Source organism: Micromonospora coriariae (assembly GCF_900091455.1).
In the GTDB taxonomy this organism is placed as follows: Bacteria; Actinomycetota; Actinomycetes; order Mycobacteriales; family Micromonosporaceae; genus Micromonospora; species Micromonospora coriariae.
Window position 1 is genome coordinate 5,575,470 of record NZ_LT607412.1, and the last position, 57,671, is coordinate 5,633,140.

Annotated in this window: 50 protein-coding genes and 1 pseudogene (2 of these 51 cut by a window edge); 22 read left to right on the plus strand and 29 right to left on the minus strand. The window is 70.9% G+C overall.

The window, feature by feature from the left end; genetic code table 11:
- Window positions 1-1,372: the 3' portion of a gamma-glutamyltransferase family protein gene (locus GA0070607_RS25840; RefSeq protein ID WP_089020502.1), read on the plus strand. It extends 419 nt beyond the left edge of the window; only the last 1,372 of its 1,791 coding nucleotides appear in the window; its start codon lies off the left edge, out of view; the stop codon is at window positions 1,370-1,372.
- On the opposite strand, the gene GA0070607_RS32555 is transcribed toward GA0070607_RS25840, so the two are convergent.
- Window positions 1,369-2,079, minus strand: a complete 711-nt coding sequence (locus GA0070607_RS32555; protein WP_172899107.1) for a GntR family transcriptional regulator — start codon at window positions 2,077-2,079, stop codon at window positions 1,369-1,371. The genes GA0070607_RS25840 and GA0070607_RS32555 overlap by 4 nt on opposite strands.
- Before the next feature lie 46 nt (window positions 2,080-2,125).
- Between GA0070607_RS32555 and GA0070607_RS25855 the strand changes: the two genes are divergently transcribed.
- Complete coding sequence (locus GA0070607_RS25855; protein ID WP_089020503.1) at window positions 2,126-2,842, plus strand: YoaK family protein; 717 nt, start codon at window positions 2,126-2,128, stop codon at window positions 2,840-2,842.
- 178 nt (window positions 2,843-3,020) lie between these two features.
- Window positions 3,021-6,893 (plus strand): S8 family serine peptidase, encoded by a 3,873-nt coding sequence (locus GA0070607_RS25860; RefSeq protein WP_157743265.1) that lies wholly within the window; start codon window positions 3,021-3,023, stop codon window positions 6,891-6,893.
- A 51-nt stretch (window positions 6,894-6,944) separates the two neighbouring features.
- Here GA0070607_RS25860 and GA0070607_RS25865 read toward each other — a convergent pair whose 3' ends face one another.
- From GA0070607_RS25865 to GA0070607_RS25885, 5 genes are all read right to left on the minus strand, one after another.
- A complete protein-coding gene (locus tag GA0070607_RS25865) occupies window positions 6,945-7,910 on the minus strand; it encodes a helix-turn-helix transcriptional regulator (protein ID WP_089020505.1) in 966 nt (321 codons plus the stop codon).
- 124 nt (window positions 7,911-8,034) lie between these two features.
- A complete protein-coding gene (locus GA0070607_RS25870) occupies window positions 8,035-8,661 on the minus strand; it encodes a response regulator transcription factor (RefSeq protein WP_089020506.1) in 627 nt (208 codons plus the stop codon).
- On the minus strand, window positions 8,658-9,911 hold the full coding sequence (locus GA0070607_RS25875; protein ID WP_089020507.1) for a sensor histidine kinase: 1,254 nt from the start codon (window positions 9,909-9,911) through the stop codon (window positions 8,658-8,660). The genes GA0070607_RS25870 and GA0070607_RS25875 overlap by 4 nt, the downstream gene beginning before the upstream one ends.
- 4 nt (window positions 9,912-9,915) lie before the next feature.
- Window positions 9,916-10,371 (minus strand): ABA4-like family protein, encoded by a 456-nt coding sequence (locus GA0070607_RS25880; protein ID WP_089020508.1) that lies wholly within the window; start codon window positions 10,369-10,371, stop codon window positions 9,916-9,918.
- Window positions 10,368-11,297 (minus strand): hypothetical protein, encoded by a 930-nt coding sequence (locus tag GA0070607_RS25885; RefSeq protein ID WP_089020509.1) that lies wholly within the window; start codon window positions 11,295-11,297, stop codon window positions 10,368-10,370. Before GA0070607_RS25885 ends, GA0070607_RS25880 begins: the two co-directional genes overlap by 4 nt.
- A gap of 168 nt (window positions 11,298-11,465) precedes the next feature.
- Between GA0070607_RS25885 and GA0070607_RS25890 the strand changes: the two genes are divergently transcribed.
- From GA0070607_RS25890 to GA0070607_RS25905, 4 genes are all read left to right on the plus strand, one after another.
- A complete protein-coding gene (locus GA0070607_RS25890; protein ID WP_089022107.1) occupies window positions 11,466-12,215 on the plus strand; it encodes a VOC family protein in 750 nt (249 codons plus the stop codon).
- Between the two features lie 163 nt (window positions 12,216-12,378).
- A complete protein-coding gene (locus GA0070607_RS25895) occupies window positions 12,379-13,083 on the plus strand; it encodes a hypothetical protein (RefSeq protein WP_157743266.1) in 705 nt (234 codons plus the stop codon).
- A 331-nt stretch (window positions 13,084-13,414) separates the two neighbouring features.
- Entirely contained in the window at window positions 13,415-14,587 is a 1,173-nt protein-coding gene (locus GA0070607_RS25900) for a lactonase family protein (RefSeq protein ID WP_089020511.1), read from the plus strand.
- Between the two features lie 103 nt (window positions 14,588-14,690).
- A complete protein-coding gene (locus GA0070607_RS25905; RefSeq protein WP_089020512.1) occupies window positions 14,691-15,113 on the plus strand; it encodes an ASCH domain-containing protein in 423 nt (140 codons plus the stop codon).
- A gap of 233 nt (window positions 15,114-15,346) precedes the next feature.
- On the opposite strand, the gene GA0070607_RS25910 is transcribed toward GA0070607_RS25905, so the two are convergent.
- The 3 genes from GA0070607_RS25910 to GA0070607_RS25920 form a co-directional block, all read right to left on the minus strand.
- Window positions 15,347-16,876 (minus strand): TROVE domain-containing protein, encoded by a 1,530-nt coding sequence (locus tag GA0070607_RS25910; protein ID WP_089020513.1) that lies wholly within the window; start codon window positions 16,874-16,876, stop codon window positions 15,347-15,349.
- A gap of 706 nt (window positions 16,877-17,582) precedes the next feature.
- A complete protein-coding gene (locus tag GA0070607_RS25915) occupies window positions 17,583-18,158 on the minus strand; it encodes an HD domain-containing protein (protein WP_089020514.1) in 576 nt (191 codons plus the stop codon).
- 41 nt (window positions 18,159-18,199) lie between these two features.
- Window positions 18,200-19,285, minus strand: a complete 1,086-nt coding sequence (locus GA0070607_RS25920) for a helix-turn-helix domain-containing protein (protein WP_089020515.1) — start codon at window positions 19,283-19,285, stop codon at window positions 18,200-18,202.
- Window positions 19,286-19,764: 479 nt separating this feature from the next.
- On the opposite strand from GA0070607_RS25920, the pseudogene GA0070607_RS33620 reads away from it, so the two are divergent.
- The 3 genes and pseudogenes from GA0070607_RS33620 to GA0070607_RS25940 form a co-directional block, all read left to right on the plus strand.
- Window positions 19,765-19,981: pseudogene (locus GA0070607_RS33620) on the plus strand (hypothetical protein); the annotation flags it as partial.
- Window positions 19,981-20,154: a hypothetical protein gene (locus GA0070607_RS32850; protein WP_172899108.1), complete on the plus strand. Its 174-nt coding sequence runs from the start codon at window positions 19,981-19,983 to the stop codon at window positions 20,152-20,154. The pseudogene GA0070607_RS33620 and the gene GA0070607_RS32850, both read left to right, overlap by 1 nt.
- Window positions 20,155-20,286: 132 nt before the next feature.
- Window positions 20,287-21,243 carry a LysR family transcriptional regulator gene (locus GA0070607_RS25940; protein ID WP_089020518.1) on the plus strand — a complete coding sequence of 319 codons (957 nt, stop codon included), beginning with the start codon at window positions 20,287-20,289 and terminating at the stop codon, window positions 21,241-21,243.
- On the opposite strand, the gene GA0070607_RS25945 is transcribed toward GA0070607_RS25940, so the two are convergent.
- From GA0070607_RS25945 to GA0070607_RS25980, 8 genes are read right to left on the minus strand one after another with little or no spacing between them, the layout of a single operon-like run.
- A complete protein-coding gene (locus GA0070607_RS25945) occupies window positions 21,204-22,406 on the minus strand; it encodes a vWA domain-containing protein (RefSeq protein WP_089020519.1) in 1,203 nt (400 codons plus the stop codon). The two genes, GA0070607_RS25940 and GA0070607_RS25945, sit on opposite strands and share 40 nt — an antisense overlap.
- On the minus strand, window positions 22,403-23,203 hold the full coding sequence (locus GA0070607_RS25950) for an SRPBCC family protein (RefSeq protein ID WP_089020520.1): 801 nt from the start codon (window positions 23,201-23,203) through the stop codon (window positions 22,403-22,405). Before GA0070607_RS25950 ends, GA0070607_RS25945 begins: the two co-directional genes overlap by 4 nt.
- Window positions 23,200-24,069, minus strand: a complete 870-nt coding sequence (locus GA0070607_RS25955; RefSeq protein WP_089020521.1) for an AAA family ATPase — start codon at window positions 24,067-24,069, stop codon at window positions 23,200-23,202. Before GA0070607_RS25955 ends, GA0070607_RS25950 begins: the two co-directional genes overlap by 4 nt.
- The gene (locus tag GA0070607_RS25960) at window positions 24,066-24,641 is read right to left on the minus strand and encodes a nucleotidyltransferase family protein (RefSeq protein WP_089020522.1); all 576 of its coding nucleotides are present in this window, start codon (window positions 24,639-24,641) and stop codon (window positions 24,066-24,068) included. Before GA0070607_RS25960 ends, GA0070607_RS25955 begins: the two co-directional genes overlap by 4 nt.
- Before the next feature lie 3 nt (window positions 24,642-24,644).
- On the minus strand, window positions 24,645-25,511 hold the full coding sequence (locus tag GA0070607_RS25965; protein ID WP_089020523.1) for an XdhC family protein: 867 nt from the start codon (window positions 25,509-25,511) through the stop codon (window positions 24,645-24,647).
- 9 nt (window positions 25,512-25,520) lie between these two features.
- Window positions 25,521-27,911 (minus strand): aerobic carbon-monoxide dehydrogenase large subunit, encoded by a 2,391-nt coding sequence (locus GA0070607_RS25970; RefSeq protein WP_089020524.1) that lies wholly within the window; start codon window positions 27,909-27,911, stop codon window positions 25,521-25,523.
- A complete protein-coding gene (locus GA0070607_RS25975) occupies window positions 27,908-28,456 on the minus strand; it encodes a (2Fe-2S)-binding protein (RefSeq protein WP_089020525.1) in 549 nt (182 codons plus the stop codon). Before GA0070607_RS25975 ends, GA0070607_RS25970 begins: the two co-directional genes overlap by 4 nt.
- A gap of 2 nt (window positions 28,457-28,458) precedes the next feature.
- Window positions 28,459-29,331: an FAD binding domain-containing protein gene (locus GA0070607_RS25980; protein ID WP_089020526.1), complete on the minus strand. Its 873-nt coding sequence runs from the start codon at window positions 29,329-29,331 to the stop codon at window positions 28,459-28,461.
- Window positions 29,332-29,449: 118 nt separating this feature from the next.
- On the opposite strand from GA0070607_RS25980, the gene GA0070607_RS25985 reads away from it, so the two are divergent.
- The 6 genes from GA0070607_RS25985 to nrfD all read left to right on the plus strand — a co-directional run bounded on the left by GA0070607_RS25985 (window position 29,450) and on the right by nrfD (window position 37,038).
- Window positions 29,450-30,523, plus strand: a complete 1,074-nt coding sequence (locus GA0070607_RS25985; protein WP_089020527.1) for an XdhC family protein — start codon at window positions 29,450-29,452, stop codon at window positions 30,521-30,523.
- A gap of 361 nt (window positions 30,524-30,884) precedes the next feature.
- A complete protein-coding gene (locus tag GA0070607_RS25990; RefSeq protein WP_172899109.1) occupies window positions 30,885-31,445 on the plus strand; it encodes a hypothetical protein in 561 nt (186 codons plus the stop codon).
- A gap of 56 nt (window positions 31,446-31,501) precedes the next feature.
- Window positions 31,502-31,639, plus strand: coding sequence for a hypothetical protein (locus GA0070607_RS25995; RefSeq protein ID WP_197701170.1), 138 nt, complete (start codon window positions 31,502-31,504; stop codon window positions 31,637-31,639).
- An 85-nt stretch (window positions 31,640-31,724) separates the two neighbouring features.
- The gene (fdh, locus tag GA0070607_RS26005; protein WP_269458400.1) at window positions 31,725-35,000 is read left to right on the plus strand and encodes a formate dehydrogenase; all 3,276 of its coding nucleotides are present in this window, start codon (window positions 31,725-31,727) and stop codon (window positions 34,998-35,000) included.
- A gap of 2 nt (window positions 35,001-35,002) precedes the next feature.
- Window positions 35,003-36,046 carry a 4Fe-4S dicluster domain-containing protein gene (locus GA0070607_RS26010; protein ID WP_089020531.1) on the plus strand — a complete coding sequence of 348 codons (1,044 nt, stop codon included), beginning with the start codon at window positions 35,003-35,005 and terminating at the stop codon, window positions 36,044-36,046.
- A complete protein-coding gene (gene nrfD, locus GA0070607_RS26015) occupies window positions 36,043-37,038 on the plus strand; it encodes an NrfD/PsrC family molybdoenzyme membrane anchor subunit (RefSeq protein ID WP_089020532.1) in 996 nt (331 codons plus the stop codon). The genes GA0070607_RS26010 and nrfD overlap by 4 nt, the downstream gene beginning before the upstream one ends.
- Before the next feature lie 107 nt (window positions 37,039-37,145).
- Here nrfD and GA0070607_RS26020 read toward each other — a convergent pair whose 3' ends face one another.
- From GA0070607_RS26020 to GA0070607_RS26055, 8 genes are all read right to left on the minus strand, one after another.
- Entirely contained in the window at window positions 37,146-38,702 is a 1,557-nt protein-coding gene (locus GA0070607_RS26020) for an OFA family MFS transporter (protein WP_089020533.1), read from the minus strand.
- Window positions 38,703-39,114: 412 nt separating this feature from the next.
- On the minus strand, window positions 39,115-40,683 hold the full coding sequence (locus GA0070607_RS26025) for an MDR family MFS transporter (protein ID WP_089020534.1): 1,569 nt from the start codon (window positions 40,681-40,683) through the stop codon (window positions 39,115-39,117).
- Between the two features lie 70 nt (window positions 40,684-40,753).
- On the minus strand, window positions 40,754-41,371 hold the full coding sequence (locus GA0070607_RS26030; protein WP_089020535.1) for an acyl-CoA-like ligand-binding transcription factor: 618 nt from the start codon (window positions 41,369-41,371) through the stop codon (window positions 40,754-40,756).
- Window positions 41,372-41,411: 40 nt separating this feature from the next.
- Complete coding sequence (locus GA0070607_RS26035; protein ID WP_089020536.1) at window positions 41,412-42,254, minus strand: alpha/beta fold hydrolase; 843 nt, start codon at window positions 42,252-42,254, stop codon at window positions 41,412-41,414.
- A gap of 2 nt (window positions 42,255-42,256) precedes the next feature.
- Window positions 42,257-43,123 carry an SDR family oxidoreductase gene (locus tag GA0070607_RS26040; protein WP_089020537.1) on the minus strand — a complete coding sequence of 289 codons (867 nt, stop codon included), beginning with the start codon at window positions 43,121-43,123 and terminating at the stop codon, window positions 42,257-42,259.
- Window positions 43,113-44,606 (minus strand): flavin-containing monooxygenase, encoded by a 1,494-nt coding sequence (locus tag GA0070607_RS26045; protein ID WP_089020538.1) that lies wholly within the window; start codon window positions 44,604-44,606, stop codon window positions 43,113-43,115. Before GA0070607_RS26045 ends, GA0070607_RS26040 begins: the two co-directional genes overlap by 11 nt.
- Window positions 44,607-44,906 carry a DUF4873 domain-containing protein gene (locus GA0070607_RS26050; protein WP_089020539.1) on the minus strand — a complete coding sequence of 100 codons (300 nt, stop codon included), beginning with the start codon at window positions 44,904-44,906 and terminating at the stop codon, window positions 44,607-44,609.
- Window positions 44,903-45,631, minus strand: a complete 729-nt coding sequence (locus tag GA0070607_RS26055; protein ID WP_089020540.1) for a TetR family transcriptional regulator — start codon at window positions 45,629-45,631, stop codon at window positions 44,903-44,905. Before GA0070607_RS26055 ends, GA0070607_RS26050 begins: the two co-directional genes overlap by 4 nt.
- A gap of 48 nt (window positions 45,632-45,679) precedes the next feature.
- Here GA0070607_RS26055 and GA0070607_RS26060 point away from each other — a divergent pair, with 48 nt between their 5' ends.
- Window positions 45,680-46,576 (plus strand): AurF N-oxygenase family protein, encoded by an 897-nt coding sequence (locus GA0070607_RS26060; RefSeq protein ID WP_089020541.1) that lies wholly within the window; start codon window positions 45,680-45,682, stop codon window positions 46,574-46,576.
- 45 nt (window positions 46,577-46,621) lie between these two features.
- Here the strand turns inward: GA0070607_RS26060 and GA0070607_RS26065 are convergent, their stop codons facing one another.
- Window positions 46,622-47,173 (minus strand): winged helix-turn-helix domain-containing protein, encoded by a 552-nt coding sequence (locus tag GA0070607_RS26065; protein WP_231930357.1) that lies wholly within the window; start codon window positions 47,171-47,173, stop codon window positions 46,622-46,624.
- Between the two features lie 322 nt (window positions 47,174-47,495).
- On the opposite strand from GA0070607_RS26065, the gene GA0070607_RS26070 reads away from it, so the two are divergent.
- Entirely contained in the window at window positions 47,496-51,866 is a 4,371-nt protein-coding gene (locus tag GA0070607_RS26070) for a S8 family serine peptidase (RefSeq protein ID WP_231930359.1), read from the plus strand.
- A 74-nt stretch (window positions 51,867-51,940) separates the two neighbouring features.
- Here the strand turns inward: GA0070607_RS26070 and GA0070607_RS26075 are convergent, their stop codons facing one another.
- A complete protein-coding gene (locus GA0070607_RS26075; protein WP_089020544.1) occupies window positions 51,941-52,456 on the minus strand; it encodes a winged helix-turn-helix domain-containing protein in 516 nt (171 codons plus the stop codon).
- Between the two features lie 348 nt (window positions 52,457-52,804).
- On the opposite strand from GA0070607_RS26075, the gene GA0070607_RS26080 reads away from it, so the two are divergent.
- The 4 genes from GA0070607_RS26080 (at window position 52,805) to GA0070607_RS26095 (ending at window position 56,535) form a co-directional block, all read left to right on the plus strand.
- The gene (locus GA0070607_RS26080) at window positions 52,805-53,809 is read left to right on the plus strand and encodes a phosphatase PAP2 family protein (protein WP_157743268.1); all 1,005 of its coding nucleotides are present in this window, start codon (window positions 52,805-52,807) and stop codon (window positions 53,807-53,809) included.
- A 61-nt stretch (window positions 53,810-53,870) separates the two neighbouring features.
- Window positions 53,871-54,566: a response regulator transcription factor gene (locus GA0070607_RS26085; protein WP_089020546.1), complete on the plus strand. Its 696-nt coding sequence runs from the start codon at window positions 53,871-53,873 to the stop codon at window positions 54,564-54,566.
- Entirely contained in the window at window positions 54,563-56,029 is a 1,467-nt protein-coding gene (locus GA0070607_RS26090) for a sensor histidine kinase (protein WP_089020547.1), read from the plus strand. The genes GA0070607_RS26085 and GA0070607_RS26090 overlap by 4 nt, the downstream gene beginning before the upstream one ends.
- Window positions 56,026-56,535 carry a hypothetical protein gene (locus GA0070607_RS26095; protein ID WP_089020548.1) on the plus strand — a complete coding sequence of 170 codons (510 nt, stop codon included), beginning with the start codon at window positions 56,026-56,028 and terminating at the stop codon, window positions 56,533-56,535. Before GA0070607_RS26090 ends, GA0070607_RS26095 begins: the two co-directional genes overlap by 4 nt.
- Window positions 56,536-56,551: 16 nt before the next feature.
- On the opposite strand, the gene GA0070607_RS26100 is transcribed toward GA0070607_RS26095, so the two are convergent.
- Both GA0070607_RS26100 and alr read right to left on the minus strand, forming a co-directional pair.
- Window positions 56,552-57,574 (minus strand): D-alanine--D-alanine ligase family protein, encoded by a 1,023-nt coding sequence (locus GA0070607_RS26100; protein ID WP_089020549.1) that lies wholly within the window; start codon window positions 57,572-57,574, stop codon window positions 56,552-56,554.
- On the minus strand, window positions 57,571-57,671 hold the end of the coding sequence (gene alr / locus GA0070607_RS26105) for an alanine racemase (RefSeq protein WP_089020550.1). It continues 1,042 nt past the right edge of the window; 101 of the gene's 1,143 nt are visible here — the last part of the coding sequence; the start codon falls outside the window, past its right edge — the gene reads right to left on this strand; it ends in the stop codon at window positions 57,571-57,573. Before alr ends, GA0070607_RS26100 begins: the two co-directional genes overlap by 4 nt.

Here is a 57,671-nt window from a genome sequence, read left to right on the forward strand (position 1 = left end):
CGGGGCGGGCCACCCACTGCTGGGTCGGGTCGGGGACACCGTGGCCACCGTCCGGTCGCTGTTCGAGGAGCACTGGCCCACCTCCGCCCAGCTCTGGCTGCGCGACGGCCGGCCCCCCGCGGCGGGGGAGTTGTTCGCCAACCCGGCCTACGCGCGCACCCTGCAGAAACTGGTTCAGGCCGGGCAGGCGGCCGGCGCCGACCGGGAGGCACAGATCGAGGCCGCACGACGGGCCTGGAGTACGGGTTTCGTCGCCGAGGCGATCGACCGGTTCAGCAGGGAGCCGTTCCAGGACTCCAGCGGGAGCCCGCACGCCGGGCTCGTCACCGGCGCCGACCTGGCCGCCTTCTCGGCGACCTGGGAGAAACCGGCCACCCTCGACTGGCACGGCTACTCGGTGTCGAAGACCGGCTTCTGGGGTCAGGGCCCGGTGCTGCTGGAGACGCTCTCCGTCCTCGACGCGCTCGACGACCCCGACGCGTACGACCCGTCGACCGCGGCCGGCATCCACGCCCAGGTCGAGGCGCTCAAGCTCGCCTTCGCCGACCGCGAGGCCTGGTACGGCGACGGCGCCGACGTGCCGGCCAAGGCGCTGCTCTCCCGGGAGTACGCGCGCGAGCGGGCGGCCCTGATCGGCACCCGGGCGTCGGCGGAGCTGCGACCGGGGCGGCCCGACGGGGCGGAACCGCACCTCCCGGCCCACGTCCGACCCGGTGCCGTCCGCCGGGCCGACCCGACGGACCCGACGACGGGGGAGCCGACGGTGCAGGCGGACGGGGTGACCCGTGGCGACACCTGCCACGTGGACGTGGTCGACCGCTGGGGCAACATGATCTCCGCTACCCCGAGTGGTGGCTGGTTGCAGAGTTCGCCCACCATTCCGGAGCTCGGCTTCCCGCTGGGCAGCCGGCTGCAGATGTTCTGGCTGGAGGAGGGTCTCGCGTCGTCGCTCGCTCCGGGCCGGCGACCGCGTACCACGTTGAGCCCGACGATGGTGCACCGTGACGGGGAGCCGGTGCTGGCGTGTGGCACACCCGGCGGCGATCAGCAGGACCAGTGGCAGTTGCCGTTCCTGCTGCGCCACCTCGCCGGCGGTCAATCCCTTCAGCAGGCCATCGACGCGCCCGCGTGGCACACCGTCAGCCTGCCGGGGTCGTTCTACCCGCGCGCGATGGAGCCCGGTGTCCTGGTGGTGGAGGACCGCATCGACGAGGACGTGCTGGCCGCGCTGCGGGCGTACGGGCACGAGGTGCGGCTCTCCGACGCGTGGAGCCTCGGTCGGCTCTGCGCGGTGACCCGCGACCCGGCCACGGGCGTGCTCGCCGCCGGGGCGAACCCGCGGGGCATGCAGGGCTACGCGTGCGGTCGTTAGCGGGTGCCGGTGCCGTAGCCGCCCTCGGCGTTCTCGTAGGCGGCCGCGGACGCCGCGTCGAGGTGGGCGAGGGCGGCCCGCTCGGCGCGGTCGCCGTCACCTGACTCGATGGCGTCGACCAACTGGATGTGCTCGGCCCACGAGTGCGGCGCGCGTTCGGCGGCCCCCAGCCGGAAGACCCACTGGACATGGAGGTACAGCGCCTTGGCGATCGACGACAGCCAGGGGTTGCCGCTGATCTGGAGGATCCGCAGGTGCAGGGCGCTGTTCAGGTCGGCGACCCGGCGCAGGTCCTGCCGCTCCGTCGCGTCCCGGCCCCGCTCCAGCAGCACGCGCAGGGCTGCCACGTCCGCCGTGGTCGCCCGCTCGGCCGCCAGCCGGGCGGCCAGTGCCTCCAGGCGCTCGCGGACGACGAACATGTCCGAGATGGTGCCGCTGCTCGGGGAGGCGACGACCGCACCGCGGCGGGGGAGGATCACGACGAAGCCCTCCGCCTCCGCGACGCGCAGCGCCTCGCGGACCGGGTTGCGCGAGACGCCGAAGTCCTCGGCCAGCCGGTCCTCGGTCAGCCGCTCGCCGGGCAGGTAGTCGCCGTCGATGATGGCGGTCCGCAGGGCGGCGAGGACCTGGTCGCGTAGCGGCAGGTGTTGAGTGCCGAGCTTGTCCCGCAGATCTTCAGCCACCTGGATCGCCTCTCCGTGAATCATCCGGGCAAAGTGTATACGAAGAACAATCTTTGGAGGATAGCCGACAGTGTCGAGCACAGCGCCCCACGTCACCCGCCCCTCCACCACCGCGCCGGCAAAGCAGCGCCTCCTGCGGCGACGGCACGCCCTCGTCGTCGTGCTCACCTTCCTCACCGGCAGTGCCGACGCCATCGGCTTCCTCTCCCTGGGCGGAGCCTTCTCCAGCGTCATGACCGGCAACATGGTCCTGCTCGGACTCTCGGCCGGTAGAGGTGACGCCGAGCTCGCCCTGACCTCCGGGTGCGCCATCGTCAGCTTCATCGTCGGCGTCCTCGCGGGCGCGCGCCTCGTCGGCTCGGCCCAGCCGGACGACCCCGTCTGGCCACGGCGGGTCACCTGGGCGCTCGTCCTGGAACTCCTGGTGTTCGTCGTGTTCCTCATCGTCTGGGAGGTCAACCTTCCGCACCACGACGACCACGTGGACCTCGCGCTCCTGTTGCTGTCGGCAGCGGCGCTGGGCGTGCAGAGCAGCGCGATCCAACGCTTCGGCGTACCGGGCCTGTCCTCCACCTACCTGACCGGCACCCTGACGAGCCTGATCGCCGGCGTGGCAGCGCGCAGCCCGTGGGACAGCCTGCGGCCCAAGGCGCAGGTCCTGCTGGCCCTGATCACCGGCGCGGCGATCGGAGCCCTGGTCGCCCTGCACCTGCCGGTGGTCGCGCCGGCGCTGCTGATCGTGCCGCTCCTGGTCGTCATCGCCGTGTCCACACGGATACGGGCCTGAACATCCACCGGCCCGAGATGGCGCGCCGATGTCGGTGGGGCCAACGCCCGATGGCGGAGACCCGCCATGTCCGTGCTTCGCCAGCGATCATGCCGCTCCACCGGGTGCTGCGCGGCTGAGAATCGGCGACGGCGGTGTCGGCCTTCCCCGGGCGACCGCCCGAGGGAGGAACGTCTTCATGCTCAGATCCAGACACCGGGCACCCCGTGCCATGAGCGCCATCGGCGCCGCGCTGGCCGTCGTGCTGGCCCTGCCCACCGGCGTCGCCGTGGCCGCACCCACGCCCGCGCCCACCGGCGGCGCGGTCGACCCGCTGCGCAAGGTGGACCCGCACGTGCTCGGGCCGGCCCGCACCGGCGCCAGCACCAGCTTCTTCGTCGAGCTGACCGACGAGGCCACCCTGGACCAGGGCGACCTGGACCGTGTCGAGCGGTCCGTCGGCGGCCGCGCCGGCCGTGTCGCTCGCACCAAGCGGGTCTACGAGACCAAGGTGGCGCACGCCGAGACGACCCAACGCGGGCTCCGCTCGCTGCTGCGGGACCGGCACGCCGACTTCACCCCGTACTGGATCGCGAACGTCATCGAGGTCAGCGGTGACCTGAACCTGCTGACCGAGTTGGCCCGCCGGGCGGACGTCGAGCGGATCACCGCGATCGGCGGAACCCGACTGCAGGAGCCGGTCCGCACCGCCGGAGCAACCGCCGACACCACCCAACTGCCCTGGAACCTCGGCGCGGTCGGCGCCGACAAGGTCTGGCGCGAGTACGGCACGCGCGGCGAGGGCGTCGTCGTCGGCAGCATCGACTCCGGCGTGCAGTACGACCACCCGGCGCTGGTCCGGCAGTACCGCGGCAACAACGACGACGGCACCTTCACCTCCGACTACAACTGGTTCGACCCGACCGGGATCTGCCTGCCCTCGACGCCCTGCGACAACTACGGGCACGGCACCCACACCGTCGGGTCGATGCTCGGCGACGACGGCGAGGGCCGGATCACCGGGGTGGCCCCGGGCGCCACCTGGATCGCGGCCAAGGGCTGCGAGGCCAACTACTGCAGCAACAGCTCGCTGCTCGCCGCCGGCCAGTGGATGCTCGCGCCGACCGACCACAACGGCGAGAACCCCCGCCCCGACCTCGCGCCGGACATCATCAACAACTCCTGGGGCGGCCACGACGGTGACCCCACCTTCTACGACACGATCATCGACTCCTGGGTCGCCGCTGGCATCTTCCCGGTCTTCGCCGTCGGCAACGAGGCGCAGGAGATGCCCGAGCCGTGCGGCACGGCCGGCCACCCGGCGATCAACCCGCTGGCGTACGCGGTCGGCGCGACCGACGCCGGCGGTGTGATCGCCTCGTTCTCCAGCCGTGGACCGGGCCCGGACGGCACGGTCCGGCCCGACATCACCGCCCCCGGCGTCGGCATCCTGTCCACGATCCCGGGCAACGACTGGGGTCTGAGCGACGGCAGCTCGATGGCCGCCCCGCACGTCGCGGGAGCGGTCGCGCTGGCCTGGTCGGCGGTGCCGAACCTGCGCCGTGACCTGGTGACCACCCGCGAGCTGCTGGATCGCACCGCACACGACGTCAACGACCTGCAGTGCGGCGGGACCCCGGCCGACAACAACGTCTACGGCGAGGGCCGGCTCGACGCGTACGACCTGGTGACCCAGGCCTCGACCGAGCAGCTCGGCGGTGTGGTGGTGCACGCGACGCTGGGCGGGGGCGCGCTGTCCGGGGCGCGGATCACCCTCACCTCCGCTTTGGTCACCCGCAGCGCCCGCAGCGACGCACGCGGCACCGTCCAGCTGGGTCGTGTTCCGGCCGGCGAGTACACGCTGACCGCGTCGTTCTTCGCGCGCAAGACCGTGCGACAGACGATCACCGTGCCGGCCAGTGGTACGACCAACACGACACTGGACCTGTCCGAGCCCGCGGCCTGGCAGCCCGTCCAGGGCCGGGTCACCGATCCGGCCGGGAAGCCGGTCGTGGGTGCGCGGCTGGCGCTCGTCGGGGAGACGTTCCCGCCGTTCGTCACCGACGCCAAGGGCCGCTACAGCGGGATGCTGCCCGAGGCCGACTACGACCTGCTGGTCGAGTACGGCCGGTGGCTGGCTCCGAAGACGGTGGCGTTGACCGTGGACGGGCCGCAGACGGTGGACGTGGCGCTCGCCGCGAAGGCCGACCGGCACGGTTACCGGGCCGGAACAGCCGCCGCCGGTTGGACCGACGGCGGCAGCGTGCTCGCCCTCACCGGAGACACCGCGAGCCGGGGCGTCGACCTGCCGTTCCCGATGACGTTCTACGGCAGCACCTACCGCCGGATCACCGTGCACACCGACGGCTACCTGACCTTCGGCGCCGACGCGACCACCTCGGTCGGCGACAACGGGCCGCTGCCCGCGCCGGCGGTCTCGGCCCCGGCCGTCTACGCGTTCTGGGACGACCTGGTCCTGGACCACGCCTCGACCGTGCGCACCCGGGTCTCCGGAGCCGGTATGAACCGGCAGTTCGTGGTCAGCTGGACCCGGGCTGCGCTCAAGAGCGCGCCGAAGACCCGGGTCGACGTGCAGGTACGCCTCGGTGAGAACGGCAACGTCACAATCGAGTACCGCAAGCTCGGCGCCACCGGGGCGGCGGCCGGCGGTTCGGCGACCGTCGGCATCGAGGACGCCACCGGCCGGGACGCGTTGACGTACTCCCGCGACGAGCAGGTGCTCGACGCCGCGCGCGCGGTCACCTTCCGGCTTCCCGGCCGCGGTCTGCTGCGGGGCACGGTGAGCGACGCCAACGACCGCCAGCCGCTGGCCGGCGCGACGGTACGCATCGAGTCACCCAACGCCCCGCAACCGATCACCGCGACAACCGACCCCGACGGCTTCTACCAGGTGGAGGCGCCGGTCGGGCCGGTCACCGTGACCGCCCTGCAACCGGGCTACGACCTGCCGGGCACCTCGGTCGCCCTGGCGGAGGCCAAGGTGGTCAAGCGTGACCTGGCACTGCGTACGCCGCTGCTGCTGGCCAACCGCAACGCGGTCGCGCTGACCGCGCGGGCCGGGGTGACCCGGACCGCGACGGTGACCCTGACCAACCGGGGCGACCTGCCGGCCACCTGGTTGGCCCGGGAAATCAACTCGGCCACCCCGCCGTCCGGCATCCCCGGTCGGGTGCTCAGCTCGTTCCCGGTGAAGGAGCTCTACAACGCGTTCGGTGTCGGGTACCGCAACGGTGAGTTGATCGTCTCCAACTCGTACCTGTTCGGGCAGATGCAGCGCTTCACCACCGACGGCCGCTCGCTCGGCAAGGGCGTGCTGCCGATCGGCGGCTGGCCGTCGGACATGGCGTACGTGCCGAACCGGGACCTGATGTGCGCGCCGAAGATGTCGTTCGTCGGGGACCTGCCGATCGTGTGCTTCGACCCGGACACCCTGGAGGTGAAGGAGAACATCACCGGGCCGTGGGCCGGCAAGCTCTACTACGGGCTGGCCCACCGCGCGTCGGACGACACCTTCTACCTCAGCGGCGACGGGGTCATCCGGCACCTCGCCGGCCTGTCCCACCCGCAGCCCGGGTCGGTGCTGGGCGAGTGCACCCCGCCCATCCCGTGGATGACCGGGCTGGCCCTCAACGAGGAACACAACGTGTTGTGGGGCATCAACCAGGATTCCAAGGAGTCGATCTGGGCACTCGACCCGGCCACCTGCCAGCCGCTCGCCTCGCTGCCCGACCCGGACCCGAACCCGCTCAGCGGCGCCGGGCTCGACCTGGACGAGCGGGGTGACCTGTGGGTGCTCGGTAACGCGACCGGCCGGCCGTACGGCAGCAAGGTCTACCACGTCGACGGGTCGCTCCCGGCGTACAGCGACGTGCCGTGGCTGTCCGCCGCCGGTTCGGGCCAGGTGGAGCCGGGGGCGAAGGCCGGCCTGACCGTCACCGTCGACACCACCGGCCTGGCGCCGGGTACGCACGTCGCCACGCTGCTGGTGACCAACAACGGTGCGAAGGGGGCGGCGACACCGATCACCGTGTCGGTCACTGTCACGAAGTGAGGACCGGGGCCTGCCGACACCTCGGGGGTCGGCAGGCCCCGCACCTCGGGCTCAGAGCCAGCCGTTGCGGGCGACGAACCACCCCAGCTGCATCCGGGTGGCGCTGCCGGTCGCGTCCATCAACTGCCGCAGCCGCCGCTGCACAGTACGCAGGGAGATGCCCAACTGGGAGGCGACCGCCTTGTCGGGCAGGCCGGTCATCAGCAGCGACAGGATCTGCCGGTCGGTCGGGGTGGGTGCGCCCTGCCGGTCGACGTCGTCGATCAGGGCCGTGGCCGGGGCGAGCCGCAGCGGCGTGGCCCGGTCCCACACCTCGGTGAACAGCGCCACGAGCACCTCGACCCAGGTGACACCGCGCACCACCAGCGCCCAGGGTTCGACGCTCTGGTCCCGGGTGGGAAAGGAGAGCAGCGCCACCCGACGGTCGGCGACGGCGAGCTTTCCGGGCACGTTCGTGGCGACCCGTGCCTGCTCGCCGGCGGCGACGAACCGACCGATGTGGGCCGCGGCGCCCGGCCGTTCCAGCCCGCGTCGGTCGTAGACGACCCGGAAACGGACGCCCCGGTCGAGCAGCTCCAGCTCGGTCGGGTTCTCGTGCAGCACGGCCGCGTACGGCGGGCGGTCGAAGCCGAGCACCTCGTCCTGGGCGCCGCGCAGGAACTGGTCGAACGCCTGCATGATCGCGGGTACGCCGACCACCAGCTGCACGCCCTGGTCCATTGGGTCCACCGCGCGTTGCTCCCGTAGCCACTCCCACAGGCCGACCCGCGCCTCCTGGAGTTCGCGCATCCGCTGATTGAGCAGCGACTCGATGGCCAGGTCGGGGGGAGCGGCGCCGGCGCGGCCGCCGACCAGGCGTACCAGCCCGGCCCGGGCGAGGGCGTCGAGCGCCTGCTCCGCCTCGGCCACGGTGACCGCGACGCGTTGGGCCAGCTCGGTCGCGGTGCCCACCCGGCCACGGACCAGCTCCAGGTAGACCGTCTCCTCCAGCTCGGTCAGACCGAATGCGCTCAGCAACTGTCCACCACACCCGACTAGGGCGGTCCACCGTGCGCACGGGACCGCTCTAGTCGATCTTGGAGCGCTCCCACCGTTACGTCAAGGGGCACGACCACGACGATGTCACGCCTGCACCCGCCCTTCAGGCGCCGCGGGCGAACAGGGCCAGGCGTACCCGGTTGGGGCTGTCGGTCTTGGTCATCAGGTTGGTGATGTGCGTCTTGACGGTGGTGACGCCGATGTGTAGCCGGTCGGCGATCTCGGTGTTGGACAGACCCTCGGCGACCAGGTTCAGCACGTCCTGCTCGCGCGCGGTCAGGCCCTGCACCGGCCGGGGTGCCTCGGCGCGGGCGTGCACCGCGCGCTGGACCAGGCGTTGCAGCACCTCGGAGCTGAACGGGCTGTCACCCACGGCGGCCCGGCGGATGCCGTCCACCAGCTCGGCCGGCGGTGCGTCCTTGAGCAGGAATCCGCAGGCGCCGGCGGTCAGGGCGGGATAGAGGTGGTCGTCGTCACCGAAGGTGGTCAGCACCAGGACGCGGGTGGCGGGGCGCTCGGCGAGGATCCGGCTGGTCGCCGTTATTCCGTCGACGCCGGGCATGCGCAGGTCCATGACGACGACGTCGGGGATGAGCCGCGCGGCGAGCGGGATCGCGTCACGGCCGTTGTCGGCCTCGCCGACCACCTCGATGTCGGGTTGGGCGTCGCAGAGCATGCGCAGGCCCGCGCGGATGAGGTGCTGGTCGTCGACCAGCAGGACGCGGATCACGCCGGCTCCGGCGCGGGCGAACCCTCGGGGGCCTCGCGGTCACGGGGCACCGACACGGCCGGGTTCCCGGCGGCGGGTGCGGAGGCGACGATCGGGAGCACGGTGCGCACCCGCCACCCCGTCCCGGCCGCGCCCGCCTCCAGCCGGCCGCCGAGGACCTCGACGCGCTCGCGCATGCCGGTGATCCCGTGCCCGCCTCCGGACGGCACCGCCGCCGGCACCGCGCCGCGCCCGTCGTCCGAGACCTCCCAGTGCACGGCCCCGTCCCGGACGGCGACCACGAGGTGCGCCATCGCGGACGTCCCGGCGTGCTTGGCCACGTTGGTCAGCGCCTCCTGGGTCAGTCGCAGCACGGCCAGGCCGCGTACCGCGTCGAGTGAGCCGACCGCCGGATCGATGTCGGCCTCCACGGTGATGCCCGCCTGGCGGGCCCGGTCGACCGTCGCACCGAGTGCCGCCGGGAGCGCGGACGGCTCGATCGCGGTCAGTGCCGCGTCACCGCGTACCCCGTCGGGGTCGCGCAGGACCGTGACCAGCCGGCGCAGCTCGGCCAGGGCGGCGGTCCCCGTGCCGTGCACGTCGTCGAACACCTCGCCCACCCGGGGATCCAGGTCGGTGAGCACGTGCCGGGCCACACCGACCCGCAACACCATCGACGCCACGTGATGCGCGACGACGTCGTGCAGCTCGCGGGCGATCGCGCTGCGCTCGTCGGCGCGCGCGGCGCGACTCTCCGATTCGCGCCGGCGCTGCTCCGCCGTCGCCCGCTCCACGGCCTGCCGACCGAGCTCCCGATTGGTCCGGATGACCAGGCCGAGCAGCACCGGCACGCCGACCTCCAGGGTCAGCCCGAAGACACCGGAGGCGAACCGGCCGATCGGATCACCGACCGAGTCGGTCAGATCGACCACGGCCAGCAACCCGGCGGCGAGCCAGATGGGGCGTGCTCGACGCGCCCGCATCGTCACCTCGAGCAACGCCCAGCTGGCGCCCACCTGGTTGATCGTGGTGTCGTCGACCAGGGGGATCGCGACCGCCAGCAGCCCGGCCTGCGCCACCAGGTTGACCAGCGGCCGACGGTGGAACACCAGCCCGAGGGCGAACGCGAACACCGCGAGAACCCACTGCGTGGCCGTCGGCGTGCGGGTGGCGTGGGTGCCGACGACCAGGTAGCCCAGACCGCTGAGGTCGAGCAGCACCATCCGTACCAGGGTGTCCCGCGTGTCGAACAGTCGTCCCGCCCACCTCACGGGGTCAGCCTAGGCGGTGCGGCTCGGGGGCACGAACGACCGTCGGCCGCCGCCACCGGGCTCGAACCGCGAGATAGGCGGCCAGGCCGAGCGGTCCGAGCAGGATGGTCAGCACCAGCACCGGAGCCATGACCAGCGCCGGCACCCGCCGTTCCCGGCTGTCCAGCCACGCCCAGCGGCCGACGAACAGATCGAACGCGATCATGTGTGCCCAGCCCGCCGCCGCGCCGTCGGAGGTGCCGAGCAGGTCGCGTACGCCGTCCAGGGTCGGTGACGCCACGGCCGGCAGCACGTCGCCGAACGCCGGGATCACCAGCAGCGCGTAGATCACCACGACCGGCAGCACGATCAGCGGCGAGGAGATGATCCGGACGGTCCACGACCAGCGCGGCAGCAGGATCATCAGCGCCCAGAACGGCGCGGCCACCGCGAACGTCAGGGTGAACAGTGTGGCGGTCATGCGGCCAGCGCCAGTTCCGGGCTGCGCCGGCGAGCCAGCACCAGGCCGGTGGCGGTCGCGGTCGCGACCGTCAGGGCCGCGACGGCGGCCAGCGTGAGCGCGTCCGGGCGCAGCAGCGGCTGTCCGCGCAGGGCCTGCCAGGTCAACAACACCGTGAGTACGCCGTACGCCGCGCCCGCCACGACCACCAGCCGTGCCCGGGTGTGCTCGTCCAGCCGCGTCCCGAGGAACCGGCTCAGCAGGATCGCCAGGATCGGCAGGGCCTGCAGGGCGTGCAGCCCCACGAAGTGCCCGATCCGCAGGTCCCCACCGGTGGTGCTCCAGCCGAGCAGCGGCAGCCCCGGCCCGCCGTCGAGTACGCCGACAGCGTGCGCCCCGGAGATCCCGTCGATCCCCGGCTCCTGCATCGGCAGCACCATCGGCACCGCCGCGAGCATGCCCAGCAGCGACAGGCCGAGCCCCCACCCGACCGCGCGGGCAGCGGCCCGATCGGTGAGCCGCCGGATCAGCACCACGATCCCGATGACGAAGTGCGCGGCGAACAGCACCATGATCGCCGCACCCATCGCGGTGAACAGGGCGGCGTTCAGTGGGCTGGTCCCGTTGTAGTGGCTGGTCGTACCGCGGAGCACCTGCCCGACGATCACCACCATCTCGATCACCGCCATCGCGACGATGACCGTGCCCGCCCACTCCGCGATCCGGCTGCGGCGCGGCAGCAGGGAGAGCATCCAGGCGAGCGTCGTGCCGTACACCACGAAGGACACGGCGAACTTGAACGGCTTGAGCCAGATCGGCGACCCGGTGAGGACGCGAGAGTCGACGAGGATGCCGACAGCGGAGATGACGGTGAGCACCGCCATCGCGTAGACGAAAACCATCAGGGGGCGGTGCCAGTGTGCCGCCCGGCGCAGCGCGATAGTCATGTCTGTAGATGCTCCCGATCGTGTCCGCTGATTGCGTCCGACCGTGAGCCCCGGTTGCGGCCGTCGGTCGGAGCGGCGCCTCCTCCCTGGGTAGGAGACGCAACGAGGTCGTGGCCCTTCGTCGGCGCTGGCAGAATGGCCGGCCTGTCGACCGGACCGGGAGCGGCGATGACGACGAACGAGGACCGTGTCCAGCCGAACGAGACCACCGTGCCGTTGCTGCACTGCGTGTCACCCGAGGAGACCCTGGCGTTCTGGCGTGCACTGGGGTTCGAGGTGACCTACGAGCAGACGAAGCCGTACGTCTACCTGGCTTTCCGGTGGAGCGGGTTCGATCTGCACTACGGCCGCGCGCCGCGCGGGCTGGACCCGTCGGCGGAGAACACCGGCGGCTGCCTGGTGATGGTCGACGCGGTCGCTCCGTACCACGCGTCGTTCACCGAGGCGATGCGCCGCACCTACGGCAAGGTGCTCGCCAAGGGACTGCCCCGGATGACCCGCTACCGGCCCGGCGCGTCGCGGTTCAGCATCGTCGACCCGTCCGGCAACACCATCATCTTCATCCAACGCGACGAGCCGGCGGAGCTGGAGTACGGCGGCTCGACGACGTTGCGGGGGTTGGCCCGGGTGCTCGACAACGCGCGGATCCTGCGCGAGTTCAAGTCCGACGACCGGGCGGCGTACCGGGCGCTCGACTCGGGGCTGCGTCGGCACGGCGACAGCGCCTCAGCTGTCGAACAGGCGCTGGCACTCGCCGGGCTGATCGAGCTGTCGGTAGCGCTGGAGAAGTCCGAACGCGTGGCCGACTGGGGGAGCCGCCTCCGAGCGCTGACGCTGAACGCCCAGGAGCGCGCGCAGGTCGAGAGGGCCGTCGCCGACCCCGCAGTGCTCGGGCCGTGGTTGCCCGACCCGAGCTGAGGTCACGCCGCGTGGTGACCTCCTGGTGCTGCCTGCCGGGGTGACAATCGTTTCGGTCGGCTCGTCGCAGGGCATGACTGGCAGAGCCGAAGAGGTGATGATGAGCCGCCACACGCCGCCACCGACCGTCCGAGCAGGAAAGATGCTCGCGCTGGTCCTGCCGATGCTCGGCGCCGTCGCGCTCACCGCTGCCTGCACCGTTGGCGAGGACCGGCCCGGTGCGGCTTCGTCGAGCGTGCCACCGACGACCGCATCGGCACCGACGAACCAGGCCGACCAACCATCATCGAGCGCGCGCCCCCGGGTGACGATCCCGACGTCGGCCTTCGTCGAACTGCCACCCGAACTGCGCAAGTCCCCCCGCCGGGCGACGCCCGTCGCGGACGCCCTGCCGACGATGTGCGGCAACGAGTTCGGCACCGGAGGCCGACAGGTCACCGCGAGCGCCTCGATGACCGTCACCTACAAGACGCCCGGCGAACCAGACAGCAGCGTGCCGCAAGGCATGATCCACCAAACGATCTTCACCTTCGATGGCGACGGCGCTTCGGACTACATGCGACGGCTCCGCGGATCCGTGCAGGCCTGCCCCTCCTACAAGGAGGCCGGCAACCCCGTCGACGTTGAGGGGCGAGCTGTGCCCGCTGTGGGGGACGAGGCGCTGCTGGTGACCAGGACGTGGGCCGAGACGAGCTTGAACGGCGAACGCACCGGCAGCACGGCGTCCAGCCAGATCGCCGTGGCACGCGTCGACCGCACAGTGACAGTGCTCAACGATCAGGGATGGGAAGGCACCAGCGGCAACCCCGCCATCCTGGACCGGGTCGTGCGCGACAGCGTCCGGACCATCGACGCCTGGCAGCGGTAGCCCGCGACAAGAGTCGGCAGGGCACGCGCCCGGCGCGAGGTGCGCGACTACACCATCGCCACCGGAACCAGTCGGACAACGTCGACCCCGTCGAGCTTCAAAACGTCGGAGAACGCCAGTACCGGCGTGACCCGACGCATGGACCAGATCGTAGGGGAGTCGATCTCGGGCGTGCGTATGCCACTGCCCTCGGCCAGCGTCCCGCGAATCGATAGAACGGAACAAAATTACTGCATTCGGGTAAAGCGCGTCATCTCGGCTACACGGTCCGTTAGCTTCTTAACGAGAGGAAAACTCTTATTCATCCCATCGTGCGCGTAAGGAGCCATCGATGAAGCGCAGCGTAGCCGTTGCGGCAGCTCTCCTGGCGGGTCTGACCAGCGTGGGAACGACACCGGGGGTTGCCTTCGCCGACGGCGGCCCCGGGTCGCAGCATGACGACCGCGGGGGGCGTGGTTACCACCAGGACGAAGAGGGTGCGGTCTTCGTCCAGACCAACAAGGCGGAGGGCAACACGATCAAGGTGTACGACCGTGACGAGGACGGCCGTCTCACCAAGGCGGGTGAGTACGAGACCGGCGGGCTGGGCGGGTTCACCATCGGCGCGCCGCTCGACGCGCTGGCCTCGCAGGGCTCCTTGATCTACCATAAAGGGCTGCTCTTCGCCGTGAATGCGGGCAGCAACACGGTGACGGTGTTCGGTGTCGAGGGCACCAAGCTGCACAAGCTTCAGGTCATCTGGTCCGGAGGTCTGCTGCCGGTCAGCATCGCGGCCCGTGGCGACCTCGTCTACGTCCTGAACGCCGGTGGCGAGGGGTCGGTGCAGGGCTTCGAGCTGCACAAGGGGCGCCTCTCGCGGATCGAGGACGCCAACCGGTCGCTCGGACTGCACAACGGCAACCCGCCCGCGTTCGGCACCGCCCCGGCGCAGGTGAAGATCGACCCGGACAGTGAGTTCGTGCTGGTGTCGACCAAGGCCGCCAACGTGATGTTCAGCTACGAGATCGGCCGCCACGGCGAGCTGGCCCGTAACCCGGTCATCAGCGACGCGGGGAACACCCCGTTCGGCTTCACCTTCGACACCGACGACACGCTGCTGGTCGCCGAATCGGGCGCGAACGCTGTCAGCCGGTTCGAACTCGAGGAGGACGGCCAACTCGACCAGATCGGGCCGTCGGTGCCCAACGGCCAGCAGGCAACGTGCTGGATCCAGCGCGTCGGCGACTACTTCTACGCCGCCAACGCCGGCAGTTCCACAATCAGCGCCTACCGCGTCAATGACCACGGCAAGCTCGAACTCGTCAAGGCGGTCGCCGCCGACACCGGCGGCGGATCGATCGACATGACCACCAGCGACGGCTTCCTGTACGTCCAGAACGCCACCGCCGGTAACGTGCAGGGCTACGAGGTGAACAAGGACGGCTCCCTGACCCTCGTCACCACGGTCGAGGGCCTGCCGAAGTTCGCCGACAGCATCGGCATGGAAGGCATCGCCGCTTCCTGACTGCGCCACACGCTGGTCCCGGTCCCCGCTGACCGGGACCAGCGCGTGTTCGCGCCCGGCCTGACCTGTCCTCCCGGCTCGTCATACCGCGTACCCTCCACGCATGGACCTCGTCGATGATCTGCCGCGCGCCGAGTTCGCGTTCCCCGGACCGCTGCGGGACCAGCTGGTGGCCGCGATCCTGTCCGGCGCGAAGACCTCGACGTCCGCCCTGCTGGTCGGATACGAGGTCGCGAACGAGCCGCTGCCCCAGGTAGGGCAGCGATCCGCCGTCGTGGACTCCGAGGACCGACGGGTCGCGGTGATCGAGCTGACCGAGGTACGGGTGCTCCGGCTCGCTGACGTCGACCTGCAACACGCCCTGGCCGAGGGCGAGGGAGACGAGTCGGTGGCGCAGTGGCGAGCGGGGCACGAGACGTTCTGGCACAGCGCGGACGTGCGCGCGGAGTTGGGTGATCCCGGCTTCACGGTGAACGACGACACCCTGGTGGTGACCGAGCGCTTCCGGCTGGTGCACATCGTCTGAGCGTCAAACGTCCGCCGGGGCAGTGCCGGTGGTCAACGACGCCTACTCTCGCAGCCGTGGGAGCGATCAAGCCGTGGCACCTGTTCATCCTGACCCTCTGCTGTCTCCTGCCGACGGCGGCGGCAATCGCTGCTGGAATCTGGGCGGTGCGTCGAGGCCGCACCCGCCGCTGAACGGTCGATGAGACGGGCGGCCGACCCCGCTGCGAGGCCGGTTCAGCCTCGCAGCGGGGGTCAGAAGGGCCACTCGTGGCGGGCCCCGGCCTCGATCAGCGGGATCATCGCGAACGCGGCGTCGGACAGACCACCGAAGGTGTGCCGATTGCCGGCGGTCGGCGTGTGGCCGACCCGGTAGCCGGCAAGATTCCAGGTGTACACCGGCACCTCTGCGGGCACCGCGGCCGTGACGTCCACGGCACAGTGCCAGTGGGCCTGCTCATCGGTGAGGATGACCACCCGGTCGTGCCGGTCGTAGTGCCCGCGTACCGCCTTCTCCGTGTCGGTTCCCATGCCGTAGAAATAGCCACCGTCCTTGAACCGGCGCACCGCCGCCAGGACCGACTCGCCCGCCACCCCGGGGAACACCCGGCTGGCATTGGAGAAGGACACCACCGTGGCCGACTGCGCCCGAGCGGCCAGCGCGAGGCCGAACACCGTGGCGCCGTCCCAGCAGCGCAGAGTGCCGTCCTTACTGAACGGGCTCTGCATCGAGCCGGACGTGTCGATCAGGATCAGGGTCCGTCCGGCCAGGCTGGGCACGTTCGCCAGGGCGTGCTGCAACGCCCTCTCCAGCGGATAAGCCCACCGCAGGCTCGGCGCCGCGTTGTACGCCGACAGGAAGCGCATCGGCAGTACCCGTGAGGTGGCGACCTCGCCCGGGTCGGAGAGCTTGGCCGCCACGGTCTCCGCGACGGCGTCGCTGACTCCGGCCTGGTCGAAGTTGCGCAGATTTCGCAGCAGCGCCAGGTAGCCCATGGTCGGGATGACGGACTCCCACGCCGGGGCGTCCATCGCGGTCTGCCGCCAGCCGGCCAGGGCCTCCCACGTCATGCCTGCCGCACCCAGCACCGCGGGATCGGTGACCTCCCTGCGCTCCTCGACCGGCAACGCCATGAGCGCGTCCCGCGCCGCCAGCATCCGGAGCGATGCCGGCAGCGGGTTGTCCCGCCGATGCCGCCGATCCAGCGCATGCCGGAACAGGTCACCCTGCCGCTCGTCCTTCGCGGTCGGGTGGGACAGATCGATGACATCACCGAAGCGCACCGTGCTCCCGACGGAGTCGTACTTGAGCAGACTCCGCTCCGTGTACAGGCGGACCGCCGCGTCGGCGATGCCCCGCTTCACCGGCTTGGGCAGCGCCCGGCCATGGCGAGCCAGCCAGTACGCCAGAGCCTCGCCCGGCTCGTCCGCACGCTGCAGCGCCGCGTCCACGATCGCCCGCGAACCCGGAATCGCCACGGCGACCTGGGCGCGAGCGCCCTCCAGTGCCGCGACCACGGACGCCGAGCGCATCATCGCGCCGGACCGGAGCCACGGCACGAAACGGGAGAACCAGTCGGGGTCGGCGACGGCCACGGCGGCGACCAGGTCGCGGAAGCGAGCGTCCCGGTCCGTGGCGCCCTCGTAGAAGGTGTCCTCGCCGACCATGTTGGACACGCCGAGCAGGAACAGCTCGGTGCGCGGCTCACGGGTGAAGCCCGGCCCGCCCTCGGCGGTCATCGCCTGGTGCCGGCTCTTGCGCAGCTTGAGGTTGAACTTGGCCATGACGTCCCCCACGTCAGTCGGCCGGGAAGGCGCGACCACACCGCACACCCGAGATCAGAATCGGCCACGGACTAGTCCGCCGTTCTGTCCGTTGAACCATCCGCCCGAAGGCGTCGAGGGACTCGAACCCCCATCTGCGGAACCCTGAAGTAACCGTTGCCTGCGCACCGGGTGTGCGGCGTGGTCGCGGCTCCCCGAGATCGAGGTCGGCGACGGGTGGTCTTCCACCGGGGCGTAAGCCCCTCCAGATGTACCCGTCGCCTGCCGCACCGGGAAGTGCGGTCACGACCGTAGCGGTGGCGGCACCGGCCGGGCAATGGAGTTTGCGATCTCGAAAGCGAGAGGGATGTGGTCACGCCGCACGCCCGAGATCAAAAGTGGACACGGTGTTCGCGGGTTCGAACCGCGAGGCCCTTGCAGGGCCGTCACCATAGAAGTAACCGTGTCCGTCGCACCGGGCGTGCGGCGTGGGCGCCTCCCGAGATCGAAGCGGCGACGGCGACCGGCCCTTGCGGGCCAAGGCGACCTGGGCCACTGGTCGACGCCACCCGAAGTGGCGGTGGGATTCGAACCCACGTCTCCCCTTTGGAAGAGGAAGTAGCCGTTGCCTGCGCATCGGGAGGTGCCCCACGACGGTAGGCGCGGACCTCGCGACCGACAAGCCGATTAGGTTGTAGCCGCGGCTAGGACTGACCGTCACCTGCCACTACATCGGTGGAGGGGAGAGCCAGGCGAGTGGTTGTCCTGCTAGGGCGGCGTCGGCGAGGCGGTGGGCGGACGCGGTCTTGAGAGCCGCGCGTGAGCTGTCGATCCAGCGTTGGACGTTGTCGATGCCTTGGTGGCGGTACTCGACGGCCTGGACGAGGCACTCCAGCTTGTCGGCGTCGCGGGCGACGATCGCTTCCAGCGTCTGCCCGGCCTCGTACTCGGTGACGGCGGCGGTGATGGCCTCGGCAACGGCTGGTGGGCAGGCCGCGACCTGGTCGGCGGTGACGGCGGTGTTCGGTACGGCGGTGAGGTAGCGCTTGGCGATGTGGGGGATGTCGGTGATCCTGGTTTCCTGGGTGTCGTGCAGGACGCACATCATCGACACTCGGGCGGGATCAGCGCCTTCCATAGCGGCGAGCATCATGCCGATGAGTGCCGTGCGGAAGGAGTGTTCGGCGATGGACTCGGGGTGCTTGATGCCGGCGAACCACCATCCGGTGCGTGCGGCGCGTTTGAGGACGCCCGCTTCGAAGATGAAGCTCATCGCGCCTACGGCGTCGTGGTCGTCAGTCATCTGCCCGTCCCTGTGCCGGTGAGTCCGTCGGTGCGCAGGCTTTAGACGATAGACGTCAGTTCCTTCCGGGACTGCTCTGAGACCGAGTCACCGTCGAGAAGAATGGCGCTGCGGTCGGCGAGTGCGTTTCCGATGGTTGGGTCGTCGAGGGCGAGGCCGCGTCGTGCGGTGAGTAGGGCCCACGTGTTGTGGATGTTGAGGTCCACGAAGGGATGCCCTCCGTCGAGGCGTTCGACCAGGTGTCGGAGGAGTCGCGAGCCGCGCCAGTCGGAGAGGGCGGCGGGCATGAAGGAGTCGTCGCGCTGGCGGTATGGGATTTCGCCGACCCAGTAGGCCGAGTAGTTGAGCGCGGCCCGCTCGCAGGCGTCGTCCGGGTGGGCGCGGGCGATGAAGTCTCGGAGCGGTTCCGGGTCGCCCTGGTTGGCGAGGGAGGTGGCTACGGAGCGAGCATCGGGCCACAGTGGCGACCAGGTGTGGAAGACGGCTGCGCGTTGGGTGCTTCTGACACTGTTCTGTGCGAGCCATTGGGCGGGTGCTCCGGTGGGGTCCATGCCGGCAAGGAAGCAGGCTTGCCGGTGCAGAAGAACCTCCGGGTTCCGTCGACCAGCGGCGCGGTCTGCGAGCACGTGGAGTTGTGTGAAGAAGGCGGCGCGCTCGTCGGCGAGTAGCAGCGGGCCGGAGGCGACGGGTCCGCGGCGGGGGCCATAGACCGCGAGGCTTCTCAGGAACGTGGGTGGTTGTCCGAGGACGGCCCAGAGGATCAGGTCAGTCAGACGGTGGGTGAGCACCGACCAGCCCAACGGCTGCTCGGTGACATCGGTCCGTTCGACCTTTGCGTCGAGTGTCGCAGCGAGGATGACGTCCGCCTCTGCGGCGTCGTCGAGAGCGGCCAGCAAACGGGCATTCGCGCCGAGCATCGCCAGCTTCTGTCGGGTAGCGATCGCTTGGCCGAATGCGACAGCGGTGAAGGGTCGGCGTCCCGATTCCCAACTCTGGACCGTGGCCCGGTCCATGCCCAACTCGATCGCGAGTTGCTCCTGAGTCAGCGGGATGGACTCACGGAGCAGTTTCAGCAGGTACCCGGTTACGCCACCTCGTTGACGCCGCGAGCGCCCCTGACTTGCCATCCGACACCCCTACGTTGACCGGTGGTCGACGTTCTGCCTCCGACCGGCCGTCGGGAGCAGGGTCTGGCCTGGTCACTCGTACTGGTGGTGAGTTCAACGGCCGCCGTCGCGATCGTAGCGTCGTAGTTACCGAACGTTCCATAACCGGTCCCGTCCGAGGGAGTCGGCCAGGTCGTGCTGCCCGCCGAAGGAGACAGCAATGGGGCGCATCTCACCGCCGTGGCGGCGAGTCTCCTACGACCAGTACCTGATCGCAGCCGCGACGACCCTGGCACGGCGGCACCGGCCTGTTTGGTCGTGGCGCAAGTGGCGGTGGGTCTGCCGGTGCGGCGGAGACCTTCCGTGCCGGATTCGGCACTGCATCCCGATTAAACGGGGGCACTGGCCGGGGGAGGAGGAGCAGTGAACGACGACCAGCAGCGAACATCACCAGCGTGCAACTGCGCGGGCTCGACGGGATGTGTACGGGGAGGCTCGCGGTGACCAGGCACGGCCCGGTATTGCCGATCTGGAGCTGTGGCGGGTGCGACGGGCCGTGGCCGTGCCGGATCCGGAAACGGGAGCTGAGTGCGGAGTTCGAGGAGGCGCCGGTGTCGCTTGCCCTCTACATGGGGTGCTCAACTGGTCCGCGCGTCGGAGGACCTGACCTGGGTACCGGCCGGCGCGCTGCACCGGCGGTTTCTCGGATGGGTGCGGTGAGTATCCTGCGGGCAGGCGACGAGAAGTTCCACTACAGCGACGGGTCGCACAAGTGGATACCGCCGGATCCGACCTACGACCAGGCGGTCTGGGACGAGCAGGTCCGCCAGCACAAGCACGCCCACCTGAGAAACGAGCGTCCGGGCGTGCGTATCCAGCGCCTTGTCTGATGCATCTACGGCACGGGCGTGGCTGCGGCCTGGTGAACTGGCGCTGGTGGCGAGATGCTTCGGCGGGGGATGATCGGGGTTCGTCTCGACGGAGAGCCGAACCACGGGATGGGGCGGGGAGGTGGGGCGGCCATGACCCCGACGCAGCTGCGCGCGTACGTCGCCGTGGTTCGGCTGGGATCCGTCAAGCAGGCCGCCGCTGAGCTTGAGGTGTCCGAGTCGGCCGTGTCACTCCACGTCGCGCAGTTGCGCAAGGAGTTCGGGGACAAGCTGTTCAGCAAGACGGCAGCGGGGCTCGCGTTCACTCCGGGCGGGCTCCGGCTGGCCAGTCGCGCGGCGGAGCTGTTGGGTCTGCAGGATCGGACGATGCTGGAGGTGAGCGCCGCGAAACGCGGCCGGCGGTTGCTGCGGGTGGCCGCGTCCAGCCTGTTCGCCGAGTTCGCCGCGCCGGGGCTGATCGAGCTGTTCGCGAAGCGGGCCGCCGACCTCGATGTCGAGCTGAGCGTGCGCAACCCGGGCTCGTTCGAGTCGCTGCTGCTGACCCGGGCCGCGGACATCGCGGTCGGGCCGCAGCCTCCGGTCGTCGACGGGGCGATCGCGTGCCGGCCGATGATGAACTACCGGCTCGTGGTCGTGGTCGGCCCGGATCACCCGCTGGCCGGTGTGTCGGCGTCCCCGGGGCAGCTGCGGGAGCAGACCTGGCTGCTCGGCCCGTCGGCGGCCACCGACCTGGGCGCGGTACCCGCGATGCTGCGCCGGCTCGCCGTGCCCGACGACCGGCAGCAGATCTTCCAGAGCCACGCGGCTGCGCTGGGGGAGGCCAAGCGGGGCAGGGGCGTCTCACCGGCGCTGTCGTTCACCGTCGCACCCGACGTGCGCGAAGGCCAGCTCCAGCACGTGGTGGGGCCGCACGCCACCGTCGAGGCGGTGTGGCACTCCCAGGTGCTCGCCAGTCCCGGCCCCTTGTCGGCGGCCGCCGAGTTGTCGCGGTTCTCGTCGACGCCTCGGGCGATTCAGGCGATGATGCGCGGCGCGGGCGTCAGCATCGGTCACTTCAAGCCGTCGGTGCACGTGACGCTCTGGAGCTGACGGGCGGCGAGCAGCAGGTCCCCGAACGTGCCGGCCGGCAGCAGCCGGTCGCAGTAGGGGAGCGCGGCGGCCATGCCGCCGGCCCGGGGAGCGAAGCCGGGGGCGCCGGCGCGCGGATTCAACCAGACGATCCGGTACGCGCGGCGACGCAGTCGGGCCATCACGGCGGCGAGTTCGTCGGGCGGGTCGCTGTCCCAGCCATCCGAACCGATCACCAGCACGGCTCCGCGCACGGCGTCCGCGTGCCGGGAGCTGAGCAGAGTGCGCAGGTTCGTGGCGATCCGGGTGCCGCCGTACCGGTCGGTCACGGCCGCGCTGGCCTGCGCGACCGCCTCGGCGGCCGAGGTGTGTCGCAGCACAACCGTGAGCCGGGTCAGCGTCGTCGCGAACGCGAACGCCTCGGCCTCGGCGACGACCGCGAATGCCCGCATCAGGTGCAGGTACGCGGTGGCCTGCGCCCGCATCGACTCACTGACGTCGCAGAGCAGCACGACCCGACGTGGTCGCCGTACCGGCCGCTCGTGGACGACCTCGACGGGTTCCCAACCGGTGCCGCGGGCCCGGGTGATCGTGGGCCGCAGCGCGATCCGCCGTCCGGTCGGACTGACGGCGTGCCGCCTGGCGCGACGGGTCGGCCAGCCGGCGACGGCCGCGCGTAGGGCGTCGCCGAGCAGCGTGAGCTGTGCGGCGTCGAGCTCGTCGAACGGCCTGTCGGCGAGCCCGGCGAGGGCGCTGGGGCGCCGCTCGGGCAGCCGCAGCGCGGTGTCGGACTCCGGCGCCTGGGCGACGGCCGGCGGCAGCGTCGCCCACGGCAGTCCGCCGCCCGGACCCTCGTCGGCCGTGCCGGTGGGCACCGGCACGTGTACGTCGTCGCGGTCGCCCGCCGGGGTCGCGGATCGGTTCGGCGGTGGCAGCGGTGGCGCGTCCGCGAAGACGGCTGCGAAGACACGGTCGAAAGCGCTGAGGTCGGCGTGCCGCCGGACCAGGCTGATCCGGGCGGTCCAGTAGAGCGTGGACATCGAGTCGGGTGGGCTGGCGTCGAGCGCCCGGACGAAGTCGTCGATGTCGGTGAGCCCGGCGGGAACGCCGGCGTGCCGCAGCCGGCCGGCGAACGCCACCGCGAACGCGGCCCGGTCGATTCCGCGCAGCAGGGCCGCACTCACCGGCGCGCGATCAGCCAGGCGATCACCACGCCGGCCGCGACGAGGCCGACGATCACCGGTACGAGTCGCTTGGTGATCGAGCCACCGGCGATGCTGAGCAGGTCGAGCGCTTCCGGCTCGGCGGCCGACGTCGCAGGCGGGGCGGCGGCCGACGGGTCCACCGGCGACGGCTCCACCGGCGACGGCTCCACCGGCGACGGCTCGACGGCGGCGGTGACCGGCGTGCTCGCGACCGCCGGGGCGGACGCGGCCGAAAGGGGGCCGGGTTCGGGCTGCGACGCGGGGGTGACGGGGTCGGACGCTCGCCGGGGGGCCGGCACGGTCGCAGGGCCGTCGGCGGCCGTCGGCGCCTGCTCGGCCGCCAGCTTGGCCTCGAGGTTGGAGACGAACTGGGTCAGCAGCCTGCCCGACACCTCCTTGATCATGCCGCTGCCGAACTGGGCCAGCTTCCCCGAGATCTTCAGGTCGGTGTCCACGCTGACCAGTGTCCGGTCGCCGTCCGGCCGGAGGTGGGCGGTGACCAGCGCCGAGGCGTTCCCCGTCGACCGCGCGTCGCGGCCCTTCGCGTCGATCACCCCGTGGTACGCCGCGTCGTCCTTCTCGACGAACCGCGCCGTACCCGCGAACTCCGAGATGACCGGCCCGACCTTGACCCGCACCCTGCCGCGGTAGACGTCACCGTCGACGCCTGTCAGTTGGGCGCCCGGCAGGCACGGCGCGATCCCTTCGAGGTCGGTGAGCACGGCCCAGGCCCGCTCGATCGGAACGGCGACCGCGAACTCATTGGTGATCTTCATACCTGACTCTCCTGGTGGGTGCCGAGCGCGGCGGCGACGACGGCGCGGTCGTCGGCGGTCTTGGCGATGGCGCCGATGGTCCGGGAAACCTCGGCGGTGGCCAGGTCGGCGGCGCCCAGCACGGACAGCGCGGACACCCAGTCGATGGTCTCCGCCATCCCCGGCGCCTTCTCCAACTCCAGGCCCCGCACGCTTCCGATGAACTGCACAGCCGTACGGATCAGCGGTTCGGTCGCGCCCGGTACGGCCCGGCGGACGATCTCCACGGCCCGGTCCGGTTCGGGGAAGTCGATCCAGTGGTACAGGCAGCGTCGACGCAGCGCGTCGTGCAGTTCCCGGCTGCGGTTGGAGGTGAGCACCACGACGGGCGGCGTACGAGCGGTGAACGTACCTAGTTCGGGGATCGTCACCCCGGCCTCGCCGAGGAACTCGAACAACAGCGCCTCGAACTCGTCGTCGGCGCGGTCGATCTCGTCGATCAGCAGGACCGGCGGGACCGGTCCCTGATGGCGTACGGCCCGCAGGATCGGCCGTTCCTGGAGGAACTCGGCGCTGAACAGGTCCGCGTCGGTGAGCCGGGCGTGCTGCGTCTCGGCGAGTCGGATCGCCAGCAGTTGCCGCTGGTAGTTCCACTCGTACAGCGCCTCGCCGGCGGTCAGCCCCTCGTAGCACTGCAGCCGGATCAGCGGTGTCTCCAGCGCCCGGGCCAGCGCCTTCGCGGCGGCGGTCTTGCCGACACCGGGTTCGCCCTCCAGCAGCAGCGGCCGGCCGAGCCGCAACGCCAGGAACAGGGCCATCGCCATGCCGTCGTCGACCAGGTAGTCGACGGCGTCGAGGCGGTGCCGGACGGTCAGCGCGTCCTTCACGGCTCTCCCGCCAGCAGCCGCTCGTAGTCCGCGCGGGTGTCCACGTCGATCGGCACCGGCCCGTCGACGGGCACCTCGGTCACCTGGTGGCGGCCCGAGTGCAGCAGCCTCCACACGGCCCGGTCGCCGTGCAGGTCGGACAGCTCGGGAAGGACCTCGCGGCCGAAGCGGAACGGATGCCCCAACCCGTCGGCGTAGCGGCACACCGCCAGCGGGGTGGACGCCGCGGCGACCCGACGGACGTCGGCGGCGCGTACCCCGGGCTGGTCGCCGAGCAGGAGCACGAGCGCGTCGGCGCGCGGGTCCACCGACCGGGCGGCCGTGCCGACCGACGACCCGCAGCCGCTGCTGAACGCCGAGTTCTCGACGACCTGGCACCCGGTGAGGTCCACCCGGTCGCGGATCTCGCTCGCCGCGCCGCCGAGGGTCACGAGCAGTTGGTCGAAGCCGCACGAGCGGGCCAGGTCAAGGGTCGCGTCGAGCAGCGTCCGCCCCCGGTACGGGAGCAACTGCTTCGCCTCGCCGAGACGGACCGACGCCCCCGCGGCGAGCACCAGGCCGGTCGTGAACACGGGCTACGCCGCCGTGAAACGCGCGAGGCAGCCGGCGCAGCAGAACCAGAGGTCCTGCCCGTCGACCCGCGCGTACGGCGTTTCCGGCCCGACCAGCACGGTCATCCCGCACACCGGGTCGACGGCCTGCTGTGGCCTCGCCGCCGACGCGCCCGACGACGGGCTCAGCCCCTCCGCCCGGATCGCCCGGACGACCTCGGACATGATGGACAGCGCGATCTCCGGCGGCGTACGCGCGCCGATGTCCAGCCCGGCCGGCGAGTGGACGCGGGCCCGCTCGGCGTCGGTCAACCCCAGCTCGCCGAGCACGACCTCGCCGCGTGTGTGACTGGCGACCAGCGCGACGAACCCCACGCCGGCGTCCAGCGCGGCCCGGATGGCGTCCTGCTCGCCCCTGCCGAGCCCGGCCACCACGACGGCGGTGCAGCCGGCGTGGTCGTCGGACGTGACGACGTCGAAGTCCAGGAACGCTGCCAACGTCGCCACCGCGGCGGCGATCGGCGTGTCACCGACCACCCGCAGGGTTGGCGCCGGCAGCATCGGCCGAAGGAAGATCTCGACCGCGCCACCGGAGTGGCACGGGTTCACCACCACCCGCGCCCCCGGCGCCTCGGGGAACGGGGCCGCACCGTCCGGCAGCACCCGCAGCAGCAGCGCGTCACCGTCGCGCAGGGCGTCGAGCGCGGCGGCCCGCACCGAACTCTCGGCGCACACCCCGCCCACGAAGCCTTCGATCGAGCCGTCCGCTCGGATCACCGCCGCGTCGCCCGGCCGGGCCGACGTCGGCTCCTGGGCGCGGACCACTGTGGCGTGCACGAACGGCTCGCGCGAGGTGGTCAGCTCCCGGGCGCGGTCCGCGATAGTGGTCATCTCGGCCCCTCAGACCGGCGGCCGGGCCTGGCCGCGCATCGCGTCCCAGACCCGCGACGGCGTCAGCGGCATGTCGGCGTGCCGTACGCCGAAGGGCTTGAGGGCGTCCACGACCGCGTTGACGATCGCCGGGGGCGAACCGACAGTCGCCGACTCGCCGACGCCCTTCGCACCGATCGGGTGGTGCGGCGACGGGGTGACGGTGAATCCGGTCTCCCAGTCGGGCACCTCCAGTGACGTCGGGATCAGGTAGTCCATCAGCGACGCGCCGAGGCAGTTGCCGTCCTCGTCGAACGCGATCATCTCCATCAGCGCCATGCCGACCCCGTCGGTCAGCCCGCCGTGCACCTGCCCCTCGATGATCATCGGGTTGATCCGGGTGCCGCAGTCGTCGACAGCGATGAACCGCCGCACCTTCACCTGCGCGGTGCCGGGATCGATGTCCACCACGCAGATGTACGCGCCGTGCGGGTACGTCAGGTTCGACGGGTTGTAGCAGATCTGCGCCTCGAGTCCGCCCTCGATGCCCTCGGGCAGGTCACCCGCGCCGTGCGCGCGCATGGCGATGTCCTGGATCGTGACGGACGTGCCCGGGTCGCCCTTGACGTGGAACGCGCCCTTCTCCCACTCCAGGTCCGCCACCGAGACCTCGAGCATGCCCGAGGCGATGATCCGGGCCTTGTCGCGGACCTTGCGCGCCACCAGGGCAGCCGCCGCGCCGGACACGGGTGTCGAGCGGCTGCCGTACGTGCCCAGGCCGAACGGGGTGTTGTCGGTGTCGCCGTGCAGCACCTCGATGTCGGACGGCGGGATCCCGATCTCCTCGGCGACGATCTGCGCGAACGTGGTCTCGTGCCCCTGGCCCTGCGACTGCACGCTCAGGCGTACCACGGCCTTGCCGGTCGGGTGGACGCGCAGCTCGCAGCCGTCGGCCATGCCCAGCCCGAGAATGTCCATGTTCTTGCGGGGGCCGGCGCCGACCGCCTCGGTGAAGAACGCGATGCCGATGCCCATCAGCTCGCCCCGGGCGCGCTTCTCCTCCTGCTCACGGCGCAACTCGGCGTAACCGGCCATGTCCATCGCCAGCCGCATCGTCGGCTCGTAGTTGCCCGAGTCGTACACCCAGCCGGTCTTCGTCGTGTACGGAAACTGCTCCGGCTGGATGAAGTTCTTCAGCCGCAGCTCGGCCGGGTCCATACCCAACTCGTCGGCGAGGCAGTCGACGATCCGCTCGACCAGGTAGACCGCCTCGGTGATCCGGAACGAGCAGGCGTACGCGACGCCGCCGGGCGCCTTGTTGGTGTAGACCGCCGTCATCCGGCAGTAGGCGGCCTCGATGTCGTAGCTGCCGGTGAAGACCCCGAAGAAGCCGGCCGGGTACTTCACCGGAGCGGCGGTGCCGTTGAACGCGCCGTGGTCGGCCAGCACGTTCGTACGGATGCCGAGGATCCGGCCGTCCCGGGTCGCCGCGATCTCACCGCGCATGATGTAGTCGCGGGCGAAGCCGGTGCTGATCAGGTTCTCCGACCGGTCCTCCATCCACTTCACCGGTTTGCCCGTGACGATCGAGGCCACGATCGCGCAGACGTACCCGGGATAGATCGGCACCTTGTTGCCGAACCCGCCGCCGATGTCCGGCGAGATCACCTGGATCTTGTGCTCCGGGATGCCCGCCACGATGGCGTACAGCGTGCGGTGCGCGTGCGGCGCCTGGGTGGTGGACCAGAGTCGCAACTTGCCGTCGACCGCGTCGAAGTCGGCGACCGCCCCACACGTCTCCATCGGCGCCGGATGCACCCGTGGGTAGACGAGATCCTGGCTGACGACGACGTCCGCGCGGGCGAACACCGCCTCGGTGGCCGCCTCGTCGCCGGTCTCCCAGTCGAAACAGTGGTTGTTCGCCTTACCCTCGAGGTCGTCGCGGATCAGCGGGGCGTCCGGCTCCAACGCCCGGCGGGCGTCGATCACCGGGTCGAGGACGTCGTACTCGACGTCGATCAACTCCAACGCGTCGCGCGCCGCGTACCGGTCGTCGGCGACGACGAACGCGACCTCCTGGCCCTGGAAGCGCACCTTGTCGGTGGCGAGCACGGCCTGCACGTCGTTGGAGAGCGTCGGCATCCAGGCCAGGCCCTGCTGCGCCAGCATCGCCCCGGTCACCACCGCCCTGACCCCGGGTGACGCCTCGGCGGCGCTCGTGTCGATGCTGACGATCCGGGCGTGCGCCACCGGAGCACGGAGGATGGCCAGGTGCAGCATGCCGGGCAGTTGAACGTCGTCGACGTACCGGCCGCGACCGCGGAGGAACCGGGGGTCCTCCTTGCGCAGCATCCGGCCGTACCCGACGGGTTTCTGGTCGTTGTCGTGGAAGGTGTCCACGCGCTCGTGCACGGTGGTCATGCGGCGGCCCCCGCAGTCTGGCCGGCGTCGGCGATCTCGCCAGCCTCGCTCGATTCGGTGGTCTCGGCGACCTGGGCGGCGGCCTCCGCCTCGGCCACCGCGGCCCAGCGGACCGAGCGGACGATGGTGGCGTAACCGGTACACCGGCAGATCTGACCCGAGATCGCCTCGCGGATCTCCGACTCACTCGGATCGGGGTTGCGGTCGAGCAGCGCTCGGGAAGTCATCAGCATCCCGGGCGTGCAGAAGCCGCACTGCAGGCCGTGGCACTGCATGAAGCCCTCTTGGATCGGGTCCAGCTCGGCGCCCTTGGCGAGGCCCTCGACGGTACGCACCTGGTGGCCGCCGGCCATCGCGGCGAGCACAGTGCACGACTTCACCGGCTCGCCGTCCAACCAGACGACGCAGGTGCCGCAGTTGCTGGTGTCGCAGCCCCAGTGCGTGCCGGTCAGGCCCAGCACGTCCCGCAGGAAGTGCACCAGCAGCAGCCGGGCCTCGATCTCCCGGGTGACCTCGACGTCGTTGACGGTCATGGTGACCTGCATGCTCAGCTCCTCGCCCGCTCGACGGCCCGGCGCAGGGTCCGTCTGGTCAGCTCAGCGGCCAGGTGCCGCTTGTAGTCGGCGCTGCCGCGCTGGTCGGTCGCCGGCTCGCAACTGGCGGCGGCGATCGCCCCGGCCTGCTCGTACAGGCTTTCGGAGGGCTCCCGCCCGCGCAGTGCCGCCGAAATCTCCGGGATGCCCGTCGTGTTCGGGCCGACCGCCGCTAGCCCCACCCGGGCGTCCACTATCGCGCCGCCGTCGAGCCACACCGCCGCGCCGGCCGACACCACGGCCCAGTCGCCGGCCCGGCGCTCGACCTTCTCGTACGCGCTGCCGCAGCCCGGCCGCACCGGCAGCCGCACCTCGACCAGCATCTCGTCGTCCCCGACTGCCGTCTCGTACGGCCCGACGTGGAACTCCTCCATGGACACGAACCGTTCCGCGCCCCCCGGACCGCGGATCACGCACCGCGCGTCCAGGGTCGTGCAGACCGCGGAGAGGTCCTCGGACGGGTCGGCCTGGCAGAGCGAGCCGCCCAGCGTGCCCCGGTTGCGCACCACCGGGTCCGCGATCACCCGCTCGGCGTCGGCGAAGATGGGGAACGCCGCGGCCAGCTGGGCGGACTCGAGCAGCTCCCGATGTCGGGTGAGCGCGCCGATGCGTACCTCGTCCGGGCCTGTCTCGATGTAGCCGAGCTCGGCGTGCAGATCGTTGATGTCGATGAGGTAGTCGAAGTTGGCCAGCCGGAGCTTCATCATCGGCAGCAGGCTGTGCCCTCCGGCGATCAGCCTCGCGGTGCCGCCCAGCCGCTCCAGCAGGCCGATGGCATGGTCCACACTGGTGGCTCGCTCGTACTCGAACGGTGCCGGCACCTGCATGTCGCACCTCCGTGGTTGCGGAAAATCTGATCCCGGCGCCGGCCGAAGTCAACGGCGACCTAAGCAACTGCTTAGGTCGCCGTTGACGGTGCCGCCGACGCTCGCGGATCGTGCGGCCATGAGGGACATCGTCGACGGAGTGACCGGCTGGCGTGCCGCGGGCGTTCCGTTCGCCGTCGCGACCGTCGTGCGAACCTGGCAGTCGGCGCCCCGACAGCCCGGCGCGGCCATGGCCGTCTCCGCCAGCGGCGAGGTCCTGGGCAGCATCTCCGGCGGGTGCGTCGAGGGTGCCGTCTACGAGCTGTGCCGGGCGGCGGTCGAGACCGGCCAGGCCCGCACCCAGACCTACGGCGTCAGCGACGGCGACGCGTTCGACGTCGGCCTGACCTGCGGCGGCACGATCGAGATCCTGGTCCAGCCGGACGTCGCGATGACCGAGCCCGACGAGGTGTTCGCGGCGGTCCGGGAAGGGCGGCCGGTCGCCACCGCATCTGTCGAGAACGCACAGCTGGTGGTCTGGCCGGACCGGGTCGCGGGCAGCCTCGGCACGTCCGACCTGGACGACGCGGCGGCCCGCCACGCCGCCGGGATGCTCGCCCTGGGCACCACCGGCACGGTCCACCTCGGCCGGCGGGGGGAGGAACGGCTCGACGAGGTGTCCGTGTTCGTCCAGTCGTACGTGTCCCCACCCCGGATGATCATTTTCGGTGCGATCGACTTCGCCGCCGCGATGGCCCGGATCGGCGGGTTCCTCGGCTACCACGTCACGGTCTGCGACGCCCGCCCGGTGTTCGCCACCCGTAGACGCTTCCCGGACGTCGACGACCTCGTCGTCCAGTGGCCGCACACGTACCTGCGGTCGACGACCGTGGACGACCGCACTGTGCTCTGCGTCCTGACCCACGACCCGAAGTTCGACGTGCCGCTGCTCGAGGTTGCCCTGCACACCCCCGCCCGCTACATCGGCGCGATGGGCAGCCGCCGTACGCACTCCGACCGGTTGCGACGGCTGCGTGAGGCGGGCGTGAGCGAAGCCGCCCTGGCCCGGCTCTCCTCGCCGATCGGGCTGGACCTCGGCGCGCGTACGCCGGAGGAGACCGCCGTGGCGATCGCCGCCGAGATCGTCGCTCAGGCCTGGGGTGGCTCGGGTCGCCGGCTCAGCGAAGTGGTGACCCCGATCCACCACGCCTGATCGAACCTGGCGCCGCCGATCACCTGCTGAGCCGGGCGCGAATCGTCCCCGGTGCGGCCGCCTGCTGGCACAACCCGGAGACGTCGAGGGGGACGTCCCCTGCGCGAGCACCCTGGCAGCCACACGGGAGGTGATCGTTTCGGGGTCGCGAACCGTGGCTCGGCCGCGCATGATCATAAGCATGGCCCGAAGGATGACGATCACGGCTTGTTGCGCCATTGCACTGTCGATGGCGGCGTGCAGTGCGGACACCAGCCTTCCGGCGGCTGCGCCCACAGCGTCACCGGCGAGCCCAGAGCCTTCCCGGACGGCACCCCCGACGGCAACGCCGACGCCCGTTGAAGGGATGGTGGACAAGCGGGTGCTGGAGTTGCTGTTAGGTCAGCAGGACCTGGGTGGTGACTGGCAGATCAACGGGCAGGCTGACCTGCCGCGGGAGAGGAGGACCAGTAACCCGGGCTGCACTCGCGTGGAACGTGATCTCTACGACGCGGGAAGCACCAGCCTGGTGGGCTCTCTCCGGTGGCGAATGCGCAGTACCGAGGCCAGTAAAGCGATCCTCCAGGTTGTCAAGGTGCATCCGAAGCAGGGGGCCGAGGCCGAGGTTTCCCGTGTCCGTGCGAGTGTCAAGCGGTGTAGGTCCTGGGGTGAGGGCGGGGACGCACCCGGCTACATCTTCACCTTGTCGATGCGGTCGACCACGGCCCCGCAAGCGGGCGACGAGGCGGTTGCCTGGCGCTACACCAGTAGGTACGGTCCGGCTTCGCCCGCTTTCACGACGTACAACGTGCTGTTCAGGCTGGGAGACGTAACGTCCTTGATCGAGTATGCCCCCGGGACGCGGACGTCAGCCGCAGCAGCGGAGAAGGAATTGCACGAGCTGGCTGCCTCGGCGGCGGCAAGGGTGGACGAGGCGATCTGAGCGACGGATGCGGTCGCACCGCCGGGGCGCTGTGGGCGCTGCTGGCCAGCCCGAGCGTGGGCCGGCTGCTGGGATTCATCGTGCTGGCGATCATCAGCATCGGCTGGCTGTTCTGGGCGCTGCGCCGCTACCGGACCTTCGGCGAACCCACCGTCGGCCCGCTCGAGCAGGCCGGGGACGGCATCCGTTCGTGAGCTGCGCGATCCCCTGCGCGCCGGCCGGCCACTGATCTATTGTCGGTCTGTTCACGTTTATCGCTTTCGTCGGAAAGGTGCAGTGATGGGGGTGCGCCGCTGGGTCGAAAGCTGGCCGCTCTACCGCCAGCTCACCGGCACCGACCCGCTGGGCCGCGGCGCCGCGGCCAAATCCGCCCGGTCGCTGTCGCTCACCGCCCGCACCGACACCGCCGATTCGGTGGCCAAGTCCGTCTGCCCCTACTGCGCCGTCGGCTGCGCCCAGCGGGTGTACGTCAAGGACGGGCAGGTCACCCAGATCGAAGGCGATCCGGACAGCCCGATCTCCCAGGGGCGGCTCTGTCCCAAGGGCGCGGCCAGCAAGAGCCTGGTGACCAGCCCGTTGCGCCAGACGACGGTTCGTTACCGTCGGCCGTACGGCACCGAGTGGGAGGACCTCGACCTCGACACGGCGATGAACATGATCGCTGATCGGGTGCTGGCCGCCCGGGACGAGACGTGGGAGGACGTCGACGGCGAGGGCCGGCCGCTCAACCGGACGCTGGGCATCTCCAGTCTTGGTGGGGCGACGCTGGACAACGAGGAGAACTACCTCATCAAGAAGTTGTTCACCGCGATGGGGGCTCTCCAGATCGAGAACCAGGCCCGTATTTGACACTCCGCCACCGTCCCCGGTCTGGGGACCAGCTTCGGTCGCGGCGGCGCCACCCAGTTCCAGCAGGACCTGGCCAACTCCGACGTGATCATCATCCAGGGTTCGAACATGGCCGAGGCGCACCCGGTGGGCTTCCAGTGGGTGATGGCGGCCAAGCGTCGGGGCGCGAAGGTCTTCCACGTCGATCCCCGGTTCACCCGGACCAGCGCGCTGGCTGACTCGTACCTGCCGATCCGTGCCGGCACCGACATCGCCCTGCTGGGCGGGGTGGTGCGGTACATCCTGGAGAACGAACTCGACTTCCGCGAGTACGTCGTCTCCTACACCAACGCCGCCACCATCGTGACCGAGGAGTACCTCGACACCGAGGATCTGCACGGCCTCTTCTCCGGCTTCAAGGAGGACAACGCCAGTTACGACCAGAAGAGCTGGCGGTACGAGGGGAACGGGCAGAACGCCGCGACCCGGGACACAGAGACACAGCGGGAAACCGCTGCCGGGCTGGAGCACGAGTCACACGGCGCGCCGGTGAACGGGCAGACCGAGCGGGACGAGACGTTGCAGCATCCGCGCTGCGTCTACCAGATCCTCAAGCGGCACTATGCCCGCTACACGCCGGAGATGGTGGAGCGGGTCTGTGGCATCTCGCAGGAGAAGTTCCTGGAGCTGGCCCAGGCGTGGACGCAGAACTCCGGCCGGGAACGCACAGGCATGCTCGTCTACTCCGTGGGCTGGACGCAGCACAGCGTGGGCGTGCAGTACATCCGCACGGGCGCGATCATCCAACTGCTGCTGGGCAACGTCGGCCGTCCGGGTGGTGGAGTCATGGCGCTGCGCGGGCACGCCAGCATCCAGGGCTCGACGGACATCCCGACGCTGTTCAACCTGCTGCCCGGTTACCTGCCGATGCCACATCACTCCGACCACCCGACACTGGACGACTGGGTGGACAGCATCCGGCACCCGGGGCAGAAGGGCTTCTGGGGCGACGCGCGCATCTACGGGGTGAACCTCCTCAAGGCGTACTGGGGCGACGCGGCCACCGCCGAGAACGACTTCTGCTACGGCTACATGCCCCGGATGACCGGCGATCACGGCACGTACCAGCAGGTGCTGAACATGATCGACGGGAAGGTCAAGGGGTACTTCCTGCTCGGGCAGAATCCGGCGGTGGGTTCGGCGCACGGCCGCGCCCAGCGCCTCGGCATGGCGAACCTGGACTGGTTGGTGGTCCGGGACCTGTTCATGATCGAGAGCGCCACGTTCTGGCAGCACGCGCCGGAGATCGAGACCGGTGAGATCGTTCCCGAGCAGTGCCGTACCGAAGTGTTCTTCCTGCCGGCCGCCTCGCACGTGGAGAAGGAGGGCAGCTTCACCCAGACCCAGCGGTTGCTGCAGTGGCGGGAGAAAGCTGTCGAACCACCAGGCGACGCCCGCTCCGAGCTGTGGTTCTTCTACCACCTCGGCCGCATCATCCGGGAACGGCTGGCCAAGTCGACCCGACCCCGCGACCGGGCGCTGCTCGACCTGAACTGGCACTACCCGACGCACGGGCCGACTGCCGAGCCGAGCGCCGAGGCGGTGCTGTACGAGATCAACGGCTACGAGGTGGCCAGCGGTCGACCGTTGTCGACGTTCACCGAGATGAAGGACGACGGCTCGACCGCCGGCGGGTGCTGGATCTACACCGGTGTGTACGCGGACGGCGTGAACCAGGCGGCGCGGCGCAAGTCGCGGCATGAGCAGGACTGGGTGGCCGCGGAGTGGGGTTGGGCGTGGCCGGCGAACCGGCGCATCCTCTACAACCGCGCGTCGGCCGACCCGGACGGCAATCCGTGGAGCGAGCGCAAGAAGTACGTCTGGTGGGACCCGGACAAGGCCGAATGGACCGGCTACGACGTGCCGGACTTCGAGAAGAAGAAGTCCCCGTCGTATCGGCCGCCCGCCGACTCCTCGGGCGTGGCGGGGCTCGCCGGCGACGACCCGTTCGTCCTTCAGGGCGACGGCAAGGGCTGGCTGTACGCGCCCACCGGAGTGCTCGACGGGCCGATGCCCACGCACTACGAGCCGGTCGAGTCGCCGGTGCGCAACCCGCTCTACCGGCAGCAGGCCAACCCGACCCGCAAGGTCTACACGCACCCGATCAACACGCTCAACCCGAGCCCGCCCGAGAAGCACAGTCAGGTCTTTCCGTACGTGTTCACGGTCAGCCGGCTCACCGAGCACCACACCGCGGGTGCGATGAGCCGCATGGTCCGTCCGCTGGCCGAGCTGCAACCGGAGATGTTCGTCGAGGTGTCCCCGGAGTTGGCCGCCGAGGTCGGACTGACGAATCTGGGCTGGGCCCACCTGGTCACCGCCCGCGCGGCCATCGAGGCCAAGGTACTGGTGACCGACCGGCTGACGCCGCTGCGGGTGGACGGCCGGATCATCCACCAGCTCTGGCTGCCGTACCACTTCGGCTTCGAGGGCCTGGTGACCGGCGAGTCGGCGAACGACCTGTTCGGGATCAGCCTCGACCCCAACGTCCTGATTCAGGAGAGCAAGGTCGGCACCTGCGACGTCCGGCCCGGTCGGCGTCCGAGAGGCAAGGATCTGTTGGACCTCCTCGTCGACTACCGGCGACGGTCCGGGGATCTCGGCCCGCACTATCCACCGCAGGTCACGACCGACGCCGCCGACAGCGGCCGCGACCCGGAGGTCTGACCATGCCCCATGTCAACAGCCTGTACGGCCCCCTCGACCCGGCGCCCGACGCCGGCTACGTCGATGCACCGCCGCGGATGGGGTTCTTCACCGACACCAGCGTCTGCATCGGCTGCAAGGCCTGCGAGGTGGCCTGCAAGGAATGGAACCTCGTCCCGGAGAGCGGGCTCGACCTGCTGGGCATGTCGTACGACAACACCGGCGCCTTGACCGCGAACTCGTGGCGGCACGTCGCGTTCGTCGAGCAGTCGAGCCCGGCCGGTTGGGCGACGCCGGCGTTCCGCGACACTCCGGACGGTCCGCCGGTCAGCCCGGAGACGGCAGCGGTCGGGGCGCACACCAGCACCGACACCGGGACGTACCCCGGTCTGCCGCCCGGCTCGCCGCCGGCGGCGGCTCGGATGGCCGCGGGGCCGGAGTTCCTCGGGATGCCGGGTGCGCAGCCGCCGGGTCGGGGCACGGGTGTGGAGGAGCGTACGGATTTTCGTTGGTTGATGATGTCGGACGTGTGTAAGCACTGCACGCATGCGGCGTGTCTGGATGTGTGTCCGACGGGTTCGTTGTTCCGTACGGAGTTCGGCACGGTGGTGGTGCAGGAGGACATCTGTAACGGGTGTGGGTACTGCATTTCGGCGTGCCCGTATGGGGTGATCGATCAGCGTAAGGATGATGGTCGGGCGTGGAAGTGCACGTTGTGTTATGACCGGCTCGGGGTGGGGATGACGCCGGCGTGTGCGCAGGCGTGTCCGACGGAGTCGATCCAGTACGGGGAGTTGGACGAGTTGCGGGAGCGGGCCGCCGCGCGGGTGGCGAAGTTGCACGAGCGGGGGGTGCCCGAGGCGCGGTTGTACGGACACGACCCGAACGACGGGGTCGGTGGTGACGGAGCGTTCTTCCTGCTGCTGGACGAGCCGGAGGTGTACGGGCTGCCGCCGGACCCGATCGTGACCACCCGCGACCTGCCCGCCATGTGGAAACGCGCCGGTCTGGCCGCGCTGGCCATGGCCGCCGCCACGACTGTCGCGTTCCTGGGCGGGCGGCCATGACGGACGCGATGCCGCCCGGTCGAGGGCGTGGCCACGGCGGCGAGCAGCTCACCGTGCCGCCGGCCGACTTCAGCTCCTACTACGGCCGGCCGGTCCTCAAGCCGCCGGTGTGGAAGTACGACATCGCCGGCTACCTGTTCACCGGCGGCCTCGCGGCCGGGAGTGCGCTGATCGGCGCCGGCGCCCAACTGACCGGGCGCCCCGGGCTGCGCACGGTGAGCCGCTGGGCTGCCCTCGGCGGCGTCGCCGCCAGCACGTACCTGCTGGTTCACGACCTCGGGCGGCCGGACCGGTTCCACCACATGCTCCGGGTGGCCAAGCTGACGTCGCCGATGTCGGTCGGCACCTGGATCCTCGCCGCGTTCGGGCCGCTGGCCGGCGCGGCCGCGGTCGCCGAACTGGCGCCGCTGCTTCCGCAGCACGGTGCGCTCGGCCTCGCCCGCCGGTTGGCGCCGCCCATCGGCGACGTCGCCGGCCTGGCAGCCGCGGCCACCGCGCCGGCACTGGCCACGTACACCGGGGTGCTGCTCGCCGACACCGCCGTGCCGGCCTGGCACGACGCGTACCCGTCGTTGCCGTTCGTCTTCGGGGGCAGCGCGCTCGCCGCCGCGTCCGGCGTCGGCCTGATCGCGGCGCCGGCCGCGGAGACCGCCCCGCTGCGGCGGCTCGCCCTGGCCGCCGCGACCATCGAACTTGTCGGCGGTCGCCGGATGGAGCGGCTGGGCCTGACCGGCGAGCCCTACGCGCACGGACGCAGCGGCCGGCTGGTCCGGGCGGGCCGCGCGCTGCTCGCCGTGGGCACCGCCGCCGCACTGGTCAGCCGGCGCAGCCGGATCCTGTCAGCGGTCTCCGGCGCCGCCCTCGTGGCATCGTCCGTCGCCACCCGGTTCGGCGTCTTCGAGGCCGGCAGGGCGTCCGCGCGCGATCCGAAGTACACGGTCGTGCCGCAACGCGAGCGGCTCGAACAGGACGGGGCGACGGCCGGCCGTTAGGTTGGCGCTCGCTGGGTCGGCCCATCGATCGGTGGCCAGACCGAGACCGGGGCGCGTTGACGGCTTGCCACCAGGCCACCGCTCGACCGCCCCGGGCGCGGATGACATCAGCCGGTGAACAGCTTCGCGGCGGTGATGGCGGTCTGGACGATGCCGTACCCGAGCAGCGCCGTGACGAGCAGCCACGACAGCCAGAGTCGACCGGTCTGGTTGCCGACCTGCTTCGGCACCGAGGGTTGGCTCTCCGGACCGAGGGCGACCGGCTCGGTGACGGTGGCGCGCGCCACCGGCGAGGTCGGCCCCCGGTCGGGCTCGTGGAACCGGTCCGGCACGGCACGGACCAGCAGGTTGGCGATGAAGCCGATGGCGAGGACGCCGACCATGGTGAACAGCGCGGGCCGGTACGACGACGCGGTGAGCGTGCCGGGCTTGCCCTGCGTGTCGAGGATCCCGTTGACGATCAACGGCCCGGCGACGCCCGCCGCCGACCAGGCGGTCAGGAGCCGGCCGTGGATGGCGCCGACCTGGAAGGTGCCGAACAGGTCCCGCAGGTACGCGGGGGCGGTGGAGAAGCCGCCGCCGTAGAAGGAGATGATCGCGGCGGCGATCAGCACGAAGACCGCCGTGGCGGCGTGGCCGGCGACGGCGAGCAGCGCGTAGAGCACCATGCCCACGCCGAGGTAGACCATGTAGATGGGCTTGCGGCCGATGACGTCGGACGTCGTCGACCAGACGAACCGCCCGGCCATGTTGAACAGCGACAGCACTCCCACGAAACCGGCCGCCGCCGACACCGAGACGGCGCTGACTCCGTTGTCCCGGAAGAAGTCCTGGATCATCGGGCTGGCCTGTTCCAGGATGCCGATGCCCGCTGTGACGTTGCAGAACAGCACGACCCACAGCAACCAGAACGTACGGGTACGCACGGCGTTCGACGCGGACACGCTCGCCCGTGTCACCAGCGGCTTGCTGGCGACGCGCGCGGGGTCGAACCCGGCGGGTCGCCAGTCCGGCGCGGGGACGCGCACATTGAACGGCCCGAACATCATGATCACGAAGTATCCGATGGCGAACGTGACGAAGAGCGCCACCAGGGCATGGCCCGACGCCACCGCGGCCGGGTCGGCGGGGTTGTAGCCAGGGTCGTACAGGGAGAGCAGCTGGCGCGCGAGCGGGCCGGCGACCAGGGCGCCGCCGCCGAAACCCATGATGGCCAGCCCGGTCGCGAGGCCGGGCCGGTCCGGGAACCACTTGATCAGCGTGGAGACCGGCGAGATGTAGCCGATGCCGAGCCCGATGCCGCCGATGACGCCGTACCCGAGGTACAGGAGCCACAGCTGCTGGGTCGCGATGCCGAGCGCGCCGACCAGGAACCCGGCGGCCCAGAAGCAGGCGGAGACGAACATCGCCCGGCGCGGTCCGTTGCGCTCCACCCACCTGCCACCCACGGCGGCGGACGAACCCAGCATGACGATGGCGATGCTGAAGATCGCCCCGATCGCCGTCTGGCTGGTGTCGAAGTGCGCGATGAGGGAGTTCTTGTAGACGCTCGTCGCGTAGACCTGACCGATGCAGACGTGCACGGCCAGGGCGGCGGTCGGGATGAGCCAGCGGCTGTATCCCGGGGGAGCGACCGTGTGCCGAGGATCGAATACCGACAGCATGGGCATCGTCCGTACCTCCTGCGGCTGAGTAGGCCGGGGGCGGCGGCAGCTCCTCGGAGCCTCGCGCCGTCGCACTGCCTACTGGGCAGAATCCGCGCGTACCCGGATCACCGCCGGGTCGGGAATCTCGCCGGACTCACGGCAGTTGGCCGAGCGGCTCCGCCACGGTGGCGGCCCGGCGCACGTCTGGCGTCAGCCGTTGACCGGCTGCACTTCACGTTACGTGGCAACCGCTTCGCAACTTGTGGTTACCGAAAAACGCGGGCCACGGCACGGACGGCCGGCGACGCGGCCGATGGGCTCGGCACGCCAGCAGCGGAGCCAGTGGTCAGCCCGCGCCCTTCGGCTGGTCGCGGTGGTGTGGGCGCAGAGCGGGGGCGGGCCGAGCGGCCCGCCCCCGATGTCGTACGGCTCAGTGCATCGCGGCGTTTGCGGCCGCCTCCTCCTGGGCGCGTCGTTCGTCCCCGCTGAGGGTGTGCAGGGGCTTCTCCTTGATGAACAGCACGACGATCAGCGCGATCGGCGCGCCGACCAGGAACAGGTCGGCGGTGGCGGTGCCGTAGACGTCCTGCACGATGCGCAGCACCGGCTCGGGCAGGGTGGACAGGTCGGGCACCTCGGCGGAGCCGCCGCCGGCCGCGGCCGGGCCGAGTCGCTCGGTCGTCAACGAGGTCACCCGGTTCGCCAGGACCGCGCCCAGGGCACTGACCCCGATGGCGCCGCCCATGCTGCGGAAGAACGTCAGCACGGAGGTGGCGGCGCCCAGCTCGTGAGCGGGCACGTCGTTCTGCGCGGCGAGCACGAGGTTCTGCATGAGCATGCCGACGCCGATGCCCAGCACGGCCATGTAGACCGACAGGACGACGACGCTGGTGTCGGCGTCGATTGTGCCCAGGAGCAGCATTCCGACGGTCATCACGGCGGCGCCGGCCACCAGGTAGGCCTTCCACCGGCCGAACTTCGTGATGAGCTGGCCGGCCACCGTCGACGAGACGAGCAGACCGAAGATCATCGGAAGGCTCATCAGGCCCGCGACGGTCGGTGACTTGCCCAGCGAGATCTGGAAGTACTGGGACAGGAAGACGGTGCCACCGAACATCGCGACACCGACCAGCACGCTGGCGGCAGTGGCCAGCGAGACCGTGCGGTTGCGGAAGATGTCCAGCGGAACGATCGGCTCCGCCGCCCGCGCCTCGACGAGAACAGCCAGCGCCAGCAGGACCAGACCGCCCAGGACCATGGCGGCCGTCCAGCCCGATGCCCAGGCGAACTTGTTCCCGGCGAGGGACGACCAGATCAGCAGCGTGCAGACGCCAGCGGTGATGAGCACGGCGCCCAGCCAGTCGATCTTGAACTTGCGGCGGACGACCGGCAGGTGCAGGGTGCGCTGCAGCAGGACGATGGACAGGATGGTGAACGGGACCCCGATCAGGAAGCACCACCGCCAGCCCAGCCACGACGTGTCGACGAGCAGGCCGCCGATGAGCGGACCGGCGATGGTGCCGACACCGAAGACCGCGCCGAAGATGCCGGCGTAGCGGCCCAGCTCACGCGGCGGGATCATCGCCGCCATGACGATCGTGGCCAGCGCGGTCATGCCGCCGGCGCCGATGCCCTGCACCACCCGGCTGATCAGCAGGACCTCGACGTTCGGCGTGAAGCCCGCGATCAGCGAACCCACCACGAACAACCCCAGCGACAGTTGGATCAGCAGCTTCTTGCTGTAGAGGTCCGCCATCTTGCCCCACAACGGCACAGTCGCCGTCATGGCGAGCAGTTCGCTGGTGACGATCCAGGTGTAGACGGTCTGGCTGCCGTTCAGGTCGGCGATGATACGCGGCAGCGCGTTCGCCACCACCGTGGAGGCGAGGATGGACACGAACATGCCGACCATCAGGCCGGAGAGGGCCTGCAGAACCTCCCGACGCGACATGCGCGTGCCGACGGCGGCCACGTCAGCGGGCGGGGCGGTGGTGGTCATTGACGCTCCCTTGTCGGGGTCTTGTTCGAGTGGCTACCCCCGGGACCGGGTGGCACCGGGGGACTGATGCTCAGGACGGGTGTGGTGGATCCGGCAGGCCGGCGGCGACGGTGGCGAACGCCTCGTCGACGAAGTCGCGCAGGGGCCGGCTGTCGTCGGCGGCCCAGCGCAGCATCGCGGCGCGGAAGGTGGCACCGGCCACAGCGGTGACCAGCGCCGGGTGGCCGTGGTCGGGGTCGACGCCGAGGCGGGCGGCCAGGGCGGTGATCATGGCCCGCTCGGTCTCGGTGTTCCCGGTCATCAGCCGGGGCAGCAGCGCGGGATTCTGGGCGATGACGGCCAGCCGTAGCCGCCACAACTCCCGGTCGGCCTGCATCGTGTCGATCGCCTCGTCGAGGGCGAGTCGGACGGCCCGCAACGCGGGCACCTGTGGCGGGGCGGCGGCCAGTCGGGCCACCACCGGCGTGCCGTCGAGCGCCGGGTCGTCGGTGAGCGCCTCGTCCTTGCAGGTGAAGTAGTTGAAGAAGGTGCGCGAGGAGACGTCCGCAGCTTCGCTGATCTCCTCCACAGTCACGTGTTCCAGGCCCCGTTCGGCGACCAGGCGCAGCGCGGCGGCGGTCAGCGCGGCCCGCGTCTGCCGCTTCTTGCGGTCGCGACGCCCGGAGGCAGCCTGGTCGGTGTCGGTCACCCGGCGAGGCTAGGAGGCAAGTTGCGTACCGTGCAAGTTTTTATTCTGTGAAGTGATGTTCCTGACCCGCCCGATCCGGTCCCTTGGTGTGTGGCACCGCCCCGGTGGTCGCCAGGATGAGCGCGGCGACCAGATCCGGGTCGTCGCTCATCGGCACGTGCCCGCAGCCGGGCATCGTCACCACCCGGGCCGCCGGCAGGCCGGCCCGGGCACGCTCGGCCTGGTGGACGCCGAAGATGCGGTCGCAGTCACCCCAGCCGATGGTCACCGGCACCGTCGTGTCGGCCAGCCGGAGACCGTCGAAGCGGTAGTCGCGGGCGGCCCGGGCCACGGCGGTGAAGCCGAGCCCCCGCCGTAGGGCGAGCGCGTCGCCCAGCGCGCGGTCGGCGTCCAGCAGCCTGGGGCGGGCGACCAACGGCGCGAAGCACATCGCCCGCAGGTACGCCGAGCGCAACGCGACCCGCATGATCGGGGTGGGCAGGTACGAGTTGGCCCGCAACATCGTGAGGATGGCCAGTGCCCGCCGGCGCTCAGCGGCGGTGAAGAACCCGGCGGGGGAGAAGGCGGTGGCCGAGGCGACCGCCCCGGTCGCGGCGAGTTCCAGGCTGATCGCCCCACCGAGGCTGTAGCCGGCCACGTGCGGGCGCTCCAGCCCCCACCCGGTCAGGATCGGCAGTATCCCGGCGACGGTGGCGGCCATGTCGGCGGGCATGCCCGCGTCGGGCACCGGGGAGTTCCCGAAGCCGGGCAGGTCGAGCGCTATCACCTCGTGGTGGGCGGTGAGCCGGTCGAACACCGGCTCCCAGGCCTGGTGGCGGTGACCGATGCCGTGGATGAGCACGAGCGGCTCACCGCTGCCCGCGCGACGAAAGTGAACGGTCATGACTACCCTTCCACCGAGGTCCTGCCGAAGGAACGCCCGAGCCGGCGTACCTCGTCCTCCATCTGCGTGACCATGCTGTCCCCGCCGAACCGGGTGATCAACGCGTCCGAGAGCCCGCTGAGCACCACCGGCCGCAGCGCCTGCACCACGGCCAGCGAACGTGGCACGTAGACCTTGCGCTTGCGGCGCTCGATGCCCCGCAGCAGCGCGCCGACGCACTGCTCGACGGGTACGACGGTGGACAGCGGCCACGGCAGCCGGCGCAGCGCGGTGCGGAACGACGCCAGGTCGTCGCGGATGTCGCGGACCAGGTCAGTGTCGATCCAGATGGGATGCGCGGTGCCGACTGTGACGCCGTGCTGACGGGCCTCCAGGCGTAGCACGTTGGCGAACTGCTCCACGCCCGCCTTCGACGCGCAGTAGGCGGCCATGCCGGGCATCGCCGTGAAGGCGGCGGCCGACGAGACGATCAGGACGTGGCCGCGGGCGGCGGTGACGTGGGGCAACGCCGCGCTGACCGTGCGGATCGCGCCGCAGAGGTTCACCTCGACGGTACGGACCAACGCGTCGACCGGTCCCACGGCGACCGTGCCGAGGTTCGCGATGCCCGCGTTCGCCACGACCACGTCGATGCCGCCGAACCGATCCACAGTGGATGTCATGGCGGCGTCCAGCGCCGCCTGGTCGGTGACGTCGCACTCGTACCAGTGCGCGTCCAGGTCGGCGCAGAGCTGCCTGAGCAGCTCGCCTTCCAGACCCACGACGGCGACCCGGGCGCCGCGGGCGACGGCCGCGCGGGCCAGTTGCGCCCCGATGCCGCGTGCCGCGCCGGTGATGAGCAGGGTCTTGCCCGCCAGGTCATACCGCATCGGCGTGCTCCCGTTCCGGTTCGTTGGGGGTGTTGCCGGCCGTGACGATCCGGTAGTCGGCCGGACGGAACCGGCGCAGCCGCATCCGGAAGCCGGTGACCAAGCCGGGCCAGATGGTGGTGTTGCGGCCGGTGGTGTCGAGGTACCAGCTCGAACACCCGGTCTGCCAGACGGTGCCGCTCATCTTCTGCCCGACCCGCTCGGTCCAGCGCCGTTGGGCGTCGCCGGTGGGCTCGACGGCCTGGATGCCGTTGGCACGCATGTGCCGCAGGGCCGCGAGCACCAGGCGCAGCTGCGCCTCGATCATCAGCACCACGGAGGTGTGCCCGAGACCGGTGTTCGGGCCGAGCAGGAAGAACAGGTTGGGAAAGCCGGCGATGGCGGTGCCCCGGTACGCGTGCATGCTGGGGGTCCAGGCCTCGCCCAGGCTGCGCCCACCACGGCCGCGGATGCGCGCCACGATGGGGGAGTCGGTGACGTGGAAGCCGGTGCCGAGGATGATGGTGTCCGCCCGGTGGTGTGCCCCGTCGGTGGTGACCAGGCCGTCGGGCACGATCCGTTCGATGCCGGCGGTGACCACTTCGACGTTCGGCCGGGTGAGCGCGGGCCAGTAGTCGTTGGAGATCAGGACCCGCTTGCAGCCCATCGTGTAGCGGGGGGTGAGCTTGTCCCGCAGGTGTGGATCGTTGACCTGGCGCCGCAGCATACGCAGCGACAACCGGGAGGCGAGGCGGTTGACCGCCGGGTGCAGGAAGCCCAGACCCATCGTGTCGCGTACCAGGTAGAGGGCGGCCCGGACGGCCCGCTGGGCCCCGGGCACGGTGCGGAACACGGCCTGCTCGAGCCGGCTGATCCGGCGCGACAGCCTTGGCATGATCCACGCGGGGGTGCGCTGGAACAGCGTCAACGCCCCGACCGTCGGCTGGATCCGCGGCACGAACTGGATCGCGGACGCGCCGGTGCCGATGACCGCGACGTGACGGCCGGTCAGGTCGTGGTCGTGCCGCCAGCGGGCGGAGTGGAAGACGGTGCCGGCGAAGTGGTCCATGCCGGGCAGGTCCGGGATGGCGGGGTCGCTGAGCGGGCCGGCCGCGCAGATCAGCACCCGTGCGGTGTGGTCGCCACCGGAGGTGCGCAGCAGCCAGCGTTGGCGCTTGTCGTCCCAGCTCGCCTCCTGCACCTCGTGGCGCAACCGCAGCTTCGGCCGTATCCCGAAGCGATCCACGCAGCTACGCAGGTAGTCCCAGATCTCCCGCTGACTGGAGAAGGTGTTCGACCAGCGGGGATTGGGGGCGAAGGAGAAGGAGTAGAGGTGCGACGGCACGTCGCAGGCGCAGCCGGGGTAACTGTTGTCACGCCAGGTGCCACCGACGTCGTCACCCCGGTCGAACACGACAAAGTCGGTGAAGCCGGCCCGCTGCAACCGGATGGCGGCGCCCAGGCCGCCGAAGCCGGCGCCGACAATCGCAACGTCTGTCTCCACTCATTCCTCCAGAAGCTCGGATGTGGCACCCGGTTCGGCTGACGGCGGCCAGGGCGGTTCGCCCACGCCGGTGATCCGTACGCCGCCCCACGGGTCGACCTCGGCCAGCCGGGCGGGCCGGACCCGGTCGGCGATCCGCAGCTCGACGTCTCGCCGGCCCGAGCGCAGCAGCTGCGCCACCTGCGGGTCGGGCTCGATCCGTCCACCCCAGTGGTAGCGGCCGTCGACCGGCTCCCACCTCCCGCTGAGGTGCACCCGCACCGTGGTGCCCCCGATGCCCGCCGGGCCGTGGTAACTCACGGCGTGATCCGTTCGTGGGCGCGGGTGAGCTCGCGGGGCAGGTCGGCGCTGGCGCGTACGCCCTCGATCCCGTTCCACAGCAGAGCGGTCAGGTAGTCCGTGAGGGCCGCCCGGCTGATCGGCTGGCCGTGCGTGGTCCACCAGTCGCCGACCGCCTGCACGAAGCCCACCAGGCCGTACGCCCATGGCTCGGCGGGACCGGCGTCCAGACCCAGCGCGCGCAGCCGGTCGCCGATCACGCGGGCCAACCCGGCGGCGACCTGCTGGCTGGTCCCGGCGACCACCTGATGGATGCCGGGGTGCCCGGACTGGTGCATCAGGAACCGGTAGAGCGTGGGCTGTGCCTCGATCACCCCGAGGTACGCGTCGATCGTCGCCTGCACCAGGCCGCGTTCCTCACGGACCTGCTCCACCGCGGGCGCCACGGTGTCGATGATCCGGGCCGCCACCACCTCGCTCACCGCGACCCAGAGCTGCGACTTGTCGGCGAAGTAGCGGTAGAGGACCGGCTTGCTGACGCCGGCGGTCGCGGCCACCTGGTCCATGTCGACCTCCGGCCCGTACCGCAGCAACGCCTGGACGGCGGCCCCGATCAGTTCCCGCCGTCGTTGCTCACGATGGTCCGCCCAACGGTCCCGGCGGCCGTTGCCCTTCGCCTTCCGGCCCTCCTGTGCGGCCGGCGCTGCCGGATTGGATCCATTGACATCTTTGAGCGGCGATTGCATGCTACTACTCGTAACAGTTACCCGACGTCACGTCAATATGGAGGGACCGTGGACGCGACACCGGCGGAATCCGAGCGCACGGCGGTGGCCGAGCGACTGCTCACGTCCTCGCTACGCACCAGCTACGACCCGGTCGTCGAGATCGACTGGGACGCGCCGCACGTCCCGGGCGCCTACTGGCTCCCGCCGCACCGCAGCAGCCTCTATGGCACCCCGCTCTGGGCCCGACTCAGCGAGGAGCAGCGCGTCGAGCTGACAAAGCACGAGGTGGCCAGCGCGGCCAGCGCCGGGCTGTGGTTCGAGACGATCCTCATGCAGATGCTGATCCGGGAGTACTACGGCGCCGACCCGACCAGCCGGCAGGCCCAGTACGCGCTGACCGAGGTCGCCGACGAGTGCCGGCACTCCATCATGTTCGGCCGGCTGATCGAGGCGATGGGTTGCCCGGTCTACCGGGCGAGCACAGTTGACCACCACCTCGGGCGCTTCCTCAAGGCCACCGCCAGCGGCCCGCGGATGTACGCGGCGATCCTCATCGCGGAGGAGATCCTCGACGCGTTCCAGCGCGAGATCATGGCCGATGAGTCCCTCCAGCCGCTCATCCGGATGGTCTCCCGCATCCACGTGGTGGAGGAGGCGCGACACGTCCGCTTCGCCCGCGAGGAGTTGGCCGCCGCGGTCGCGGCCACCGGCCCGGTGGGCCTGGCGTACGCCCGCCTGCTGGTCGGTCGTGCCGCCTACACGATCGCCAACCGCCTGGTCCATCCCGACGCGTACGCGGCGGTGGGTATCCCACCGGCGGTCGGCCGGGCCGCCGCCCGCGCCAACCCGCACTGGCGTGCCACCCTGCGCTGGTCGGCCGAGCGGGTGCACACCCACCTGGCGAGCGTGGGCCTGGTGGCCGGGCCGGGACGCCTGCTGTGGACCCGGGCCGGGCTGATCTGACCGTTCGTCACCCGACCGGGGCGCTGCCCACATCAGGCAGCCGCGTCAGGCCCGCCCGATCCGCGGCTCCTGCCGATCGGTCAGCCGCAACCCGACGCCGCGCACGGCCTCGATCGTGGCGCCGGTGCCGAGCTCGTGCAGCTTGCGTCGCAACCGCTTCACCAGCGACTGCACGTCCGCCTTGCGCTCGCGCCCTTCGTCGCGCCAGACCGACCGGTGCAGCTCGGCGTAGCTCCAGACCCGGATCGGCTCGGTGGTCAGGCAGACCAGCAGGTCGTGTTCGAGCCGGGTCAGGTCGGTCTCGCGGTCCTGGCAGCGGGCGGTGGACCGGTGCGAGTCGATGACCAGTGCGGAGTCCGTCGCGGCGGCGAGCGCCGGCGGGGACGGCGTCCCGGCCGGCCGCTGTGGAGGCGCGATCAGCCGGCGCAGCTCGTCGAGGTCGGCGACCAGCAGCAGCGGCGCGATGCCCTCGAGCCGCTCCGCGAGCCGGATCCGCTCGGCCGGCGACGAGGTCACCGCGATCAGCAGCGGGAACGGCTCGTCGACCGGATCGGACCCGTCCAACGCCGCCTCGTCGTCCTCGGCCACAGCACCCACCCGGGATCCATGGGCATCATCCTGCCCACCTCTCGTCATGGTCCTGACAGTGTTGGGCAAGCGTGCCGCCAGCGTGGCAACCGTTAGCGACAAGTTGCTCACGGCAAGTTCTTGATCGTCCTTTCTTCTCGATCATAGTGTCCACTCGGGCAACCGGCGTGACCCGCGCGGTGCATGGGGAGGCATTAAGGGTTCGTCCGCTCGATCCCATCGAGACGGACACCCGCACCCTCACCATGGCCCATTTCCACCCTGGGTCGTTCTGAGGGAGGCAGCACCGATGTTCAGACGTCCACAATGGAGGCGCACAGCCAGATCACTGGTGAGCGCTGGTGCGGCGATGATCCTCGCCGCGACATGTCTGGCCAGTATCGGCTCGGGCGCGCAGGCGGCGCCCGGCGGAACGGGGGCCGGCGCCGCTCCCGGGGACAAGATCCGACCGGAGCTCGCGAAGCAGCTCCAGGCCAAGAGCGAAGGGGACTTCTGGATCCGGTTCAAGGACCGGGCGGACCTGAGCAAGGCCAGCGCCATCAAGGACTGGTCGAAGCGCGGCGCGGCGGTCGCGGAGGCACTGCGCAGGACGGCCGCCGACAGTCAGGGCAAGATCCGGGCCGAACTCGACGGGTCGGGCACCAAGTACCAGACCTTCTGGGCGACCAACGCCATAAAGGTGAGCAGCGGCTCACTGGCGATGGTGCAGAAGTTCGCAGCCCACTCGGAGGTGGAGGGTCTCTACGCCCCGGTCGCCTACAAGGTGCCGGAGGTCACCAAGGGCACCGACGAGAAGACCGTGAACGCTCTCGAGTGGGGCATCGCGAACATCAACGCCGACGACGTCTGGAGCCAGTACGGCGTCACCGGCGAGGGCATCACCATCGCGAACATCGACACCGGGGTCCAGTTCGACCACCCGGCGTTGGTCGGCTCCTACCGCGGCAACAACGGCGACGGCACGTTCGACCACAACTACAACTGGTACAACGCCGCCGGGACGTGCGCGACCGCGCCCTGTGACACCAATGGCCACGGTACGCACACGATGGGCACCATGGCCGGCTCCGACGGCGCGAACCAGATCGGTGTCGCTCCCGGGGTCAAGTGGATCGCGGCGAACGGCTGCTGCCCCAGCGACGCTGCGCTGATCGAGTCCGGTCAGTGGATGCTCGAGCCGCTGGACCTCAACGGCCAGAACCCGGACGCGAGCAAGCGCCCGAACATCATCAACAACTCGTGGGGCAGCCAGAACCCGTCCAACGAGCCCTTCATGGAGGACGTGACGCTGGCCTGGGCCGCCTCCGGGATCTTCGGGGTCTGGTCCAACGGCAACAGCGGGCCGGCCTGCCAGACCAGTGGTTCGCCGGGCAGCCTCGTCAGCAACTACTCCACCGGCGCGTACGACATCAACAACAACGTCGCTGGCTTCTCGGGCCGGGGCGTCGGGCAGAACGGCGAGATCAAGCCCAACATCTCGGCGCCGGGCGTGAACGTCCGGTCGAGCATTCCGGGCAACGCCTACGGCAGCATCAGTGGCACGTCGATGGCCGCTCCGCACCTCGCGGGCGCGATCGCCCTGCTGTACTCGGCGGCCCCGTCGCTGGTCGGTGACATCAACGCGACCCGTGCGCTGCTCAACGGCGCCGCGATCGACAAGGCCGACGACCAGTGCGGTGGCACCCCGGCGGACAACAACGTCTACGGCGAAGGCCGACTGGACGCCCTCGCCCTGCTCAACGCCGCCCCGACCGGCGACACCGGCACCCTGGCCGGCACGGTCACCGACGCGGCCACCGGCAGCCCGATCGCCGGTGCCACCCTGACGCTCACCGGGCCGACCGGCCGCGAGGTGACCACCGGCGCCGACGGCAAGTACTCGACCACGCTCCCGATCGGTGACTACCAGGTCGCCGTGTCGGCGTTCGGGTACGGCGGCACGACCAAGCCGGCGACCGTCACCGACGGCGCGACCACGACGCTCAACGTCGCGCTGACGGCGGTGGCCAGCGTCAACGTCACCGGAGCGGTCACCGACGGTTCCGGACACGGCTGGCCGCTGTACGCCAAGGTCACCGTGACCGGCGTGTCGGGCGTGTACGACTACACCACGCCGGCGAACGGCCGCTACAGCATCAAGCTGCCGGCCGGGCAGACCTACACCCTGACGTACGAGTCGCAGTACCCGGGCTACCAGACCGTCACCAAGGAGGTCGTGGTCGGCTCGCGCAACGTGACCGCCAACGTCGCGGTGCCGGTGAACACCACCACCTGCACGACGGCGCCCGGCTACACGTTCGGCTCCGACGGTGAGTACGAGACCTTCGATGGCGCCACCGTGCCGGCCGGCTGGTCCGTGGTGGACAACAAGGGCAACGGCCAGGGCTGGAAGTTCACCGACGACGGCAACCGCGGCAACCTGACCGGTGGCACCGGCAACTTCGCGGTGGTCGACAGTGACGCGTACGGCGCCGGCGGGAGCCAGGACACCTCCCTGGTCAGCCCGGTGGTCAACCTGACCGACGTCACGGCCCCGGTCGTCCGCTTCAACCAGGACTTCAACCAGTTGGCCGACGACACCGGCGATGTCGATCTGAGCATCGACGGCGGTGCCACCTGGACCAACGTGCTCCGGCAGGAGACGGACGTCCGGGGTCCGAAGGTCACCGAGATCCCGATCCCGCAGGCGGCCGGCAAGGCGCAGGTCCAGGTGCGGTTCCACTACTACGACGCCTCGTACGAGTGGTGGTGGGAGGTCGACAACGTACTGATCGGCAGCCAGGTCACCTGCGTGCCGGTCGACGGCGGTCTGGTCGTCGGTCACGTCCGTGACAAGAACGACAGCAGCTACGTCAACGGCGCCACCGTCACCAGTGCCGACCGGCCCAGCGAGAGTGCCGTCACCGTGGCGACCCCGGACGACCCGGGGCTGGCCGACGGCTTCTACTGGCTGTACTCGACGCTGACCGACACCCACAAGTTCACCGCGAAGGCCGGCAACTACGTCAGCCAGAGCAAGCAGGTCGACGTCCAGGCCGACTGGGCGACCGCCGCGAACTTCCAGCTCGCGGCCGGCCGGCTGTCGGTGACGCCGGCTCAGGTGAGCGCGACGGTGCAGATGCCCAGCGGCAAGGCCAGCAGGACGTTCACGGTGACCAACACCGGCGGGGCGCCTGTCGAGGTCGAGTTCAGTGAGCGCGACAACGGATTCGAACTCCTCCGGGCGGACGGGTCCCGGATGACCAGGCAGCAGGTGCTCGGAGCCACCGGCGCACCGGAGCAGCGGCTCACCGTCCCGACGTCGTTCGCCGCCAAGGCGTCCGGCAGGGCGGCCATGGCGGCCCCCGCCGCGGTCACCCCGCAGGCCGCACCGTGGACGGACATCACCGACTACCCGGCCAACATCATGGACAACCGGGTGGTGAGCCTGGACGGCAAGGTCTACTCGATCGGTGGTGGTGACGGGTCCAGCTCGACCACGAAGAACTACGCCTACGACGCGGTTGCCCAGACCTGGACGGCGATCGCCGACCTGCCGGGCGCTCGCAACGCCCTGGCGGTGGGCGTCGTGGATGGCAAGATCATCGCGACCGGCGGCTGGGCGGACGGCGGTCCGGACGCGGCCACCTGGTCGTACGACCCGGCGGCGAACACCTGGACGGAGCTGGCCGACAACCCGGCGCCGAGAGCTGCCGCCGGGCAGGCCGTCGTCGACGGCAAGCTGTACGCCATCGGTGGCTGCACCACTGCGGCCTGTACGCCGATGTCGAACACGGTCGTCCGGTACGACCCGGGCAGTGACACCTGGGAGACGATGGCCAACTACCCGAAGTCGGTGGCCTTCGCCTCCTGCGGCGGGATCGACGGCACGATCTACTGCACCGGTGGCAACGACGGGGCCGCCGCGCAGAAGGCCAGCTACGCCTTCGACCCGGGTGCCAACACCTGGACCGCGATCGCCGACGCGCCGGTCGACAACTGGGCCAGCTCGTTCGCTGTCGCCAGCGGCAAGCTCCTCGTTGTCGGTGGTTCGCAGGGTGGGGCCATCAGCAACGCCGGCTTCGCCTACGACCCGGCCACCAGCTCGTGGTCGAACCTGCCGAACGCCAACACCGCGCGGTACCGCGGTGGCGCGGCGTGCGGCTTCTACAAGATCGGTGGCTCGTCCGGCAGCTTCAGCGCGGCGCCGGACAGCGAGGTGCTGCCCGGGTTCGAGGGTTGCGCCGAGGCGGCGGCCGATGTCAGCTGGATGACGATCGACAAGTCGGCGGTCACCCTGACGCCGGGTCAGAAGGTCACGGTCACCGTCGGGATGACGGCGAACGTGGACCAGCCGGGCACCTACTCCGGCTCGGTCGGCATCAAGGAGAACACGCCGTACACGGTGGCGCCGGTGGCGGTGACCATGACCGCGACGCCTCCGAAGACGTGGGGCAAGCTCATGGGCACGGTGACCGGAACGAGCTGCCAGGGTGCGACCTCGCCGATTGCCGGCGCGGTGGTTCAGGTCGACTCGTGGGCGATGTCGTGGACCTTCGCCACCGACACCCAGGGCAAGTACGCCTACTGGGTGGACCGTCGGAACAACCCGCTCACGATGATCGTCGCCAAGGACGGCTGGAAGCCGCAGACCCGTCAGACGAGGATCGACACCACCACGCCCACTGTGGAGAACTTCGGGTTGTCGCCGATCCGGTGCTGAACGCCTGACCGGTAACTGACAGATCCGGCCCGCCTGGTCACCGACCGGGCGGGCCGGACCAATTTCGTCGACGGTCAGACCGGGGTGAGCCGGAAGCCGACGCCGCGAACCGAATGGATCGTCGCCGCGGCGTTGAGCCTGGCGAGTTTGCGGCGTACCCGGCGGACCACGGAGTGCATGTCCGAGCCGCGGCCGAGGTGCCTGTTGCCCCAGACCTTGAGGTGCAGTCGCTCGTAGGTCCAGACCTGCCCGGGCGCGTCGACCAGGCAGAGCAGAACGTCATGCTCCAACCGGGTCAGGTCGATCTCCCGGTCGCGCCACCGCAGCACCCGGCGGTCGGAATCGACAGCCAGGTCGGGTGGTGGCGGCGTCTGCGGGCTCTGTGCCACGTCGGGCACCACGCTCTGGGCGGTCGGTAGCACAGTGGCGGTGGCGGGCATCTCCGCCACACCGAGAAACTCCCGCGCCTGATCGACATTCGAGACGATCAGGAAGGCGTCACTCCCGCCGAGCAGCCGGGCCAGTTGCCGGCGCTCGGCCGGCGAGGACGCGATGCCGATGACCAGGGAGGCGACCGGAATCCCCTGCATTTACCCCAACCCCTTCCGGTTCCCCAACTCACTCCGGATGGTTTTCGCACCGCCGACCGAAACATTGCTTGATCGGCGTCCTGACCTTAGTGGTATTGCGTCTCGGCAGGGTAAAACATAGTTGCATGCAAGCATATGAATGACCTTTCACGGTTTGCATAAGTCATTCGAGATGGCTTGGCAGGGTTTGCCCGGGGAATTTGTGATATCGAGGCGTCGTGGGCACCGCTGGCCGGTCGGCGTACCGACGGGTCCACCCGTTTCTCCTGCCGCCCGGACCGGGAACTGTGACAGAACCAAGACAATCCGCGGACGGCGTCCGGATCTGGCGGCCCGACGATGGTCGGCATGTCCCTCGGATCGTCGTACATCGGACGGTTGGCGCCCGGCCCGCGGCCGGCGCGACCGCTGCCACATCTTCGCGCGGCCGCGCCGCTGGGCCGGCTGCTGCTCGGGGCGGCCCTGGGCCACCTGCTCGCCCTGGCCCTCACCTACGCGGTGTTCGTGCGGACCCACCCCGGTCAGTGGCTCGACGGGCTGCTCCTGCCCCGCGCCGAGCGGGGCGGGGGCTACGAGCAGCAGACCGTCCTGGTGGGTCCGGCCAGGACAGTGCTGGCGACCTTCGGCAACCCGGCGCTGCTGGCCGCCCTGCTCGGCGCGGTGCTGCTGGTGGGAGCGCTCTGCCGACGGCTGCTGGCCGGAGTGATGGGTGTCGGCATGGTCGTCTGCGCGGTGGTGGTGGCCGGGGCGGTGAAGTCGCTGCTTGCCCGCCCGGACCTCCAGATCGTCAGTTCCAGCACCCACAACAGCTTCCCCAGTGGTCACGTCGCGGCCGCGACGGCCCTGCTGCTGGCGTTCATGCTGGTCCTGCCCGCGTGGGCCCGACGCTGGCTGGCGGTGCCGGGTGCGGCAGGTGTCGCGGTGATCGCCTCGGCCACCATGATCGCTGGCTGGCACCGCTTCAGTGACGCTCTCGGCGGGGTCCTGCTGGGTGTGACGCTGTTCTGCCTGGCCGCGGCTGCGGTGGCGGGGCGGCGCGGAGACACCGATCAGGGCGCCGGTCCGCGGCGCGCACCGGGCGGCGCGGTGGGGCGCAGGCTGGTCGAGGGAGCGGTGGTGCTGGCCGTGCTGCTCTGGGCGCTTCTGGTGGTGATGCCCGGTCTGGCCGCATCGGTGCAGCCCGGACTGCTGGTCGCCATCGTGGCGGTGACCGGGGCGACGATGGTGGCGGTGGGCTCGGTGGTGTTCCTGGTGCGGTCGGCTGATTTCGTCGCCCCACCCGGCCGGTGGCAGCGCGCCCAGCGGCACGTGACGGCGGGCGGCAGGGACGGCGCGGCGCCGCGGCGGGGCTGAGACCCGACCGTCCGGACATCGACCGAAGGCTAAATCTATTCATGATGGGATACTTGACGACATGTCCCAGGTCCTGCTGATCGAAGACCACCAGACGGTGCGCGACGGGTTGCAACTGGCGCTCACCCGACAGGGCCACACCGTCGACGCCGTGGCCACCGGTGAGCAGGGGTTGGCGCGGCTGCGGGTGGCCCCGTCCGACGTCGTGGTGCTCGATCTCATGCTGCCCGGGATGGACGGGTTCGAGGTCTGCCGCCGGATCCGGCAGCTCGGCGACCTTCCGATCATCATGCTCACCGCCCGCAACGACGACATGGACGTGGTGGCGGGCCTGGAGGCCGGCGCCGACGACTACGTGGTCAAGCCCGTGCAGGCCCGGGTGCTCGAGGCGCGCATCCGGGCGGTGCTGCGGCGGACCAGCGGCGAGTCGCGGCGCACCGGCGGCGAGCGGTCCGGCCCGGAACAGCACGGTTCCCTCACCATCGACCGGGCCGCGCTGGTGGTCAGCAAGGAGGGACTGCCGGTCAGCCTCGCCCCGACGGAGCTGCGCCTGCTGCTCGAACTCGCCCAGACGCCGGGCCAGGTGCTGAGCCGCCAGCAGCTGCTGGAGGCCGTGTGGGAGCACGGTTACCTCGGTGACTCGCGCCTGGTGGACGCCTGCGTGCAGCGGCTGCGCGCCAAGATCGAGGACGACTCGTCGGCGCCGGTCTTCATCCAGACGGTCCGCGGTTTCGGTTACCGGTTCGGGCCGCTGTGACGCCGTGGCGTTGGACCGGCGGCCGAACGTCGGGCCTGCGGGTCCGGCTGCTGCTGGCGTTCGCGTTGCTGGGCCTGACCACCACGGCGGTGGTGGCCAGCGGAAGCTACATCCAGGCCCGGACGGTCATCCTCCAGCAGGCGCAGGACGCCGCGGTGGCGTCGCTGACCGATCAGCTCAGTCAGGCCTATCCGATACGCCGACTCCCGCCGTCCCAGGGGGAACTCGACACGATGGCCCAGCGCCTCTCCGACCGGGAGGGGTACGCGGTGATCCTCTACCGCGACATGCGGGCACAGGGCGCTCAGGGGCCCGAGCCGCTCACCCCCGAGCTGCGGCAGGCGGTCGGGGATGGCGTCATCGCCTGGCAACGCGTCTCGCGAGGCGGAGAACCCCTGCTGCTCATCGGGACCCAGCTGAAGATCGACCGGGCCGACGGCTTGTCGGTGCCGTCCGGCGTGGAGGTCTACTCGGTGCGCAGCCTCGCCTCCGAACAGCAGAGCATCGACCGGCTCGCCACCCTGGCGTGGCTCACCGGCGGGCTCTCCCTGGTCCTCGCGGTCCTGCTGGCCCTGCTGGCCGCCCGGGGAGTGCTGCGCCCGGTCCGCGAGCTGGGCAGGGCGGCGCGCCGGCTCGGTGAGGGCGACCTGACCACCCGGCTGGCGGTGCGGGGCGTCGACGAACTGGCCGACGTGGCGCGGACCTTCAATGACACCGCGGGAACGCTGGAGCGGCAGGTCGGCGAACTGCGGCGGATGGAGGCCGACGCCCGACGCTTCGTGGCCGACGTGTCGCACGAACTCCGCACGCCACTGGCCGCGATGACGGCGGTCACCGACGTGCTCGACGAGGAGGCGGACCGGCTGCCCGGGGACGCCGGCCGGGCCGCCCGGCTCGTCAGTCAGGAGACGCAGAACCTCACCCAGCTGGTCAACGACCTCATCGAGGTCAGCAGGTTCGACTCCGGCACCGCGCGGCTCGCCCTCGACGACGTCGACGTGGCCGCGGCGGTGACCGCGACCCTCCGGGTCCGGCGCTGGTCCGATCGGGTACGGGCCGAGCTGCCGTCCGGAGTTCTCGCCCGGTTGGACCCCCGCCGGCTGGACGTCATCGTCGCCAACCTGGTCGGCAACGCGTTCCGGCACGGCGCCGAGCCGGTGTCGGTGCGCCTGCGCGCCGAGCCGGACTGGATCACCATCGAGGTCCGCGACCAGGGGCCGGGGCTGGACCCGGAGGTGCTGCCGCACGTCTTCGGCCGCTTCTACAAGGCGGACACCGCCCGGACCCGCTCGGAGGGCAGCGGCCTCGGCCTCGCCATCGCGTGGGAGAACGCGCGCCTGCACCAGCACGCCGGGCAGGCCGGAAGTCTCGTCGCGGGCAACGGTCCGACCGGCGGCGCGGTGTTCACGCTCCGACTGCCGCGCGTGGCCACGGACGCGGCGGACGCCGGAGGCGTACGGTGACCGGCCGCCGGGCCGGCAGTGCCCTGCTCACCGGGGGGCTCCTGCTCACCCTGCTCGCGACGGGCTGCGGGGTTCGGCCCAGCGATGTCATCACCGGCCGCTCGGCGACGACCGGCCCCGCCGCGGGCGTCGACATCTACCTGCTCTCGCACGGACGACTCGCGCTTGTCATCCGGGAGACCAAGGAAAGGAGCATGGTCTCGCCGGAGAAGACGCTCGGCATGCTGGCGGCGGGCCCGGACGAGTCGGAACGGAGCCAGGGCCTCGTCAGCGAGGTGCCGGCCGGCCTGGTCCCGGCCTCCCCGGTGAAGCCGAACCTCGACGGGTCCGGCGTCACGGTGACGATGACGGGTGCCGTGCTGCCGTTGACGGCGGCCGCGGCCGACCAGATCATCTGCACCCTGGCCGATGCCCTGGCGCCCACCGGCCAGGGGGACAGCTTCTCCCCGGTCACCATCGCCGGGCCGGACGGCGCCCGGCCGCCCCGGCCCTGTCCGATCAAGTGACCGGGGCGACGACCGCTCAGACCAGGTCGACCGCCCGAGCCAGCCGGGGCAACCCACCGGACCGGATCCGATCCCGGGTGACCAGCGCCCCGGAGATCAGGATGTCGAGCAGGGTGGCGAACCCGATCCCGGCCTGCTGCCAGATCTGGGGAAACTGCGAGGCGGTGGTGAATCCGGGGAAGGTGTTCACCTCGTTCACGATGGGCTCGGCGGACCCCTGCGTGGGCAGGAAGAAGTCGACCCGGAGCAGCCCGCGGCAGTCGAGGGCGTCGAAGGCGCGGATCGCGCGGTCCTGGAGCACCTGGGTGGTGGCCGGGTCGAGCGCGGCGGGGATCTGGAAGACCGCCCCGCCGTCGTACTTCGCGTCGTAGTCGAAGAAGCCGGCGCCGGTCACCCTGATCTCCAGGGGCGGACCGGCCTGCACCCGGCCGTCGGGATGCTGCAGGACGGCCACGTCGATCTCCCGTCCGCGCGCTCCCTGCTCGACGAGCACCTTCGGGTCGACCTCCCGCGCCTGCCGCAACGCGGCGGGAAGTTCCGCCCAGTCGGTCACCCTGACCACGCCCAGGCTGGAGCCGGCCCGGGCGGGCTTGACGAACACCGGCAGGCCCAGCCTCCGCTGTTCGGCCGGGGACAGCTCCTCGTCGGGACGCAGGGTCACTCCGGGGCTGACCCGCAGGCCCTCCGCGGCGAGCAGTCTCTTGGTGACGCCCTTGTCCATGCCGGCCGCGCTGGCGAAGACACCGTTGCCGACGTACGGCACCCCGAGCCATTCCAGCAGCGACGCGACGGTGCCGTCCTCGCCGTACGGGCCGTGCAGGGCCGGGAACACCACGTCCTGGGCGCGCAACACGCGCAGCGCCAGGGGGAGTGGCACCGGACGGCCGTCGACGTGCCACCCGCCGTCGCGACCGATGAGCACCTCGGTGACCCGGTACCTCTCCCGGTCCAGGCCGGCGAGGATGCTCTCCGCCGAGCGGCGGGACACCTCGTGCTCGCCGCTCTGCCCGCCGTACAGCACTGCCAGTCGGATCGTCATGACGTTGCCGCCCTTTCGTGGAGGTGGTCGCGGGCCACCCGGGCCCCGACACCGGTCAGGATCTCGTGCGGGTTCGTGCCGGCCCACCGCGCCCACT

Coding starts and splice junctions, on each gene's coding strand:
- GA0070607_RS32555 (WP_172899107.1), bottom strand. CDS start 2,079: ATGATTCACGGAGAGGCGATCCAGGTGGCTGAAGATCTGCGGGACAAG.
- GA0070607_RS25860 (WP_157743265.1), top strand. CDS start 3,021: ATGCTCAGATCCAGACACCGGGCACCCCGTGCCATGAGCGCCATCGGC.
- GA0070607_RS25880 (WP_089020508.1), bottom strand. CDS start 10,371: ATGACCGCCACACTGTTCACCCTGACGTTCGCGGTGGCCGCGCCGTTC.
- GA0070607_RS25885 (WP_089020509.1), bottom strand. CDS start 11,297: ATGACTATCGCGCTGCGCCGGGCGGCACACTGGCACCGCCCCCTGATG.
- GA0070607_RS25890 (WP_089022107.1), top strand. CDS start 11,466: ATGACGACGAACGAGGACCGTGTCCAGCCGAACGAGACCACCGTGCCG.
- GA0070607_RS25895 (WP_157743266.1), top strand. CDS start 12,379: ATGCTCGGCGCCGTCGCGCTCACCGCTGCCTGCACCGTTGGCGAGGAC.
- GA0070607_RS25900 (WP_089020511.1), top strand. CDS start 13,415: ATGAAGCGCAGCGTAGCCGTTGCGGCAGCTCTCCTGGCGGGTCTGACC.
- GA0070607_RS25905 (WP_089020512.1), top strand. CDS start 14,691: ATGGACCTCGTCGATGATCTGCCGCGCGCCGAGTTCGCGTTCCCCGGA.
- GA0070607_RS25910 (WP_089020513.1), bottom strand. CDS start 16,876: ATGGCCAAGTTCAACCTCAAGCTGCGCAAGAGCCGGCACCAGGCGATG.
- GA0070607_RS25915 (WP_089020514.1), bottom strand. CDS start 18,158: ATGACTGACGACCACGACGCCGTAGGCGCGATGAGCTTCATCTTCGAA.
- GA0070607_RS25920 (WP_089020515.1), bottom strand. CDS start 19,285: ATGGCAAGTCAGGGGCGCTCGCGGCGTCAACGAGGTGGCGTAACCGGG.
- GA0070607_RS25940 (WP_089020518.1), top strand. CDS start 20,287: ATGACCCCGACGCAGCTGCGCGCGTACGTCGCCGTGGTTCGGCTGGGA.
- GA0070607_RS25950 (WP_089020520.1), bottom strand. CDS start 23,203: ATGAAGATCACCAATGAGTTCGCGGTCGCCGTTCCGATCGAGCGGGCC.
- GA0070607_RS25965 (WP_089020523.1), bottom strand. CDS start 25,511: ATGACCACTATCGCGGACCGCGCCCGGGAGCTGACCACCTCGCGCGAG.
- GA0070607_RS25970 (WP_089020524.1), bottom strand. CDS start 27,911: ATGACCACCGTGCACGAGCGCGTGGACACCTTCCACGACAACGACCAG.
- GA0070607_RS25975 (WP_089020525.1), bottom strand. CDS start 28,456: ATGCAGGTCACCATGACCGTCAACGACGTCGAGGTCACCCGGGAGATC.
- GA0070607_RS25980 (WP_089020526.1), bottom strand. CDS start 29,331: ATGCAGGTGCCGGCACCGTTCGAGTACGAGCGAGCCACCAGTGTGGAC.
- GA0070607_RS25985 (WP_089020527.1), top strand. CDS start 29,450: ATGAGGGACATCGTCGACGGAGTGACCGGCTGGCGTGCCGCGGGCGTT.
- GA0070607_RS26010 (WP_089020531.1), top strand. CDS start 35,003: ATGCCCCATGTCAACAGCCTGTACGGCCCCCTCGACCCGGCGCCCGAC.
- nrfD (WP_089020532.1), top strand. CDS start 36,043: ATGACGGACGCGATGCCGCCCGGTCGAGGGCGTGGCCACGGCGGCGAG.
- GA0070607_RS26020 (WP_089020533.1), bottom strand. CDS start 38,702: ATGCTGTCGGTATTCGATCCTCGGCACACGGTCGCTCCCCCGGGATAC.
- GA0070607_RS26025 (WP_089020534.1), bottom strand. CDS start 40,683: ATGACCACCACCGCCCCGCCCGCTGACGTGGCCGCCGTCGGCACGCGC.
- GA0070607_RS26035 (WP_089020536.1), bottom strand. CDS start 42,254: ATGACCGTTCACTTTCGTCGCGCGGGCAGCGGTGAGCCGCTCGTGCTC.
- GA0070607_RS26040 (WP_089020537.1), bottom strand. CDS start 43,123: ATGCGGTATGACCTGGCGGGCAAGACCCTGCTCATCACCGGCGCGGCA.
- GA0070607_RS26055 (WP_089020540.1), bottom strand. CDS start 45,631: ATGCAATCGCCGCTCAAAGATGTCAATGGATCCAATCCGGCAGCGCCG.
- GA0070607_RS26075 (WP_089020544.1), bottom strand. CDS start 52,456: ATGCAGGGGATTCCGGTCGCCTCCCTGGTCATCGGCATCGCGTCCTCG.
- GA0070607_RS26080 (WP_157743268.1), top strand. CDS start 52,805: ATGTCCCTCGGATCGTCGTACATCGGACGGTTGGCGCCCGGCCCGCGG.
- GA0070607_RS26085 (WP_089020546.1), top strand. CDS start 53,871: ATGTCCCAGGTCCTGCTGATCGAAGACCACCAGACGGTGCGCGACGGG.
- GA0070607_RS26100 (WP_089020549.1), bottom strand. CDS start 57,574: ATGACGATCCGACTGGCAGTGCTGTACGGCGGGCAGAGCGGCGAGCAC.